This window comes from Pedobacter sp. PLR (genome assembly GCF_026239675.1).
GTDB lineage: Bacteria > Bacteroidota > Bacteroidia > Sphingobacteriales > Sphingobacteriaceae > Pedobacter.
Genome location: NZ_JAPIVQ010000003.1, coordinates 1 through 57,671, shown reverse-complemented (window position 1 = coordinate 57,671; position 57,671 = coordinate 1). Strand labels below are relative to the sequence as shown.

Annotated in this window: 41 protein-coding genes and 1 tRNA gene (1 of these 42 running past the window's edge); 17 read left to right on the top strand and 25 right to left on the bottom strand. The window is 38.8% G+C overall.

The window, feature by feature from the left end; translation table 11 throughout:
• The 12 genes from OQX61_RS07320 to OQX61_RS07265 form a co-directional block, all read right to left on the bottom strand.
• Positions 1–332 carry the 5' portion of a redoxin domain-containing protein gene (locus OQX61_RS07320; RefSeq protein WP_265840999.1) on the bottom strand. 268 nt of this gene lie to the left of the window's left edge, so only the first 332 of its 600 coding nucleotides appear in the window; it begins with the start codon at positions 330–332; its stop codon lies off the left edge, out of view.
• A 55-nt stretch (positions 333–387) separates the two neighbouring features.
• Positions 388–1,989 carry a SusD/RagB family nutrient-binding outer membrane lipoprotein gene (locus tag OQX61_RS07315; protein WP_265840998.1) on the bottom strand — a complete coding sequence of 534 codons (1,602 nt, stop codon included), beginning with the start codon at positions 1,987–1,989 and terminating at the stop codon, positions 388–390.
• Between the two features lie 19 nt (positions 1,990–2,008).
• Positions 2,009–5,383: a SusC/RagA family TonB-linked outer membrane protein gene (locus OQX61_RS07310; RefSeq protein WP_265840997.1), complete on the bottom strand. Its 3,375-nt coding sequence runs from the start codon at positions 5,381–5,383 to the stop codon at positions 2,009–2,011.
• A gap of 128 nt (positions 5,384–5,511) precedes the next feature.
• Positions 5,512–6,702: an ROK family protein gene (locus OQX61_RS07305; RefSeq protein ID WP_265840996.1), complete on the bottom strand. Its 1,191-nt coding sequence runs from the start codon at positions 6,700–6,702 to the stop codon at positions 5,512–5,514.
• Positions 6,703–6,988: 286 nt separating this feature from the next.
• Positions 6,989–8,893: a SusD/RagB family nutrient-binding outer membrane lipoprotein gene (locus OQX61_RS07300; protein ID WP_265840995.1), complete on the bottom strand. Its 1,905-nt coding sequence runs from the start codon at positions 8,891–8,893 to the stop codon at positions 6,989–6,991.
• A 42-nt stretch (positions 8,894–8,935) separates the two neighbouring features.
• Complete coding sequence (locus OQX61_RS07295; protein ID WP_265840994.1) at positions 8,936–12,046, bottom strand: SusC/RagA family TonB-linked outer membrane protein; 3,111 nt, start codon at positions 12,044–12,046, stop codon at positions 8,936–8,938.
• 103 nt (positions 12,047–12,149) lie between these two features.
• Positions 12,150–13,340: an ROK family protein gene (locus OQX61_RS07290; RefSeq protein WP_265840993.1), complete on the bottom strand. Its 1,191-nt coding sequence runs from the start codon at positions 13,338–13,340 to the stop codon at positions 12,150–12,152.
• A gap of 212 nt (positions 13,341–13,552) precedes the next feature.
• Positions 13,553–14,749: a signal peptidase I gene (gene lepB / locus OQX61_RS07285; RefSeq protein ID WP_265840992.1), complete on the bottom strand. Its 1,197-nt coding sequence runs from the start codon at positions 14,747–14,749 to the stop codon at positions 13,553–13,555.
• 6 nt (positions 14,750–14,755) lie between these two features.
• Positions 14,756–15,496, bottom strand: a complete 741-nt coding sequence (dapB, locus tag OQX61_RS07280) for a 4-hydroxy-tetrahydrodipicolinate reductase (protein WP_265840991.1) — start codon at positions 15,494–15,496, stop codon at positions 14,756–14,758.
• Between the two features lie 45 nt (positions 15,497–15,541).
• Positions 15,542–16,219, bottom strand: coding sequence for a DUF5683 domain-containing protein (locus tag OQX61_RS07275; RefSeq protein WP_265840990.1), 678 nt, complete (start codon positions 16,217–16,219; stop codon positions 15,542–15,544).
• Positions 16,219–17,139, bottom strand: coding sequence for a ParB/RepB/Spo0J family partition protein (locus OQX61_RS07270; protein ID WP_265840989.1), 921 nt, complete (start codon positions 17,137–17,139; stop codon positions 16,219–16,221). The genes OQX61_RS07275 and OQX61_RS07270 overlap by 1 nt, the downstream gene beginning before the upstream one ends.
• A gap of 10 nt (positions 17,140–17,149) precedes the next feature.
• Positions 17,150–17,953, bottom strand: a complete 804-nt coding sequence (locus OQX61_RS07265) for an AAA family ATPase (protein ID WP_062546947.1) — start codon at positions 17,951–17,953, stop codon at positions 17,150–17,152.
• A gap of 184 nt (positions 17,954–18,137) precedes the next feature.
• On the opposite strand from OQX61_RS07265, the gene OQX61_RS07260 reads away from it, so the two are divergent.
• Positions 18,138–18,659: an NAD(P)H-dependent oxidoreductase gene (locus OQX61_RS07260; RefSeq protein WP_265840988.1), complete on the top strand. Its 522-nt coding sequence runs from the start codon at positions 18,138–18,140 to the stop codon at positions 18,657–18,659.
• Positions 18,660–18,664: 5 nt separating this feature from the next.
• Here OQX61_RS07260 and OQX61_RS07255 read toward each other — a convergent pair whose 3' ends face one another.
• Positions 18,665–19,120: a hypothetical protein gene (locus OQX61_RS07255; RefSeq protein ID WP_265840987.1), complete on the bottom strand. Its 456-nt coding sequence runs from the start codon at positions 19,118–19,120 to the stop codon at positions 18,665–18,667.
• Positions 19,121–19,138: 18 nt separating this feature from the next.
• Between OQX61_RS07255 and OQX61_RS07250 the strand changes: the two genes are divergently transcribed.
• Positions 19,139–20,797 (top strand): ABC transporter substrate-binding protein, encoded by a 1,659-nt coding sequence (locus OQX61_RS07250; protein ID WP_322973546.1) that lies wholly within the window; start codon positions 19,139–19,141, stop codon positions 20,795–20,797.
• Between the two features lie 104 nt (positions 20,798–20,901).
• Here the strand turns inward: OQX61_RS07250 and OQX61_RS07245 are convergent, their stop codons facing one another.
• The 4 genes from OQX61_RS07245 to OQX61_RS07230 all read right to left on the bottom strand — a co-directional run bounded on the left by OQX61_RS07245 (position 20,902) and on the right by OQX61_RS07230 (position 28,763).
• Positions 20,902–23,355 carry an outer membrane beta-barrel family protein gene (locus OQX61_RS07245; protein ID WP_265840986.1) on the bottom strand — a complete coding sequence of 818 codons (2,454 nt, stop codon included), beginning with the start codon at positions 23,353–23,355 and terminating at the stop codon, positions 20,902–20,904.
• Between the two features lie 537 nt (positions 23,356–23,892).
• On the bottom strand, positions 23,893–26,700 hold the full coding sequence (gene leuS / locus OQX61_RS07240) for a leucine--tRNA ligase (protein WP_265840985.1): 2,808 nt from the start codon (positions 26,698–26,700) through the stop codon (positions 23,893–23,895).
• A gap of 120 nt (positions 26,701–26,820) precedes the next feature.
• Positions 26,821–28,095 carry a chloride channel protein gene (locus OQX61_RS07235; RefSeq protein ID WP_265840984.1) on the bottom strand — a complete coding sequence of 425 codons (1,275 nt, stop codon included), beginning with the start codon at positions 28,093–28,095 and terminating at the stop codon, positions 26,821–26,823.
• 251 nt (positions 28,096–28,346) lie between these two features.
• Positions 28,347–28,763, bottom strand: coding sequence for a hypothetical protein (locus OQX61_RS07230; RefSeq protein ID WP_265840983.1), 417 nt, complete (start codon positions 28,761–28,763; stop codon positions 28,347–28,349).
• A 340-nt stretch (positions 28,764–29,103) separates the two neighbouring features.
• On the opposite strand from OQX61_RS07230, the gene OQX61_RS07225 reads away from it, so the two are divergent.
• From OQX61_RS07225 to OQX61_RS07185, 9 genes are all read left to right on the top strand, one after another.
• Complete coding sequence (locus OQX61_RS07225) at positions 29,104–29,982, top strand: permease-like cell division protein FtsX (protein WP_265840982.1); 879 nt, start codon at positions 29,104–29,106, stop codon at positions 29,980–29,982.
• Positions 29,982–30,206, top strand: coding sequence for a DUF3098 domain-containing protein (locus OQX61_RS07220; RefSeq protein WP_187667648.1), 225 nt, complete (start codon positions 29,982–29,984; stop codon positions 30,204–30,206). The genes OQX61_RS07225 and OQX61_RS07220 overlap by 1 nt, the downstream gene beginning before the upstream one ends.
• Before the next feature lie 9 nt (positions 30,207–30,215).
• Positions 30,216–31,010 (top strand): undecaprenyl-diphosphate phosphatase, encoded by a 795-nt coding sequence (locus tag OQX61_RS07215; protein WP_265840981.1) that lies wholly within the window; start codon positions 30,216–30,218, stop codon positions 31,008–31,010.
• 199 nt (positions 31,011–31,209) lie between these two features.
• Positions 31,210–31,962, top strand: a complete 753-nt coding sequence (gene truB / locus OQX61_RS07210; protein ID WP_265841636.1) for a tRNA pseudouridine(55) synthase TruB — start codon at positions 31,210–31,212, stop codon at positions 31,960–31,962.
• Between the two features lie 6 nt (positions 31,963–31,968).
• Positions 31,969–32,835 (top strand): YitT family protein, encoded by an 867-nt coding sequence (locus OQX61_RS07205; protein WP_265840980.1) that lies wholly within the window; start codon positions 31,969–31,971, stop codon positions 32,833–32,835.
• Between the two features lie 149 nt (positions 32,836–32,984).
• Positions 32,985–33,920, top strand: a complete 936-nt coding sequence (locus OQX61_RS07200) for a bifunctional riboflavin kinase/FAD synthetase (RefSeq protein WP_265840979.1) — start codon at positions 32,985–32,987, stop codon at positions 33,918–33,920.
• 59 nt (positions 33,921–33,979) lie between these two features.
• Positions 33,980–34,342 (top strand): hypothetical protein, encoded by a 363-nt coding sequence (locus OQX61_RS07195; RefSeq protein ID WP_265840978.1) that lies wholly within the window; start codon positions 33,980–33,982, stop codon positions 34,340–34,342.
• 59 nt (positions 34,343–34,401) lie between these two features.
• On the top strand, positions 34,402–36,627 hold the full coding sequence (locus OQX61_RS07190; protein WP_265840977.1) for a cation:proton antiporter: 2,226 nt from the start codon (positions 34,402–34,404) through the stop codon (positions 36,625–36,627).
• A gap of 408 nt (positions 36,628–37,035) precedes the next feature.
• On the top strand, positions 37,036–38,379 hold the full coding sequence (locus OQX61_RS07185; protein ID WP_265840976.1) for a DUF2157 domain-containing protein: 1,344 nt from the start codon (positions 37,036–37,038) through the stop codon (positions 38,377–38,379).
• A gap of 213 nt (positions 38,380–38,592) precedes the next feature.
• Here the strand turns inward: OQX61_RS07185 and OQX61_RS07180 are convergent, their stop codons facing one another.
• Complete coding sequence (locus tag OQX61_RS07180) at positions 38,593–39,174, bottom strand: lysine transporter LysE (protein WP_265840975.1); 582 nt, start codon at positions 39,172–39,174, stop codon at positions 38,593–38,595.
• A 53-nt stretch (positions 39,175–39,227) separates the two neighbouring features.
• Positions 39,228–42,029 (bottom strand): excinuclease ABC subunit UvrA, encoded by a 2,802-nt coding sequence (gene uvrA / locus OQX61_RS07175; RefSeq protein ID WP_265840974.1) that lies wholly within the window; start codon positions 42,027–42,029, stop codon positions 39,228–39,230.
• 258 nt (positions 42,030–42,287) lie between these two features.
• Here uvrA and OQX61_RS07170 point away from each other — a divergent pair, with 258 nt between their 5' ends.
• The 4 genes from OQX61_RS07170 to recA all read left to right on the top strand — a co-directional run bounded on the left by OQX61_RS07170 (position 42,288) and on the right by recA (position 45,599).
• Entirely contained in the window at positions 42,288–42,863 is a 576-nt protein-coding gene (locus OQX61_RS07170; protein ID WP_265840973.1) for a sigma-70 family RNA polymerase sigma factor, read from the top strand.
• Positions 42,864–43,119: 256 nt separating this feature from the next.
• Positions 43,120–43,311 carry a hypothetical protein gene (locus OQX61_RS07165; RefSeq protein WP_265840972.1) on the top strand — a complete coding sequence of 64 codons (192 nt, stop codon included), beginning with the start codon at positions 43,120–43,122 and terminating at the stop codon, positions 43,309–43,311.
• A gap of 465 nt (positions 43,312–43,776) precedes the next feature.
• Positions 43,777–44,445 (top strand): endonuclease III, encoded by a 669-nt coding sequence (gene nth / locus OQX61_RS07160; protein WP_265840971.1) that lies wholly within the window; start codon positions 43,777–43,779, stop codon positions 44,443–44,445.
• Between the two features lie 131 nt (positions 44,446–44,576).
• Complete coding sequence (recA, locus tag OQX61_RS07155; RefSeq protein ID WP_265840970.1) at positions 44,577–45,599, top strand: recombinase RecA; 1,023 nt, start codon at positions 44,577–44,579, stop codon at positions 45,597–45,599.
• A gap of 101 nt (positions 45,600–45,700) precedes the next feature.
• On the opposite strand, the gene OQX61_RS07150 is transcribed toward recA, so the two are convergent.
• Positions 45,701–45,883: a hypothetical protein gene (locus tag OQX61_RS07150; protein ID WP_182961856.1), complete on the bottom strand. Its 183-nt coding sequence runs from the start codon at positions 45,881–45,883 to the stop codon at positions 45,701–45,703.
• A gap of 17 nt (positions 45,884–45,900) precedes the next feature.
• The gene (tsaD, locus tag OQX61_RS07145; RefSeq protein WP_265840969.1) at positions 45,901–46,902 is read right to left on the bottom strand and encodes a tRNA (adenosine(37)-N6)-threonylcarbamoyltransferase complex transferase subunit TsaD; all 1,002 of its coding nucleotides are present in this window, start codon (positions 46,900–46,902) and stop codon (positions 45,901–45,903) included.
• Between the two features lie 392 nt (positions 46,903–47,294).
• Here tsaD and OQX61_RS07140 point away from each other — a divergent pair, with 392 nt between their 5' ends.
• Entirely contained in the window at positions 47,295–51,395 is a 4,101-nt protein-coding gene (locus tag OQX61_RS07140) for a translocation/assembly module TamB domain-containing protein (RefSeq protein WP_265840968.1), read from the top strand.
• 4 nt (positions 51,396–51,399) lie between these two features.
• Here the strand turns inward: OQX61_RS07140 and OQX61_RS07135 are convergent, their stop codons facing one another.
• The 3 genes from OQX61_RS07135 to OQX61_RS07125 all read right to left on the bottom strand — a co-directional run bounded on the left by OQX61_RS07135 (position 51,400) and on the right by OQX61_RS07125 (position 54,618).
• The gene (locus OQX61_RS07135; protein ID WP_265840967.1) at positions 51,400–52,611 is read right to left on the bottom strand and encodes a bifunctional 3,4-dihydroxy-2-butanone-4-phosphate synthase/GTP cyclohydrolase II; all 1,212 of its coding nucleotides are present in this window, start codon (positions 52,609–52,611) and stop codon (positions 51,400–51,402) included.
• A 156-nt stretch (positions 52,612–52,767) separates the two neighbouring features.
• On the bottom strand, positions 52,768–54,207 hold the full coding sequence (locus OQX61_RS07130; RefSeq protein WP_265840966.1) for an LptF/LptG family permease: 1,440 nt from the start codon (positions 54,205–54,207) through the stop codon (positions 52,768–52,770).
• Positions 54,208–54,237: 30 nt separating this feature from the next.
• Positions 54,238–54,618 (bottom strand): START-like domain-containing protein, encoded by a 381-nt coding sequence (locus tag OQX61_RS07125; RefSeq protein WP_182961866.1) that lies wholly within the window; start codon positions 54,616–54,618, stop codon positions 54,238–54,240.
• A 558-nt stretch (positions 54,619–55,176) separates the two neighbouring features.
• On the opposite strand from OQX61_RS07125, the gene OQX61_RS07120 reads away from it, so the two are divergent.
• Positions 55,177–55,250 (top strand) — tRNA-Met (locus OQX61_RS07120).
• A gap of 328 nt (positions 55,251–55,578) precedes the next feature.
• Here OQX61_RS07120 and OQX61_RS07115 read toward each other — a convergent pair.
• Positions 55,579–57,342: a S8 family peptidase gene (locus OQX61_RS07115; protein WP_265840965.1), complete on the bottom strand. Its 1,764-nt coding sequence runs from the start codon at positions 57,340–57,342 to the stop codon at positions 55,579–55,581.
• Positions 57,343–57,671: the final 329 nt, after the last annotated feature.

Here is a 57,671-nt window from a genome sequence, read left to right as displayed (position 1 = left end):
TACTTCCTGACAAATTCTGCCAGTTCTGCTGTGCTATATGCCTTTCCAGGCACAAGCCCGTAAAAAAGAATTTTAGGGAACTTCAACTTAAGTTTAGCGATGGTAGCCACGTAATTCTGACACAATGGACATTCCGGAGACAACATCACCAGCACAGTTGGCTGGTCAGAAACCAGGCTTGAATTTTTCCCTGCGGTATTCATCAAATGAAAAGCAGACAATTTAGACCAGGAAAATATTTTGGGCTTTAGTATACCAGATACGCTAATCCCGGATACCATAAATGCTCCGGCGCATACTAAAAGTAACATCATCAATTTACGACATTTCATATCCTACCTATAAAAAGAACTCCAGCTGTATGCTGGAGTTCTTTAAATTTAAAAATTATTTTTTATCCCACCATACACGTCCGAAAGGATCATTCGGTCCTGATCCGAAATCAGGATTAGTTGCCATTTCAGCTAATGCTGATTGTTGATGACCGAAATTCAGGTTTGAGCTAGGCAATATAGTGATACCCGCTCTTCTGATTAATTTCAGTTCAGCACCATTGGCAGTCAGTGGAGACCAGGCCAATACAGAAGTGGTGTTCGGGAATCCCGTACGTTTCCACCAGGCCCATGCTTCTAATGGCTGTCTGAAAAAATCAAGGTAAGCCTGAACTGCAATTTGCTCCTGCGCTTTTGAGGCATCAAACTGAACTCCCGGAGCTGCATAATAGCTATCAATATCAGCAGTTTTCACCGCTTCAAATCCAGTAACCTGAGCTGCTATTGCGCGTTGGCTATAGAACTCAACGGAAGCATATACTCCTTTTTTGTACCAATCTTCTGCCACATCAGTAGTGATTCCTCTTGCGGAAAGATCAGCACGCATAAAACAGTATTCAGCATAAGTAATTAAAGGGAAGAAACCAACACCTTTTCCTGCACCAAAACCATCACCTTCATCAAAATTTGGCGTAAACAGACGGTGTTGCAATTGCGACAGGTTATCTATTGAAGTGTAAAGTGGTGCATTTTGAGGAAGTTTAGCTTCATCCGGACTAGGGAAACTCCCTACGTAATTACCCGCTTTATTTGGTCTGTAATAAATTTTTAACCTTGGGTCATTTTTAGCGGCCATGAAATCAAGAACAGGTTTACCAGCAACAAAAGAGCTTGGATTCCAGTTACTTCCTGCATCAGCATAGCTTGGTCCTACTTTCATCATCCATGAATCAGCAACACCAGACATTTGTGTATTGTCTGCGATAACTTCAGTAGCAATAGATTTTAATTTTGCCGGATCAACCTTGATCAAACGAAGTGCTACTTTCAGACGAAGCGCATTGGCTGCTTTTGCCCACATTAACGGATCGCCATTAAACATCGGATCATTACCACCTAAGCCAATCTGACCTGCTGCAGGCGCCTTCAATGCGGCTACTGAGCTTTTCAATTGAGTATCTACCAAACTGAAGATCTCGCTTTGAGTATCATACTTTGGCGTTAATGTTCCCTGATATCTAGCTTGAAAAGCCTCAGAATAAGGAATACTACCATTAATATCACTTGTGTAGAAGGCATAATAAGAAAGCAGTACCTGCATAATCGCACGCATCTGGGTTCTACTTGCTTTTTCTGACTCGGGCATCGCATCGATAAGCTTCATACCATCAACCAGTGAAGCCCCTACGTTACTATAAAAATTACCGTAACGGGTATTAAACTGCGCTCCTACGTTGTTGAAGTTTAAACCATTTCCTGTTGAAAGTGTGGTATACTGCATCCAAAGATTAGTTGCACGATACACATCAGCAAAGTACTCAAAATCATTTGGCACACTGGTAGATGCTTTCAAAAACTGATCTTCCGGGTTGATCGTATATAGGGTTTCCGGATCTAAATTTGCTTTTACAAAGCTCTCTTTCTTACATGACACCCCTAATATCATGGCTACAAATAGTAATGAAAGATATTTTGTGTTTCTCTTTATATTCTTCATGTCAATATTTTTTATACAATTAAAATGCTGCTTTAATGTTAAATCCGAAGCTCCTTACATAAGGCCAGCCACCATATTCTGCGAAGGCACCAGCTCTATTACTGAATACGCCTTCCGGGTTAACTCCATCTTTAGCAGTTTTATATAAATAACCCAGATTTCTTCCTGTTAAAGTAAAACGAAGGCTATTGATTTTTAAGTTATTCAGGAACTTTTTAGGTAAAGAGTATCCAACAGATACCTCTCTCAATGCTACCCATGAGTTTTCGAATACAGAATATTCACGGATACCACTAGACCACTGACTTAAGTTTTCATAATAAGCATAAGCAGGTATTACAGGTAATAAGCCTTGTGCAACTGCATCAGCATAAGTCATACCGCCTAAATCTACAGTGACACCAGCTCCATTTTTTGCAGTAAGACCATCATTTAATACCCCGTCAGGGATAATTCCATCATGTTTAACAACACCTTGTGCATCTGTATAGGTAATTCCTCCGTTAGCTTCATCACGACCAAATAGTGAATTCGCCAATGAACCATTTGCAGAACCATACTGGTGTGTTCCTGATGCCATTAATCCACCGATTTTAGCATCAACCTGTACACTTAAGCTGAAATCTTTGTAATTAAAGCTTTGCGTAGTACTGGCCAGGAAATCTTCCATCATCGATCCCAATTCTTTCTTCTGTTTATTGTAGTCTTCCAAACGAACAAAGCTGTAAAAACCACCTGTTGTTCCGTAACCAGTATTTCCTAATACCTTTTTACCATTGTTTGGATCGGCAATCGCGTTTCCATTGGCATCTTTCTTTTGATAATAAGAGAATGCAGAACCAGTGATCAGAGTACCATAAGCACCTCCAACTTTAGCTACAGAAACAATATCACTACCAAATGCATAATCCAATTCATAAGTATCTACACCTGAAGTCAGGGAAAGGATTTTATTTCTGTTGCGGGTAAAATTAATGGCAGAAGTCCAGTTGAAGTCTTTGCTTACAATTGGTTTTGCTGTCATTAAAATTTCAATTCCCTGATTCTGAATATCTCCTGCATTTACAGATTGAGAATTTGCACCAGATTCCATAGGAATAGCAAGACTAAGGATCTGATTATATGAATTACGTTTGTAATAAGCGATATCGAAGGAAAGGCGATCCTTAAAGAACCTCACATCGGTACCAATTTCCAATTCCTTGTTCAATTGATTTTTAAGGTTAGAATTTTTCAGGATTCGATCAGAGAAACCAAACACAGATTGATTTCCACCAGCTGCATTATTGAATGACCCTGTTAATTTATAGTAGCCCTCTCTGTTGGTAATCTGCGGATCCGCAGATAAACCTGTATAAGAGTAGGCAGCTCTCAATTTACCGAATGACAGTACAGACTCTTTGTCTTTGAACATAGGTAGCTCAGTAAATGTCCATGCTGCACCAACGCTTGGATAGAAATAGCTGTAATTTCCAGTTCCATCTCTATAGGTTAAGGCAGAAGACCAGTCGTTACGAAGACTATAATTCAACGTCAACATATCTTTCCATGTGAAATCACCATACGCATAAATTGCATCTGTTCGCTCTCCAGGCATAGGATATGCCTTGGTAACCGCTGGATTAAGCGAATTTGAAATTGCATATACATCAGGTACTTTCAATCCACCATCTGTATAAGAAGAATTAAAAAAGCCTGAATTATTTACGTTTAGACGGTAAGTTTCTCCCCCGGCCGCAAACGAAGCCACAAGATCATCAGTAATGTTTCTACTACCGGTTAATAAACCTTGTACGCGGTAAGCCTTGTTGCTTGCCTGATCAATTTGGTAATCACCACCAGCAAAAGCAACTCTTGCACCTCTGTTTTTACGCTCATATTGAGTATTATAGGTATTCGTATTTGCTTTGATCAAGGCATTTAACCATGGTGTAAGCTTGATGTTAAAATCAATATTTGCCAATAGGTTGTTCTCTTTTTGAGTACGATTGTCTTCAAAGAAACTATAAGCCCAGCTTCCTAAACGATAAGGGTCATAAACATCCGGATCTTTAGAACTTAATGCGCCACCAGCTGGATTAATATAATTTTTAGTATAATAATCAATATCAGCATTACGAGGCATATAATAAGTAAAAGCAAACAACGGGTTATTTCTACTCCCTTGTCTACCCGGATTTTTTGAATCTGACATCGTATAGTTAACACTTACATCAACAGAAATCGCTTTAGAAATCTTTTGAGTTGCTCTTAAGGCGAAAGTATTTCTGTCAAACTCATTATTAGGAAGAATACTTGGATTTTTCAGGTTGGTATAAGCCAAACGGAATGTAGTATTCTCGCTTCCGCCTTCAACTGAAACATTGGTATTGATAAATTTACCTAATCTGAAGAAATCCAGGGGATCGTTAGCTTTCCATGGTGTCATTCTTCCATTCAGGTCTTTTACCATATGGCCATCAAATTTCGGCCCGAATGAGTAACCTCCTTTATTGATATTCGCAATATCTTCCACTACATCAACACCATTGGCATCCTTTTGAAAGTATGGAAGAATACCACCTCCATAGTCATTTTGAAAATCTACCAATTTATAAGCCTGATCAAATGAAGTAGTTTGAGAAACACTAATTCCCAATCCATCCGTTTTACGGCCTTTCTTAGTGGTGATTAACAAAACTCCATTTAATGCTCTTGATCCATAAAGAGAAGATGCTGCAGCTCCTTTTAAAACAGAAACACTCTCATAATCATCTGAATTCAGATTTTTCATGATATTTCCAAAATCGGCATTGTCACCCCATGAATCTGCCCCGGTAGTTCCTGCTAGTACTAAAACCCCATCAATCACAACCAACGGTTGTGTATTTTTACCTAAAGAGGAGTTACCACGGATTCTGATCCTGGAAGAAGACTGCGGTCCACTAGCTCCCTGATTGATCATTACCCCGGCTACTTTACCTTGTAAGGCATTCACGACATTGGAACTGTTTGCCCTGGCAAGCTCCTCACCCTTCACTTCGGTTACAGAAGAGCTTAGTTTCCTGGTACTTGTTTTTGTACCGAATCCAGTGACAACGACCTCACTGAGTCCTTTAGAATCGTCTTGCATCGTTACGTTTATAGTCGTATTCTGCCCTACGGTTACCTCCTGCTTCAGCAGGCCAATAGAAGAAAATACAAGTACGGTACCCGGTTTTGCAGCAATTGAAAACCTTCCATTTCCATCTGTCGCCGTCCCATTCTTTGTGCCTTTTTCGGTAACGTTAACACCAGGGATAGGCTGCCCTGATTTCTCGGTTACCGTTCCGGTAATCCTCTGCTGTGCATAAGCCGTAATTGTTATTACACTCAATAACAAAACGGCCATACACCTTAAGTACATCTGTTTCATCTTTTAAAGGTTTAGTTATTAAAATTTAGGTTAATTGCTTGGTTATTTCTCCTGAAGTCCTTTTAGTTCTTTTTAAACGAATTAAAAGGGTTTAGCTATTTTATTAAAATAAATATTATTCTTATACATTAATTAAAGTTGCAATTCTCAACAACAAGGGTTGCCGCTCCGAGGAGCGCGGAATCTATCATCAGCTCAGAAACCTTTATATCGGTATGTTCTGATAACATCGGAATACAAAACTCATTTATTGCTTGTTGAATTGGTGCCATCAGGATCTTTCCTGCGCTAGCCCCTCTTCCACTTAAGACGATTAATTTAGGATTGGTAATGTGTATTAAAGTGGCAATCCCTTTTCCGATCAGGAAGGCGGCATCAGATAGAATCGAAACGGCGAGCGGGTCGCCGGCTTTTGCTGCATTAAGAAAATGATCTCCGGGCAATTTACTTTCATCCAGAAAAAGATGTTCCAGACTTGAATTTACTCCCTCCGCGATCCGGGATTTTGCACGTTCTACCAGTACCAGTAAAGATGTGTCTACTTCCAGGCAACCACGTTTTCCACAAGAACAAAGTTTATTACTCTGAGAAAGCGGGATATGGCTAAACTCCCCTGCATAACCGCTATGGCCTCTGAAAAGGCTGCCATTGATGACCATACCTAAGCCGATTCCCCAGCCAATATTCAGCACCATCACATCTTTTGTACCTTTGGCAACACCGAATTTCATTTCGGCAAGTGCAATAAGGCTGGAATCGTTGTCGATAAACACCGGTAAGTTTAATGCTTTAGCCAGGTGTTTTGTTAGATTACCATTTCCTGAAACTTTAAAAAAGGTGTGGTTAATACCTTCATGTGCATTGATGAATCCGGGCATTCCGATACCAACTCCCAGAATCTGATCCGGAGCAATTCCCGAACGGGAAATGTAATCTTTTAAGAAATCCAGTAGCACGGGTATACCTTCAGGCCCCCTGGTAAGATTAATCTTTAACTGTTCAGGTTCCATCGCAGCCTGGTTCAGCAAATCATACATGACTACCCTGGTGACCAACTGATCCATTGCCACTGCAACGATGTATCTTTGTTTTTCCTTATTCAATAAAAAGGTGAGTGCCCGACGACCTCCGGTAGATGGCGCTAAGCCATACTCCAGAACATAACCATCGCTTACCAAATCATTAATGGTACTCGTGATTAAAGGCAGGCTTTTACTAACGAGTTTACTTAACTCAGTCAGCGTTAACATTTTGTTGTAATACAAATGTTTGATAACTTCTTTACGAAGTTGGTGGTATTTTCTAATTGTGGCGTTCACGTTCAGTTATTTGGCTAATCAAACTTATAATAATTTTTCAAATAATTGGAATACTTTTTAAAATAATTTCTAAGTACCGAATCCTTTTATCTAAAAAACAAAAGAAACATTGCGTTTTTACGCCCTAATGAGGATAATATCAAAAAAATTATTCTGGTTCCCGATTAATCTATTTTGCTCTATCAGGAGCAAAAAGGTCTGGTTTCTACCTGGTACAGCAACCAATTTCAAAAAAAAAGCCCTGAAGATTTCAAAATCTTCAGGGCTTTCGCCTAAAATAGCAGGCTTATTTCTGGGCCCACCACAGCGGAGTTAACACTTCATCGACACCATTTAAAGCTTTCAATGCTTGCTCATATCCTTTAGCATTAGTATCTCTTAAACCAGAAGGATACCTTAAACGCTGAGGGAAAAACTTCACATTGCTTTCCATATAATTGCTCTTATTTAATGCCGGCAAATTAGGCAATACGATTTCTATTGCCGGATTTTCAAAGAAAGGCAACCCTAAACGTCTTTGATCATTCCATGCTTCCAATGGTAGCCATGGTGTCTGCGCAATAAATTTCTGTGTAATGATTTTTGTCAGGCGGTCATTTTTAACTGTACCTTTTTTATAAAGATCATTTTTAGGATACAATACCGTTGCCACACCTGCAACATCTGTATATCCATCTTTATAATTCATTTCATGACTACTGTTTGGCTCTGTGATGTGATCCCAGCTCACAGAAGTACCTACCCTGTTAAAGTCTTCAGAAGTTAAATAGGTAGCTAAACCTTCAGCTTCCCAATAAGCAAAACTGGATTTAATCCCTGCTTCATAAGCTGCTTTACCGGAAACAGGCGTTACCCATCCACGTTCTGCGGCTTCTGCCAATAGGAAATACGTTTCCCATGGGGCGAAGAAAACACGCTTATTAGTACTCAATCTGAATTTACTGGACAAGCGAGGCATAGTACCAGCATAAGCACGAAGCTCATTTTTAGTTCCTTTAGCACCCCAATCACCAGTATTGGAAGCATTCCAGTTAAATTTAGCGTCAATTATTTTAACTACGTTATTATCCTTATCATTCAGTTTTCTAACCGTAGTAATTGCATCTTTCTGAGCTATTGGAAAGAAACTAAAATTTGGATTTTCGAAATCACCAGGAATAATAAATGTCTTATAAGCCCGGGGATCGATCGTCTCCGGCAAACCATCAAACCAATATCCGGCAGAGGGATTATTAGTCATAGAGGTAAAATGATCGTCGAGTTTTAAACCCAGCCAATTGGCTGGTTTAATGAATGGTAAAAACTTTGGATCCAGCTGATCTGCGGATTTTACACCTCCAAGACCAAGATAGATATTATTTAAAGTAGCAGAAATATACTGCGCATTTCCGTCTCTACTCATCACACCGGTCAGGTTATCCCATCCTGGTCTCTCCTGCACCTCAAAGGTTTCTGCTTTTTCGGAAATAAAATTACTTCCTGCAGCAGCGGCTTCAAACTCAGTTTTAGCTTTAGCGGGGTCAACTTCTGATAGTCTCATCGCCAAACGCATACGCATCGAATTTGCATACCTGATCCAGTTTGCATAATTGTATTGATAAGCAGGATCCAGTTTTTTCAAGGCATCTGTATTTACGACAGATACATCTATTTTAGAAGTTGCATCCTTCAATTCCTCCAGCAGGTAATAATAAACATCTTTAACGTTATTATAATCCGGATTTGTGCTTTGAAAGGCAAGAACAGGGATAGGGCCAAAATTATCTGACATTTCACTCATCAGATAAGCGCGCCAGATCCTTGCCACCTGTGCCACATTATTTGTGTAAGGAGCGTCTGTACCTGAAGCCTTTTTATCAGCTGCAATCGAAATTGCCGTATTTGCACTGTTCAACCAACCAGATACCTGGTTAAAATAGATCGTTGTGAACGTATCATCATAGGTTGCGGAATAAAAACTACCGTTACTATGTTGGTGACCGGCAGTTTTCCAGTACAGGACAAAGGCTCTTTCCGCTACTTCCGGATTTTGTTGAGCACCGATAATGGAGTTGTTCAGGAAATATTCCGGCTGCACCTGATCGCCGCTAGCGGCTACAGGATTCACATTCACTTCGTCGAATTTTTTACATGATGTCAGCAACAAAGAGGTTGCGAGTAGCGTACATGCGGTTTTTATAATTAATTTCATTAGAATCTCTTTTAAATAAGGAATGTCCTCAGGTTAATAAATTTAGAAGCCCAGTGTCAGGTTAAATAAGAAAGTACGGGTAGTTGGCGCACTGAAGTTTTCAAAACCAGTAGCATTGTTACCAGTAGCGTATACTGACTCCGGATCAAGACCATGCATATCCCCATAGATCAACCAAACGTTATTAGCTGAAATACCGATTTTAGCTTTCTGCAATGGTGTTTTAGCTAAGAATTTACGTGGCAAATCGTAGCTCAACTGTACATTTCTCAATCTCACATTAGTAGCATCATAGATGTTTTCCTCAGATATCCCAAGGTTACCATAGCTATGTACTTTTGCCCAATATCTTTCAGGAGTAACGGAAGTCGTATTCTGAACGTACTTACCACCATTTAAGATCACACCATTCACTACCATTTGATCTCTTAAACCATTAGGAGCCGTGATACTTGCGTTACCATTCTCTTGTAGACCAGCATTGGTACCCGAGAAAATTTGTCCGCCAAAGCGAGCATCTACTAAGAAAGAGAAACCAATTCCTTTATAAGAGAAGCTGTTGGTGAAACCCAAAAGACCAGTAGCCTGCTGATTTCCTAATCTTGCATTTTGTTCCCCTCTTTGTGGTAAACCATTACCATCTAAGATAAGCTGACCATTAAATTCGCTGTTAGGATCTTCTACTCTCAGGTATTTACTACCATATATTTCACCGTATTTTCTTCCGGCAACACCCAATACACGAAGGTCATCATAACCACCTAAAGGATATTGACTGATTTCACTATTCAATGAATTAATCTTGTTGTTGTTGGTTGAGAAATTGACCATCATATTCCAATTTAATGAATTAGGATCTGACAGTATTTTCGCATCTACCATTGCTTCAAAACCTGTGTTCTGGATATCGCCGGCATTGATTTTTTTACTTTCGTAACCACTCAGGGGATCCATTGGGATATTCAGTAATTGTCTGGTGGCATTTGATTTATAATAAGCGATATCGAAACCAAATTTACCCTCGAAGAACCTCATTTCGGCACCTACTTCAAATGCTTTAATCAGCTCACTTCTAACTGAAGGATCATACAAAACCTTATCTCTACCTGCGATAGGATTTCCGTTCGGATCTTTACCTACCACATAGGTATTATACAATTGATAAGCAGGAAGGTCATTACCAACTTCCGCATAAGAAGCCCTTACTTTACCATAGCTGATCCATGAAGGCAGGGTACCACCAATTTTGGTAATCATATCTGAAAACACGAATGAAGTACTGATAGAAGGATAGAAATAAGAGCGGTTTGCACTACTCAAGGTAGAACTCCAATCATTTCTAAAGGTCATATCAAGGAACAGATACTGGTCCCAGTTTAGCTGACCGGATCCATAAACTGAATTGATTTGTTTCTTTCTAAAATCTTCTGATACCGATGGGAAACCCACACCGTTATTGATAGAGAAGAAATCAGGGATGATAAATTCTCCGGAGCTTGCACCAATTTCGGATTGTTTATTGCTCATGATGTTACCACCTAAAGTCAGTACACCACCTACTTTACTGAACAGATTATCTTTTTTAGCAGTAACTAAAGCACTAAAGTTAGTTTCGGTAAAAGTACGTTTTGAAAGGCTGTATCTTCCGTTTGTTGAACTTGGGCTACCTGCATATAATTTGCTATCAGAATTGGTGGTATAGATATCTGCTCCACCTTTAACTTCGGCTGTTAACCAGGCATTAGCCTGGTATTTCAGGGAGCCGTTCATTAAGAAACGATCTCTGATATCCTGGTTCAGGTTATATTGACGCGTCCAGTAAGGGTTAGATTGTGAACCACCACTATACCATAACATTTTCCCATCTGCATTCTTTGCTGCGCTAAAATCACGGATATCCATTGACCTTGGCAGGTTATAGATGGTAGAAAAAGCATTTTCGTTTCTTGAACCTAATAAGGGTCTGTTTTCTGCGTTGGTATTGTTGTATTGAACTTTTGTATCGGTCGTCCATTTGTCGTCTTTACCAAATTTACTAACGGCTCTGGCCATTAAATTTGTTCTGGTTAGTTTTACGCCAGGGATCACACTTCTATCGTCTGCACGATTTAAAGAGGTATAAATAGAAGTTCCTTTATATTGTTGCTGAAAGGAAATGCCATTATTTAAAGACACACCGTTCTGGAAATAATTGCCAACGTTATCAAAGCTTTGCAAAGGAACATCCTGTCCATTCCATTTATTAACGATCTGGCCTTCGATTTTTGGTCCCCAGCTGGTGTTCAATTCCTTGTTAAAAAGACCATTTGCACCTTGTCCGTAAGTGTTTTGCAAATCCGGGCTAGCCAGAATACTTTCTATACCAACTGAAGATGTTACGGTAATACCCAGGCCATTTTGTAGTTTTCCTGATTTGGTGGTGATTAAGATCACCCCATTACCAGCTCTGGAGCCATAAAGTGCGGAAGCAGAAGGGCCTTTTAGCACCGACATACTTTCGATATCTTCCGGGTTGATATCTGATAAACCATTACCCATATCCAGACCTGGATTAGAGAAATCGTTATTTGCGGCACCGGTAAAATTATCCATTGGCACACCATCAACAACGATTAATGGCTGATTATTACCTGTCAAAGAGTTGTTACCCCTTAAAGTGATTTTAGAAGAACCACCAGGACCAGAACTGGAACGGGTAATCTGCAAACCTGCTACCTTACCGGAAAGCGCATTTACAAGGTTAGGTTCTCTGGCATTCACTAAAGATTCTCCTTTAATTTCCTGCATGGCATAACCCAGAGATTTTTTCTCTCTCTTAATACCAAGGGCAGTCACCACTACTTCATTTAATTTATTTGCTTCATCCTCAAGGATTACATTCAGATTGGTTGCAGTTCCAACAGTCAATTCTTTTGTGGTTAAACCAATAGAAGAGAAAACCAATACTGCACCAGACTTCACAGAAATACTATATTTACCATCTCCATTTGTAGAAGTTCCATTTTTAGTTCCCTTTTCTGTGACACTCACTCCCGGGATGGACTGGCCTGATTTTTCTGTTACCGTACCGGTAACCTTTTGCTGGGCATAAGCAGCTATTGTTATTACGTTCAATAACAAAACGGCCATACACCTCCTGTACATCTGCTTCATCTTATAAAGATTTAATTGTTAAAATTTAGGTTAATAGTTGTCAATATTATTATGTTAAAAGCTTTTAGCAATATTTCTAAAGTAAAAACGTTGCCACTTGGTTTTAGTTAAAATTACAGTTTTCAATAACGAGCGTTGCGGCGCCGAGCAGTCCGGAATCCATGTTCAAAGCGGACACTTTAATCTCCGTATGTTCTGCCAACCGTGGGATACAAAATTCGTGGATGGCCTGTTGAACCGGTGCTATCATAATTTCCCCTGCGATGGCTCCTCTGCCGCCCAGAACAATTAGTTCGGGGTTAATGATATGGATTAATGTGGACAGACCTTTTCCAATCAGAAAAGCCGCATCGGAAAGAATCGAAACTGCCAGGGGGTCCCCTGCTTTGGCTGCTTCCAGAAAATGATCTCCGTGGAGCTTACTTTCATCGGCAAAACGCTGTTGCAAACTTGAACTTACTCCACGTTTAATTTCCGATTTTGCCCTTTCTACCAATACCAATAAGGAAGTATCCACCTCCAGGCATCCCTGTTTTCCACAGGAACATAACTTATTACTTAAGGACAATGGGATATGGCTAAACTCTCCTGCATATCCGCTATGTCCTCTAAACAAGCTTCCATTGATGATCATACCTAAACCGATGCCCCAGCCGATATTAACCACCATCACATCGTTCAGCTTCTTACCTTCACCGAATTTCAATTCCGCCTGTGCAATCAGACTGGAATCATTGTCGATGAATACGGGCAAGCCCAGTTCTTTAGTCAGATGTTCCCTTAGACTTCCTTCTCCTGCTACTTTGAAAAAAGTATGATTGATTCCTTTTGCTGCATTTACAAAGCCTGGCATACCAATGCCGAGACCTAATATTTGCTCCAGTGGAACCCCGGATCTGAGGATGTAATCTTTTAGGAAGTCGATCAGGCTTGCGGTAAGTCCCGGATCATCATTGAGCGTGAATTGTAATATTTCAGATTCCACACGCTGCTCATTTAATAAATCATACATGGCAACCTGAGTAACCAGCTGATCCATCGCAACGGCGATGATAAATCTTTGTTTTTCTTTATTCAATAGAAAAGTAAGTGCTCTTCTACCACCTGTGGATGGTGCAAGCCCATATTCCAGAATATATCCATCTGCTACCAGGTTATTCACCACATTGGTAATTAAGGGCAGACTTTTATGGGTAAGTACGCTCAGCTCGGTAAGTGTTAACATCTTACTGTAATACAAGTGCTTAATCACATCTGTCCTTAACTGACGATATTTCTTAATACTAGCTGTCAAAGTTTATCATTTTATGGCTCAAACTTAAAATTTATTTGTCACAAAACAAGCATACTTTTTAAATTATTTTTAAAGTAAGAACATCTTACATTCAAATTACATAAAGATTCGAGCATTATATGTATAGAGATGGCTTCCAGGAAAGTGAAAAGCCCTGGCAAAAAAAAACGGCTGATGCAATGCATCAGCCGTCCCTCAAATCGATTATATGATTAGTTTATTCCTCTAAACAACCTACTCCATCTGATCTTATTTAAGAAAGATCCATGAGTATCATAGCTCATCCAGATGAACAATGCTTTTCCAACGATATGGTCTTCCGGTACAAACCCCCAGTAGCGGGAATCCGCAGACCTGTGGCGGTTATCGCCCATCATCCAGTAGTAATTCATTTTAAAAGTATAGCTATCCGCAGCAACGCCGTTGATCAACCAACCTTTACCTGATTTTTCCACTTTATTACCTTCATAAATGCGGATACTTCTTTCATAAAGTGGCATTGTTGCGCTATCAAGCTTAACTGTCCAACCTTTTTTAGGGATAATAATTGGTCCGAAATTATCTACATTCCAATCTCTGTTCTGATCAAAAGGGAAAATATCCGGATCTTTTTTGCCTGCAGGCTCCACCTGTTCCTGCACCGACTGTACAAAGTTCAGTTTGCGTACTTCGTCCATCATCTCTGCAGTACCTGTAAACTGATAGGTATTTTGATTCATGGCAGAAATTTCATCAGAAACATTAAAGCCAATATCTTCGAACACTTTGAAATTCACATCAGCAGTTTTAAAAACCACTTCATAAGAAATCTGTCCGGTATTCTTTAGTGGATCTGCTTTACCATTCAGGTAAACCAATCCACTTTTCATGCTGATCGTATCGCCGGCAATTGCGATACATCTTTTGATGTAATTTTCTCTTTTATCAACCGGGCGACTGATAATCGTAAACTGACTATTTACCTGTTTCCAACCCAGAGAACGTACCATCTGGTAGTAATCCTGATCCTGGTATTCTACAGCAACCGTATCTCCCTGGGGATAATTGAATACGACTACATCATTTCTTTTGATATCAGAAAGACCTGGTAACCTGCGGAAATCCCATTTTACACCTTCCCAATACGCTTTAGTACCAGTAATTGGCATCGTATGGTGGGCAAAAGGAAAAGCAACAGGCGTCATAGGAATTCTTGCGCCGTAATTCACTTTACTTACAAATAAGAAATCACCTACCAATAGTGAGCGCTCCATAGAAGCGGTAGGAATGGTGTATGCCTCAATAAAAAACACCCTGATAATGGTGGCTGCGATAACCGCAAATAAAACGGCATCGAACCATTCGCGGCTTTTAGTCTTTTTCTTACCTGGCTTGGCATCCTTATTCTTTTGCCAGAATTTCCAATTCATATTTTTCTATTTAAAATTAAATATATCGGCTATGTTATAAAAGCCTTGTTTATTTTGCAACCACTCCGCTGCAACTACAGCACCCAAAGCAAAACCAGCTCGGTTATGTGCGGTATGTTTTATCTCAATATCGTCCACTTCAGAACTATATACTACGGTATGTGTTCCCGGAACATGTTCAATGCGGTGCGACTCGATCAATACCTGGTCTTTTTTAATGACATCCTCAAAAGGACTACCCACCAGTTCATTTACCCACTCTTTCTTGCTGTCCAGCGCATCAATAATACCTTCTGCAATGGTCATGGCCGTTCCACTTGGTGAATCCAGTTTTTGAGTATGGTGAATTTCTTCCACCTGCACATCATAAGCAGGAAAATTGTTCATCACTTTTGCCAAAATCTGATTGATATGGAAGAAGATATTTACCCCTATACTGAAGTTTGATCCGTATAACAGCGTATTGTTACTGCTTAAGCACTCATTTTTCACTTCCTGTAATTGTCCGTACCAACCAGTAGAACCAACAACGATAGGTACATTGGCTGCAAAGCAAAGGTAAATATTAGCAATTGCCGCGTCTGGAACGCTAAAATCTATGGCTACATCAGCTTTTGACAAATTAGATACATTAAGCTCGTCCAGATTTGAAGAGTTAATTTTCAGGACCACTTCATGGCCTCTTTCCAAAGCAAAACGTTCAATAATCTGACCCATTTTACCATAACCCAATAGTGCTATTTTCATTTTCGTTGGTTCAATTAATAATTTTATAATGTTGTTAGCGGCAGTTTAAAAGCTGATGGCTACTTTAACACCTGGTGCAGGTAAAACTAATCCGTACATCGTATTGCCGCCAAATATCCCGTTGTTGTTCATCATGGTAGGTGTCACTTTAACAGACACATCACCTACATCAAAATATTTCAGTCTGGCATCCACATAAGCGTCTACGATATTCAAAAGATAAAGGCCCACAAAAGAGAAAAGGATCACATCTTTATTTCTTCTGTAAGTATCTTTTGCGGTGATCAGATTTGCATCGCTATAACCAGCATAATCCGGCTCTAGCTCCCCTGCCGGGAAAGCTGGATTGTTCGGGTTAGCAAGGTGTAATTGTTGCTTTTCCCGCTGTTGCAATTCTGTCAGAAAGATGTGGTAATATTTATTGTTGTCTATATAAGAGATCGTCAGCAAAGCTGCACCGGTATAGATTCCGGCTACTTTTAATCCACGATAAAGGTTAAAACCACTTCTGATCTGACCCAGACCGGGTAAAATCGCAGAGCGGATCATTGCCTGTCTACCGGCAATTTTACCAGGATTTACATATTTCGGTTTTAAGGTATCAACTTTATTTTGAACCGGTTTTACAACGGCGCTGTCTTGTTTAATGGGAGTAACTTCCTGCGCATTGGCTGCGATGGAAGCGACAAACAATAATCCAGACAATAGAAAAGCCTTTGACATTACCAATCTAATAATTCTAAAATCCTGCTCAGGTCATCTTCCGACATGAAAGGGATTTCAATTGCACCTTTACCGTTCTCTCCCACTTTGAGTTTCACTTTTGTAGAAAACTTTGTAGCGAGGTCTTTCTGTAATTTCTGGTATTCAAAAGACACGCCATTTGGTTGTTTCGAATGTTTAGCGGCAATATCTAAACTGTTAATGCTCCTCACCAACTCTTCTACTTTCCTTACAGAAAGGCCTTTTTCAATAATCTCCCGATGAATAAAAAGTTGTTTTTCAACGTCTTCTACATTGATCAGGGCACGGGCATGCCCCATAGATATTTTCTGATCTCTGATGGAAATCTGAATTGACGGAGGTAATTTCAGCAAACGAAGGTAATTGGTAACGGTAGTCCGGTTTTTCCCGACACGTTCACCCAGTTGGTCTTGTTTTAAGTTACATTCTTCGAGCATCCTCTGGAAAGACAGTGCGATTTCAATGGCATTCAGGTTTTCACGTTGAATATTTTCAATCAATGCCATTTCCAGCATTTGCTGATCATTGGCATTGCGCACATAGGCCGGGATTTCCGTCAGGCCGGCAAGCTTTGAAGCCCTCAACCTACGCTCACCAGAAATCAACTGGAATCTGTTTCCAGGTTGTTTTCTAACGGTAATTGGCTGAATCAAACCCTGCACTTTAATCGACTCAGAAAGTTCAATTAAAGCAACCTGATCAAATTCCGTACGCGGCTGATAAGGATTGGTATCAATATCACTGATTTTGACGTGCCCAATAGCACTGTTATTGCTATTTTCCTGCCTGTTTTCACTTACAGGATTGACTCCGTTTTTCGGTGGATTCACCGAATCGCTGTCATCTAAAAGCGCACTTAATCCTTTACCTAAACCTGTTTTTCGCTGAAAAGATGTCATTAAAATAGTTTTATATAATTGCTTTATTTACATCCTGCACTTCCGTCACCAATCCGTTTTTACGAACGATTTCGCGTGCCAGGTTCAAATAGTTGATCGCCCCTTTACAGTTGGCATCGTGCATGATCACAGATATGCCATAACTAGGCGCCTCACTCAGGCGTGTATTTCTTTGAATAATGGTTTCAAAAACTAAATCCTGGAAATGTGTTCTTACTTCTTCTACTACCTGGTTCGACAAGCGTAAACGCACATCATACATCGTCAGTAAAATTCCTTCTATTTCCAATTCCGGATTTAAGCGGTTTTGAACAATCTTAATGGTGTTCAGTAACTTACCTAAGCCTTCCAATGCAAAATATTCACATTGAACCGGGATAATTACCGAATCCGCAGCAGTCAATGCATTGATGGTAATCAAACCTAAAGAGGGAGAACAATCTACAATAATGAAATCATACTGATCCTTCACCTTCTCCAACACTGCCTTCATTTTATACTCTCTGTTGTTGAGGTTGATCATCTCAATTTCCGCACCTACCAGGTCGATATGTGCAGGGAGCAAATCTAAATTAGGGGTTTCTGTTTTTTGAATGGCATCCATCGGTTCGATATCATTGATGATACACTCGTAGATGCTATTTTTAATACTTCTTGGGTCAAAACCGATACCTGAGGTTGAGTTAGCCTGTGGATCTGCGTCAACCAATAAAGTTCTGTATTCCAGGACGGCTAAACTTGCGGCTAAGTTTATAGATGAAGTCGTTTTACCTACACCACCTTTTTGATTTGCCAATGCAATAATTTTACTCATTTATCTTTTTAATAATTACCAATTATTTACTGAAGGCTTTCTGTTACCTGATTTAAATCTATAAAAAATGCTATTTTTGTATTGATTTAGGCACATTTTAACGATTAGCTAAGATACAAACAATTTGACACTTACTGCATAGCACCAATATAGTGTTTTACACATCTTATTAACAATTTTTTACATGATAACCATCATATCGGGAACAAACAGACCTGGAAGTAATACGCTGAAAGTATCAAAATATTATCAAAAAGTCCTGGCAGAAAAAGGATTAGAAACCCAACTCTTCAGTCTGGAACAGCTACCAGACAATTTGATTGCTTCAGATTTGTATGGAAAGAGAAGTCCGGAGTTTGAACCGATCCAGGAAATGATGACCAAAACCAGCAAATTCCTGTTCGTAATCCCGGAATACAATGGCAGTTTCCCGGGGGTATTAAAAACCTTCATAGATGCCTGTCAGTTTCCAGACAGTTTCTACGATAAAAAGGCCGCTTTAGTAGGCATATCTTCCGGAAAATATGGCAATATCAGAGGCATTGACCATTTCGGCGGAGTATGTAGTTACCTCCACTTACATGTACTCCCATTAAGGATTCATATTTCGATTATCAAAACCGAGTTAAATGAGCTGGATGAGTTTTTCAAGGAAGACACCTTAAAATTCAGCAACCAGCAAATGGATAAATTTATCGCGTTTTAACCAGATTATACCCCGAAGCTGCTCCAGCTTTTACCTTCATTTCCAAAAACGAAGTATCCCGGATAGAGCATTTCTGCGATATCTTCCAGCAAGCTCACCAATTCTTCGGGATCAGAAGCTGCCGCAGCCTGATCGTCTAAAAGATAAACCCTGTTGTATTCTACAGCGGGCCATTCTTTCTGGAGCAAGGAAGGCACAACGCCCATCATTTCCAGCATACTTGTATCCTTTTCTACGTAGATGATCACCCTTGCCTGATTCATATCGGCTTGCAAAACACCACCAGCATCGTTAATTACACCTTCCAGATCACAGTTCAAATGATTTTCGGTATCCAGACAGGCGACAGATACCTTCTCCATAAATTTTATTTTATGCTGGACAAGATCCACACGCTCCTGAAGCATTTCATTTAACGCTTCATCTTCCACCTTATTTATAACTGCATTTAAAAAAGACATATTGATTTATTTATTACTTTGTGCAAAATTAGTATTCCTACACCGATGCATCGTATTATCTCCCATATTTTTTACGGATTATTACTGTTTCTCTTTGCAGCCTGTGGCAGAAAGGCTGATGATCCCAAAAAGAAAGTCTTCCACATGAACCTGGATCAGAACCTGACCTCTCTGGATCCCGCCTTTGCACGCAATCAAAACGCGCTTTGGATGGTGAACCAGATTTTCAATGGCCTGGTACAAATCGACAGCAACCTGAACACCCTACCCTGCATTGCGAAAAACTGGAAAATATCTGAAGATGGTTTAAACTATACTTTTCATTTGAGAAACGATGTTTTCTTCCATGACGATCCTATCTTTCCCGGCGGAAAAGGCAGAAAGGTAAAAGCCGATGATTTTGTCTACAGCTTTTACCGTTTAATTGACCCGAAAGTGGCCTCTTCGGGGAGCTGGATTTTTAGTGACAAAGTAAAAGACCAGCATAGTTTTATCGCCCTCAACGACTCCACTTTTCAAATTATCCTGACCAAACCTTTCCCTGCCTTTCTAAGTTTACTGACGGCACAATATGCCTCTGTAGTCCCGAAAGAAGTGGTAGAACATTACGGGAAGGACTTCCGCAGTCACCCGATAGGAACCGGCCCCTTTAAATTTAAGTACTGGAAGGAAGATGAAGTTCTGGTATTCCTGAAAAATGAAAAATACTGGGAAAAGGAGAATGGCCATCAATTGCCTTATCTCGACGCCGTAAAAGTTACGTTCATCAGCGACAAGCAAAGTGCTTTCATGAACTTCATCAAAAAGGACCTTGATTTTTTTGACAAGGTGGACGGGAGCTACCGCGATGACATCCTGACCAAGGGCGGAAAAATGACCCAAAAATACAAGGGAAAGTTTCAATTGATCAAAAGCCCTTACCTCTGTACAGAGTACCTCGGTTTCCTGGTAGACACGACTAAAAGCATTGCCAAAAACTCACCGGTAAAGTACTTAAAAGTACGACAGGCGATCAATTATGCCATAGACAAGCCCAAGCTGATTAAATATCTGAGGAACAGTATCGGCATTCCTGCTACTGCGGGTTTTGTGCCGGAAGGGATGCCAGGTTTCGACAGCACCGTGGTAAAAGGCTACCATTATGAGCCGGAAAAAGCAGCCAGATTATTGGCCGAAGCGGGCTTTCCTAATGGGAAAGGCATGCCACAGATCACCCTGAGTACTTCTACGACCTATAAAGACCTGATGGAATTTATACAAGGTGAGCTGAATGCGATTGGCATCAAAGTAAAAATCGACGCCAGTCCAAATGCCAGTTTAAGGGATATGATGTCAAAAAATGCCGTTAATTTTTTCAGGGGCTCCTGGATTGCCGATTATGGCGATGCCGAGAACTACCTGGCGGTATTTTACTCCAAAAATAAAGTACCCAACGGGCCCAACTATACCGGCTATTTCAACAAAGATTACGACCGCTTATTTGAGCGCAGTTATTATGAGAATGATCCGCAGAAAAGATATAAGCTTTATCAAAAGATGGACAGTATGGTGATGACTTATGCCAACATCGTACCGATACTTTATGATCAATCGTTGATCATGCTCCAAAATAACATCAGCGGATACCCTTTGAATCCATTGAACCTGATGATCTTAAAACACGTTAAAAAGCAATAAAAAAAAAAAAACCTTTCCATTTTTAGCGGAAAGGTCTTTTTCGGGGAGTAAGATTAATCTTCGGAAAATTCAGTCCGGATATATCTTGTATTTTATAAAGGTTTTTAGTTTTGAACGCCTCCCATTCCGCCTTGCTCCTCTTTTTTCACATCATCATTTTTCACTCCTTTTTTAGGTTGTGTGAATTTCAACTTACCGAAGTTATAGCTGAAGTTTACGCCGAAGGAGCGCAATGGATAATGGATATTAGTTGTCTGTTCGTAGTTGCTTCCTTTATTTACCGTGTTGATCACTAAATCACGGCTAAAAGGGTTCAGGACATTCAGTCCGATACTTGCTTTTTTCTTCATGATTTCTTTTTTCAGCGCCCCACCATAGAAATACATCGCATCTGTTTTACCCTGAAAAGTTCTTCTTGGAGAATTTACTACGCCCCAGAGCTCTGTATTCCATCCACCGGGTAAAGCATAAGCAGAACGGAAGAAGGCAGTATAATTTACAAAAGTGCCTGTATTAACATTGCTGGCCTGATTGTTCACTTCATAAGTGTTCAGCCCAAGGTTTGTCATTAAGGTCCATTTTGGCTTAGGATTGTAACTCGCGAATACGTTCATACCATAAGACTGACTTCTGCCGATATTCAGGTAGGTAGTTAAAAAGCGCTGGCCATCTGCTTCCGTTCCGGGAATCGGTAAAATGGCACTTTCAATCACGTCCTTTGTAGTCCGGTAAAAAACTGAAGCATTGATCACAGAACCTTTAATAAAAGTAGAATAGCCCAATTCCATGTTTTGGGTGATTTCCGGATCTAATTCCGGATTACCACGCATCACATTATATTGATCACTTTTGTTTTCAAAAGGATTCAAATAAAACAAACTTGGACGTTGAATTCTTTTATTATAACTCAACTTTATACTACTTCCACCTTTTAATGCCTGCGATAAAACCGCACTCGGGAACAGGTTCATATAATCCTTATCATATTTATCCTTATGACCGGACATCGCATTGATATCGGTATACTCTCCCCTTAATCCTGCTTTAGCAGTAATTTTCTTGCCAAGTTTAAAACCTAATACTCCATAAGCAGAAGCTACCTTCTGGTCATAATCAAAATCCTGTAAGCTTTCTCCGTAATTACTGATGATGTTCCTGGAGATCCCTTTGATTCCGGTTTCTAAAGTTGTCGTTTTACTGATTGGATAGACATAATCTGATTGCAAGGTATACTCATTATTTTTCCCGGTATTAGATCCATCGTTAATCAGGTCGGGAAGCATTACCCCCGGACCTCCGGGAGTCGGGAAAAACGGCTCGCTAAATATTGTTCTGTTGCTGTAATCACTGGTATTTCTTCCGGTAGTGAGCTGTGCAGAAACACTAAACTCCTCTCCTTCTTTTTTACTGGTTTTCCTGTAATCGATATTCCAATCCAAATTATTGAACCCCATATCCATATCTCTGATATTTACAGAAGGGAAACCATTGGTTAAAACATTAGAACTCCCCGGACCGCCATTAGAGAAGCGGTTTATCTTTACATTACTACTGATGTTATGGTAATTATTGAAATCATAATCTACCCCTACGCTACCATTATAGCCTACACGCGACCATTTTGAATAACCATCCTGGGAAACCGTACTCAAGCTCCCATCGCTTAAAACAGACTTATTAAAAGAACGCACCAACGAGTTTTGAGGATAAGCATGGTTTACACCCAGACTTCCTGTCAGGGATAAACGTCCGGTTTTAGCATTCAGGTTAAAGGCACCATTGTTAGAACGTGTACCTACCGAGGTGTTCACACTTCCACTGGTTCCTTCTGCTGATTTCTTTTTCGTGATGATATTCACGATACCGCCAGAACCTTCCGCATCATATTTTGCCGATGGACTGGTGATCACCTCCACACTTTTTATCTGCTCCGCAGGAATCATTTTTAAGGCATCAGCCACACTGTTGGCCATCGTGCCGGATGGTTTCCCATTGATCAATACCCTTACCGCACTTCCTCTCATTTGAAGATTTCCGTTTACATCTACGGATAACATCGGAACCTTACGCATCACATCTGTGGCATCACCACCCGCGTTTGTAATGTCCTGCTCCGCATTGTATACGATTTTATCTACTTTGTTTTCAATCAATGCCGCCTGACCGCTAATTTCCACTTCTTTCAGGTTACTTGCGGTTGGGCTGAGGTAAATCGTTCCTACGTTTAAATCAGGTTTCCCCGGCGTGGTTTTTACGGTAATGATTTTTGTTTTGTAGCCCATAAATCCGATAGACAGCTTATAGTCTTCCGGACTGATATTTGACAACGTCAGCCTTCCGCGCTCGTCTGTTACTGCGCCGTTTACAGATTTATTATCTTTGTTTTTTATTAGGGATACAGTAGCATAATCAATGGGCTTTTTGGTAACCGAGTCCAGAATAACGGCGGTTATCCTTCCGGTAACCATTTTTTTAGCCGTCCCCCCGCCCATTGGAAACTGTGCATTTGCTCCAATCGTAAGGACCAGACCAAAAAATAAGAGTATAAGTTTTTTCATTTTAGGTTTTAGTTTTTAATCGCATCAATGAACTGGTCAGCTCAGCGCTTTCCCGTTTTTCAATTAGTCTAACGAAGGTAAATATTGTTACAACTCCTGGCCATAGATTTTAGACTTCTGGCAATTATTTTACGGTGAATTGCATTTATTCACCGGTGAAAAGAATTTATGATTAATATTGAGCAACAAAAAATTTTGCAACAGGAATTTTAAAATATTTTTGCTGAAGAATACAATGGCCAATCGGGTTTAAATTATCGGGGCTTTATAGGGGCGTTACCCATGGGTTGGCGGGGCCTTGACGGGCTTGGTGCCTCAGAAAAGCCCGGGCAAAAGCACCCGGAGCAATCAAGGCTGAAGCGTTATTTCAGCTCAGCTCCCGCTTATTTCCACAAGCCTGCTCAAATGGGTCCTGAAATTCTTAAAGTGATATCGCGCAACCTCGCTTACAGACCATATAACCTGGCTGGTCCTTATAAATAAAAAGGCTCCGGACTTATGGTCCGGAGCCTGAAATCACTTGTATTTATATCCTTATTAGATCACAATATTTACAATACGGCCTTTCACGACAATCACCTTTTTAGGTATTTTACCTTCCAGGTATTTTTGCACCTGCTCATCTGCCAATACGATTTCTTCAATCTCTTTAGCTTCCAAGTTCAGACTTAAATTAAGGTTTAAGCGGGTTTTACCGTTCACTGACACCGGATAAGAGAACTCATCTTCTACCATAAAGGCTGGATTAAATTCCGGATATTTTGCATAAGATAAACTTCCTGCATCATTACCCAGGTTTGTCCAAAGTTCTTCACAGATATGCGGTGCATACGGAGAAAGCACTACGATTAAATCTTCCAAAACCTGACGGTTTTTACATTTCAGGTCAGTCAACTCATTAACCGCAATCATGAAGCTGGAAACAGAAGTATTGAAAGAGAAACGTTCCACATCATCCTGTACCTTTTTAATGATTTTATGCAATGCTTTTAACTCTGCTTTTGTAGGCACAGAATCACTCACATTGAATACCCATGCATCATTATGGAATAAACGCCAGAATTTGCGAAGGAATTTAAATACACCTTCAATTCCATTGGTATTCCATGGCTTACTTTGCTCCAATGGTCCTAAGAACATTTCGTACATTCTCAACGTATCTGCGCCATAGCTGGCGATCAATACATCAGGATTCACGACATTAAATTTAGATTTAGACATTTTCTCTACCTCTACTCCACAGATATATTTTCCGCCTTCAAGGATAAATTCCGCATCAGCAAATTCAGGTCTGAACAATTTAAACTGAGGGATATTCAGGATTTCATGCTCTACGATATTCACATCAACGTGTAGTGGCGTAGTTTTATAGTCTTTTTTCAGTCCGTAAGAAACTAAGGTATTGGTTCCTTTACCTTCTTCATCTACCACGCGGTAAACGAAGTTAGATCTTCCCTGGATCATCCCCTGGTTGATCAGTTTTTTGAATGGCTCTTCTACTTTTACATGTCCAAGATCTTTCAGGAATTTATTCCAGAAACGACTGTACAATAAGTGTCCGGTTGCATGTTCTGAGCCACCGATATACAAATCTACATCCTGCCAATATTCAATCGCCTCTTCCGAAGCAAAAGCAGATTTATTTTTAGCGTCCATGTAGCGGTACCAGTACCAGCTGGAACCTGCCCATCCTGGCATCGTACTCAATTCATATTCATACTGATCATCGTAGCTCCAGTCTTCTGCTCTTGCCAATGGTGGCTCTCCGCTTTCTGTTGGCAGATATTTATCGATTTCAGGAAGCAATAAAGGCAATTCTTCTTCCTTGATCAGGTATGGCAAGCCATTTTTGAAATATACAGGAATTGGCTCTCCCCAATAACGCTGACGACCAAAGATCGCATCACGCATGCGGTAGTTAATTTTCGCTTTTCCTACTCCTTGCTCTTCCAACCAGTTATTTAAGGTTTCTGTAGCTTCAGCATAAGCCATTCCGTTGATGAAACCGGAATTGATGTATTTACCTTCTTTAGTTGAATCCGCCTGAGTTTCGATATCTTTCTGACCATCCAAAATCTGTACAATTGGCAATTTGAAATTGGTTGCAAATAACCAGTCGCGCTGATCACCACTAGGCACGCCCATTACGGCACCAGTTCCATATCCTGCCAATACGTAATCTGCAATCCACAATTGTACGCGTTCTCCGCTTACCGGATTGATCACATACGTACCTGTAAATGCACCGGAAACGGTTTTTACATCAGCCATACGGTCTAATTCCGTTTTTTTCTTAGTTTGAGCAATGTAATTATTTACGCCATCCAATTGTTCTGGTTTGGTTAAAGCAATCACTAATTCATGCTCTGGTGCCAGTACCAGGTAAGAAACACCAAAAATCGTGTCTACGCGGGTGGTGAATACTTCGATAAAATCGGTACCTAAACCGGTTAGATCTTCAGCGCCTTCGATTTTAAAGCGAACGCTTGCGCCCACACTTTTACCAATCCAGTTGCGTTGCATTTCTTTTACTGGTTCCGGCCAGTCAATGGTGTTTAAGCCTTGCAACAATCGCTCTGCATAAGCCGAAATACGCATACTCCACTGCATCATTTTCTTTTGCTCTACCGGATGGCCACCACGTTCTGAGTAACCACCGATCACCTCATCATTAGCCAATACAGTTCCTAATGCCGCGCACCAGTTCACCGTACTTTCTCTAAGATAAGTTAAGCGGTATTTTAACAGCTCTTCCTGTTTTTCTTCCGGAGTCATTGCTGCCCAGTCGCTAGGTAGGAAAGACTTTGTATCTTCATCGCAAACCGCTTTTACATCAGCGCTTCCCGAAGCATTAAATTTTTCTATTAAGCTGGTGATGTCTTCCGCACGGTCAGTTTCCTTGTTATACCAGGAATTGAAAAGTTGCATAAAGATCCATTGTGTCCATTTATAATATTCAGGATCACTGGTACGCACTTCTTTACTCCAATCAAAAGAGAAACCGATCTGATCCAGTTGTCTTCTGTAAGTATTGATGTTTACTTCCGTTGTTAATGCCGGATGTTGTCCCGTTTGAATGGCATATTGTTCTGCCGGCAAACCGAAGGAATCGTATCCCATCGGATGCAATACATTGTATCCTTTTAACCTTTTATATCTGGTAAATATATCGGAAGCAATATAACCGAGTGGGTGACCAACATGCAAACCTGCTCCTGATGGGTAAGGAAACATGTCGAGTACGTAAAATTTAGGTTTTACAGAATGATCTTCTGCTTTAAACGTTTGATTTTTAGCCCAAAACTCTTGCCACTTTTGTTCTATTTCTTTAAATTGATAATCCATTACAGCTATGCCTTATATATAGCGCGAAAATAAGGAAATAAAGGTTGGATCAGAAACCCTTTCTAAAATAGCCGGGGTAAGGAGGTAAAATGGGGTATTATTACTGGTTCTTAATGGTGATTACTTGATCCCAAATCTGCCGAAGAGTAAATGTTTTGGCATTTTATTTTCTGGTGCATTATAAATACTGTGGTGTCCGGAAGCCAGAAAAGCTACCATGCAGGCGATGGCCACATACCATCCGCAGGAAATACCGAACAGTTCGAAAGCCATGATGCAACAGGCGACCGGCGTTTTGGCTGCTCCGGCAAATACAGCTACAAAGCCCATTCCGGCTAGTAATCCTACTGGCAAAGGAAGAATAATCGACAATGCACTGCCAAGTGTGGCGCCAATAAAAAACAGCGGGGTAACCTCTCCGCCTTTAAATCCGGCGGCAAGGGTGATGGAGGTCAGCAGGATCTTAAAAGCGAAATCCTGCGGTTGCGAAGGCTGATGAAAAGCATCAACAATCACAGGTATTCCCAGCCCGATGTATTTATAAGTTCCCAACAGCAACACGATTCCGAGTACGACAAGACCGCCGGCTACGGGACGAATTGGTGCATATTTTAGCTTTTTGAAAACAAAAGAAAGTAAATCTGTGAGCCTGACAAAGGAAATTGCGGCAATACTGAATGTCAGTCCGGCCAAAATGCTATAAAAAACACCCATCAGTGAAATATCGGGGATCTGCCCTACCTGGTAATGGGTATGTTCTACTCCCCGGAGTCCGGTAACATAAGCACCAATAAAAGCTGATAGAATTGCAGGGTAAATTGATTTTTGAGGGATTTTGCCCAGAAGCAATACTTCAATTCCAAAAATTGCCCCTGCCCATGGTGTTCCAAAAACAGCAGCAAATCCCGCACTTAATCCTGCGATTAGCAGAATTTTTCGATCGGAAGGGATGAGTTGAAAAGGTCGGTGTAATTGGTCGGCAGTAGCGGCAGCCATTTGTAAGGCGGTCCCCTCTCTCCCTGCGGATCCTCCAAATAAATGGGTGATGATGGTCCCAAATAACACTAAAGGTGTCATTTTAAATGGGATAATATCTTTAGGATTGTGAATTGTGTCAAAAATCAGATTATTACCTCTTTCTACAGTTTTCCCTTTATGGTAATAGATCAGCCCGATAAAAAATCCTGCTAGCGGCAACAGGTAAATGATTTGGGGATGATGGTTTCGGAAGTCTGTTACTAAATTTAAAAGGCTTAAAAACAAGGCGGAGAGTATTCCCGCAGCAGCTCCAACCAACAAGCTGAGTATCGTCCATTTTAGTAAATAACTGATAATGGTATCCTGGTTAAGAAATCGGAGTATCAGGCTTGAAAAATTGGTATTGTTTTCCGTCATAAATAAGCCTGTTCATTTTAAAAAGCAAAAGGCTTAAGGCAAATATAAAAAAAGCTGCCCATATTGTTTTGAAAACAAAAGGGCAGCTCTTAGCTAATAGGGATGCTATTATCTTTTACCAGAATGAGACTGTGTTTTGGTAGAACCTGCATTGTATTTTACAAGCATTGGGGTTGTATTTCACAATACCTAAAGATATTTAAACTTGCTGTTGCCTGTTTTTTACCGGGTCAAATGATTTTCTGTTTATATTATCTCCGCAGGGAATATTTTCTGGTTTCTTTAGGATTGGAACCATCTACGGTTGCAGTGAATTCAAAGCTATTGTCGGTAATGCTATTGATTGTACTGTGAAGTACTTTACCAGAAAAGACCATATTGATATCATCGGTTGCTAAAACGGCATAAGTTCCAAGTGAACGTTCTGTACCAATATTTACATCTAACTGATCTTTTTCGTCATTACGAAACTCAAAAAAATCGGTCGGTAAGCCTACATAAGTACTCGTTGCTCCTCCGGCAATTGTGGTCTCTACTTTACTGACCAGCCATTTTCCTTCTACTTTCTTTTTTAATGATCTTGATTCTCCGGTTTCCTTTTTACATCCGGTGGTAATTCCTGCAATCATAAATAGTAGCACTGTAGCGAAAGTAAGTTGTTTTTTCATAGGTTCATTTGTTGTGTTTCAATTGGTTTAACGCAATTGGTTTGATTGATTTTTTGATTTTTTTGGTGGATCCGGAATTCGTATTACGACGGGTTTTCCGTTTCCGACCTTGCGGTCAACAGGAAAAGAACGTTAAAAATTCCATTTTGGTACAAAAATGTTACACAACACTTACCAACATCTTACATTTTCCCTTAAAAAACTGAGCGTAAAACTGATAGTTTTAAACTATTTTGGTCGATCAGGCGTTGTAGTTTTGAAGATTAAAAAGGGATAAAGGCTATAATTTTAAATTAGTTGCTTATATTTTTTTATTTTCGCACAACATAAAAACACATACATGGAAGAATTTGAAGTTAGCGATGCTTCTAAGAAGACAAAAACCATTTATATTTCTACGATTTTCAGTATAGCTTTAGTGCTATTGATGCTGGGCATGTTGGGTTTGATTTTAGTACATGCAAAAAATCTTTCCAACTACGTTAAAGAAAATATAGTATTGAACATCATTGTGGACGAAGGCGCAAAAGAAGCGGATGTTTTAACTTTCCAAAAGGAGTTAAATGCCAATCCAGCCATCAAAAACACGCAATATGTAAATAAAGAAATGGCCGCGAAAAACCTGACAGCAGATCTGGGTGAAGATTTCGTGAACTTTTTAGGGTATAACCCATTACTTTCTACAGTAGATGTTTATTTGAAGGCTGACTATGCCAACAATAAAAGCATTGATGAGCTAAAAGCGAGTATTGCAAAAAACCCGGTGGTTAAAGAGGTGATTTATCAGAGTTCTTTAATCGACATGGTCAATAAAAACATCAATACCATTGGTTTGATTATCCTTGCTTTTGCAGCGATTCTACTGATCATTTCTATTGCTTTGATCAATAACACCATCCGCCTGGCCATTTATTCGCAACGCTTTTTAATTAAAAGTATGCAATTGGTGGGCGCTACCCGAAACTTTATCCGCAAGCCATTCATTTTACTGGCTGCATTGCATGGTTTAATCGCTGCATTTATCGCGATCTTAATTCTGTTGGGCATTTTATACTATGCACAAAGAGAGATTCCTGAGATCATCATTCTAAGAAATTATACAGAATTTGGTATTGTATTGCTGAGCCTTGTAGGCATTGGTATCTTTATTACTGCGATCAGCACTGCCTTTGCAGTCAGCAAATATTTACGTTTAAAAATTTACGACCTTTATAACTAATGACAGAGAAAAAAACAGCTCCTGTAAATCAGGAAAGCAAATCTGAACTTGTTTTTACAAAAAAGAACTACCAATTGCTATTGATCAGCATCGCGATTGTAGTATTGGGCTTTATCTTAATGATGGGCACTACTGATATTTACGACTTCAGAAAAACCACCCTTGCACCAATGACTGTGCTGTTTGGCTTTGCCTTTGGAGTTTATGCTATTCTTAAAAAATAACCCGCCTACATGAATTATTTACAGGCCTTTATCCTCGCTGTTATAGAGGGGTTAACGGAGTTTTTGCCAGTTTCTTCTACCGGCCACATGGTGATTGCCAGTGCAGTCATGGGAATTGGAAACGATGAATTTGTTAAACTATTTGAAATTGCCATACAGCTAGGTGCTATTCTCGCCGTTGTAGTGTTGTATTGGAAAAAGTTTTTTGACTTTAGCAAATGGCAGTTTTATGTGAAACTGCTGATTGCCGTGATTCCGGCCTTAGGATTCGGGTATTTATTGAATGACTTTATTGATGATAAATTAGGAAGTCCGGTGTTTATTGCCGTGATCTTGTTAATAGGTGGTATTGTACTGCTATTTATCGACAAAATGTTCAAAAATCCGGAAATCCATCATGAAGCAGACATCACAAATATGTCGGCTTTTAAAATCGGTTGTTTCCAGGTGTTGGCAGTCGTGTTTCCAGGTTTAAGCAGAAGTGCAGCCACCATTATCGGCGGTATGCAACAGAAACTAACCAGACATGCTGCCGCAGAATTTTCCTTCTTTTTAGCCGTACCCACCATGTGTGCTGCAACAGGATATAAGCTTTTAAAAGGCGCGCACCTGCTAAATGGAGAAAACATCAAGCTCTTGCTTTTTGGAAACCTGATTGCTTTTATTGTGGCCATTATTGCCATTAAATCATTTATCGGATTTTTATCAAAACATGGTTTCCGTGTTTTTGGTTATTACAGGATAGTAATCGGCGTGGTGATTCTCGCACTTTATTTCTCCGGGATCGACCTGACGGTACTTTAAATTATAATTTCCGTAATTTTAGGATGCCTGATGGTGTTTTTTAATTACAAAAAAAGTTGATTGAGGTCATTTGGTTTTGATTAAGATTCCTTAATTACCATTTTAATCAGAATTATGATCGGTAGCAATGCTAATCAGTATCCTGATCAACCAGATAAAATATTACAAAGAAAACGTATTAAAAATAGCGTGTATTGCAATGACAGAGAGTGAAAATAACTTAAATACGAAGACCTTTCCAGACTTTAATTTTGCGGAAGGTGAATTGTTACTCATCAATAAGCCTTATCAATGGACCAGCTTTGATGTAGTTGGAAAAATCAGAAACTCGCTAAAACCTTTAAAAGTTAAGGTGGGTCATGCAGGCACTTTGGATCCCCTGGCCACAGGATTACTGATCCTTTGTACCGGGAAATTAACCAAGCAAATTGATACTTTTCAAGCAGAGGAAAAAGAATATACAGGAACCATGATCCTGGGTGCTTCTACTCCTTCTTTCGATATGGAGACTGTTGTGGATCAGGAATATCCTTTAGAGGGCTTAACTGAGGAAGCAATATATGCGGCTACAGCGCCTTTTACAGGCGATATTCAACAATATCCACCGGCACATTCTGCGGTTAAAGTGAACGGTGAACGTTTGTATGTAAAGGCTCGTCGTGGGGAAGAAACTGAACTTCGTCTGCGCTTTGTGACGGTTTCAGCTTTCGAAATCACACGTATTGCACTACCTGAAGTTGATTTCAGGATTGTTTGCAGTAAGGGAACTTACATCAGGTCCCTGATCTCTGATTTTGGAAAACATTTAAACAATGGTGCTTACTTATCGGTTTTAACACGTACGCGTAGTGGGAGTTTCTCCTTAGAAAATGCTTATGAAGTGGCAGATTTAGTAGCTCACCTGCGTAGTAAAAAAGAATTACCGGCCTCTCCAGTAGAGCCTCAAATATAATATGTGATGCAAAGCCATTTTAAAAGTAAAAATGCAAGGTCTTTGAAAGACTTCTTATTGATTACTTGTGGCGTTGTGTCTGCCTGTTTCGGCTTAAAAAGCTTTTTGATCCCCAGTGGTTTTATTGATGGTGGAGTCACAGGTATTTCTCTTTTGATCAGTACGCTGACCGGTTGGAAACTCTCCTACCTGATCGTACTGATCAATGTTCCTTTTATTATTCTAGGTTACAGGCAAATTGGAAAAGCATTTGCCTTTAAAACGGCCCTGGCGATTACCGCACTGGCTATTTTTCTGGTGGTCCTTCCTTTTAAACCCGTTACCCATGTTCCTTTACTGATCGCATTTTTTGGCGGCTTCTTTCTTGGTGGTGGGATTGGTTTGGCGATGCGAGGCGGTTGTGTGATTGATGGCACCGAGGTATTGGCCTTGTACATCAGCAGAAACAGTATGCTCACCGTAGGAAATATCATTCTGGTATTGAACATCTTTATCTTCTCTTTTGCAGCGATATTCCTGGGTATGGAAACAGCCATGTACGCGATTTTAACCTACCTGTCTGCCACAAAGACCATTGATTTTGTGGTGAACGGCCTGGAGCAGTATACCGGAGTAACGATCATCTCTGATAAAAGTGATGAGATTAAAGAATACGTTATTGGAACGATGAAACGTGGGGTTACAGTTTACAAGGGCGAAGGTGGTTATGGGATAAAAAAAGACATTGACATTCTGTATACAGTTCTGACCAAACTGGAAATCGGGAAATTACAAACGGAAATCAGAAATATTGATCCGGATGCTTTTGTAGTCCAGCAACAGATTGCAGATATTAAAGGAGGTGTGGTATTGAAACGCCAGGCCTTGCATTAACGGTTAACTTTCCTCATTAACCGGAAATTTAAATTGAGCCGATGATGAACACTGGAACGCTCAATTGATAGACAAGATGAAACAACCAGGCATCAAAACCTACAGCAATAATAAACCTGCAGCAACAATAAAAATCTTAAAACAAGCTGATGAAAACATATCACCATCTTTCTGAGTTTAAAAAATTAGACAATGCCGTTGCCACCATAGGAACTTTCGACGGGGTACATTACGGGCATCAGAAAATCATCAAAAGACTTTGTGAACTGGCAAAATCTACCGGTGGCGAGAGTGTGATCTTAACCTTTTTTCCTCACCCAAGAATGATCATTGATCCCGAGAACCAGGATTTGAAACTGATCAATACTATAGATGAAAAAATAAAGATACTTACCGGACTAGGCGTAGATCATTTGATCATCACGCCTTTCACCAGAGACTTTTCCAACCTTAGCCCTGGTGATTACATTAAAAATATTTTAGTGGACACGATAGGCATTAAACAGCTGATTGTAGGTTACGACCATCGCTTTGGGAAAGACCGGAAAGGTGGCATGCAGGAACTGGAAATGTTATCCAAACAATTCGATTATAAAATCGAAGAAATCGCAGAACAGGATATAGATGATGTGGGCGTGAGCTCTACAAAAATCAGAAAAGCATTACTGAATGGCGAAGTGGCATTGGCGGCAAACTACCTGGGCTATAATTTCTCTATCCATGGCAGAGTCATTAAAGGCGATAAAATCGGTCGTACGATCGGTTTTCCAACTGCTAATATTTTTCTGGAAGAAACCTATAAACTGATCCCTTCGGATGGTATTTATGCGGTTACCATCGATATGGGCAGCGAGTCTTATAAAGGAATGGCCTATATCGGACAACGTCCAACAATCAATGGGATGACCAGAAACATTGAGGTGAACATTTTTGACTTCAACAAGGAAATCTATGGTCAGTATATTACGATGACTTTCCTGGAGTTTTTACGCCATGATGTGAAATTTACCGGCTTGGAAACGCTTAAAATCCAACTTCATCAGGATAAATTAGATACACTCGCTTATTTCGAAAAAAGGAAATAAACGGCATTTAAAAGCCTTTTTACTACGAAAAAAGGCTTTTTTTTGCTATATTTACCTCAATGAGGCTTTTGTTATCTGCTATATTTTTCGTTTTCAGCCAGGTAATTTCCTTGCAAACCGCACAAGGAAAAGGTGTAGCTCAGGTAAGCCCTTATGTGAGCAAATCCAATTTCAACACCAAAAAGCATTACCTAAATCCACTTTCTAAAGATCGTACTTCTCTAAAGAAGGCGTTTTTGGAAGACCTTACCTATATCAGTCATCCAACACAAAAGCATTCCATTACCCCCTGGTTCTTTCTAAGAGGAACCGATAAAACTTTATATATCCCCCTGGTGGTCATCAGGACTTATCATGTATTTCAGAATTTTGGGTATTCATATATTTTCAATTTTCTGTATCCTAAGCATGTTTTTTGGTAGTTAAAAATCGTCGAAATCTGATCGATATTATTTCATAACTTTAAAAAAACACATTTTATATGATACATTTACCCGTATTAATCACCGACTTAGGTTTAATACTTGCCGCAGCTGCGATCACTACCCTGTTATTTAAAAAAATTAAACAACCACTGGTATTGGGTTATATCCTCGCCGGACTACTGGTTGGCCCACATATCAACTTTATCCCTACTGTTACCGATAATGCCAGCATCACCATCTGGGCGGAAATTGGTGTAATCTTCTTACTTTTTAGCTTAGGACTGGAATTCAGTTTCAAAAAGCTGGTAAAGGTTGGAGGTTCCGCCTCCATTACCGCCATCGTAGAGGTTGTCTTTATGTTGTTGATTGGTTTTGCCGCCGGAATGGCCATGGGCTGGTCTACGATGGATAGTATCTTCCTTGGGGGTATCCTTTCTGTTTCTTCTACTACAATCATTATACGTGCATTTGAAGAGCTTGGCGTGAAACATAAGAAGTTCGCCGGATTGGTTTTCGGCGTCCTGATTGTAGAAGATTTAGTAGCCATTTTGTTATTGGTATTGTTGTCTACCCTTGCCGTGAGTCAGCAGTTTGCCGGTGCCGACATGCTGATCTCTATTTTAAAACTAGGTTTCTTCCTGATTTTATGGTTCATTGGCGGTATCTTCTTAGTGCCTACTTTCCTGAAAGCAACAAAGAAACTGATGAATGATGAGACCATGCTGATTGTATCCATTGCTTTGTGTTTATTGATGGTGCTATTGGCCGTTAAAGTAGGGTTCTCCCCTGCCCTTGGTGCCTTTATCATGGGCTCCATCTTAGCAGAAACCACGCAGGCTGAACGTATAGAACACCTGACAAAATCAGTAAAAGATCTTTTTGCAGCGATATTTTTCGTATCCGTAGGGATGATGATCAATCCAAGTATCCTGATCGATTATGCGGTTCCAATTTTGGTGATTACTGTAGCTACGATTTTAGGAAAGTTCCTGAGCTCTGGTATGGGGGCACTACTTTCTGGTCAGCCATTAAAAACTTCCGTACAAACAGGTTTGAGTCTGGCGCAAATCGGAGAGTTTTCATTTATTATTGCCACGCTAGGTTTAACACTAAAAGTAACCAGTGATTTCCTATACCCTATCGCGGTAGCCGTATCTGCAATTACTACGTTTACGACCCCTTATTTAATTCAGGCCTCTGAACCTTTTTACAATTTTCTGGAACGAACGCTGCCGAAAAGATGGGTGGAAGCGATCAATAGATACAGTTCAAGTACGGCTGGTATTACAACTATGAGCGACTGGAAAGTATTGTTGAAGTCTTATACTTTCAATACGATCATTCACTCGGTAATTCTTATTGCCATCGTTTTCCTGGGTTCAAAATACCTGCAACCTTTTATTACTAAAAACATCATCAATGGTCACAATGGAATTATCATCAGTTTAATCCTGACATTGATCATTATGACGCCTTTCTTATGGGCATTGGCAATTAGAAAAATAGAGAAAAAAGCTTATTCGCATTTATGGTTGAATAAGAAATATACACGTGGCCCATTGGTGGCTTTAGAGGTGTTGAGGATTTCATTAGCCTTATTCTTTGTCGGCTTCCTGATCTACCAGTTCTACAGCAACTGGATCGCCGTAGTAGTGGCCATTGCATTGATTATCCTGGGCATGTTCATCTTCTCCAGAAAACTACAAGGTTTCTATAATAAGATGGAAAGTAGGTTCCTGTTGAACCTGAATGCACGTGAAAAGCAAAACGAACAACCGGAAATCCTGCCCTGGGATACCCACCTTGCCGAACTGGTAGTGGCTCCGGAATCGGAACTTGTCGGCAAAACATTAATCGATTTGTCCATCAGAGAAAAATATGGGATCAATATCGCTTTAATTGAACGCGGGAAAATCATGATTCCTACGCCGGGAAGAGATGAGAGATTGTATCCGAATGATAAGGTTCTGGTGATCGGTACGGATGATCAGCTGGCCGCTATCAAACCTTTATTTGAAGGGATAAAAGAAGAATTACTGGAGGAATCCAACTTCCCTAAAAAAGACATGACTCTTCAAAAGATTGTGATCACGAGTAGCTCTCCGGTATATGGACAGAGTATTCGTAGCTCTGGAATCAGAGAAAAAACGCAGGGACTGGTTGTTGGCGTGGAGAGACAAGGAGAAAGAATTTTAAATCCGGATTCGAATCTGATCTTTGAAAATGAAGATATTGTGTGGATTGTAGGTAACAGTAAGAAGGTTCCGGAGTTATTCAATTAACCGGAAATTTTCATCCTGATGGCTGCAAAGCCCACAAAAAATTTGCAATGCCCCCAAAAAAGTTTCTGACTTTTTTGGGGGCATTTTTATGAGATCGTATTGCCGCAAATTTATAAGCATTTTATTAGATTGTTCTGGTTGACTTAATTCAGGGGGTATTTGTACCGAGCAGCAGTTTAAAAAGCATTTTACAGGACTGATCTGATTGACTTAATCAAGGGGTATTTATATTGAGCAGAATTCTTAGAAAGCATTTTACAAGGCAGTATTATCTGCCAACTTCAAGAACAGGAACTATTGAAGAGGGCTATTTCGCTGCGAAAAACAATTAAATCCAAATCACTATACGATAAATCGTTTATAAGCGTAATTTAGCATTATACTTTTTAAAAGCCTTAATACATTTTAATGAAAATAGATTCCGAAAAAAGTGAGTTTTTAGAGGAGATGCTGGAACATTGGCAGGAAAAAAAGTTACTGAGTCCGGCTGATGTGGAAAAGTTACGCAACAGTTATGAAACGAAACATTTTGACTGGAGAAGGTTAGCGCAGTACTCGTTTTGGATTGCTATGGCTTGTGGGGTAATCTCGCTCGGCGCATTACTGGTAGACAATGTAGTACTCCATTACCTCGAAAGCTTATATGAAACCTCTGATGGCGTCATCAGTCTGCTTTCTGCAATTGCTGCCGGTTATCTTTATTTTCTTAGTTTCAAAAGAAAAAAGACACAGTCACAACAGGTATTTAGCAATGAAGCACTTGTATTTACAGCTGTTATGCTCACCGCCAATTCGATTGCTTATTTAGGAAAAGCCATTCATGCCGGTGGCACTCACTTTTCCCTGCTGCTGCTGATTGCAGTATTCATTTATGGCATTCTGGCTTATATTTTTCAATCCAGGCTGATCTGGGCCTTTATGTTGATTTCCCTCGGTGCCTGGTTCGGAACAGAAAGTGGTTATCTATCGAGAGGAAACTGGTATTTTATAGGAATGAACTACCCACTGCGCTTTGTGTGCTTTGGCCTGGTACTGACCGCTCTTTCTTTCCTTATGAAAGGTTCTGCTGATACGATCAATAACTTTTCTTTATTTGGCAAAAAAACGAAGAGGACTAAACCTGGTTCCGCGGCTGTTTCCTCAACTGATACCAATTCCGTAGATCTGTCAATGAGCGCTTCAGTTATATTGGCCAATACAACAGATAAACCTGTAAAACATCCAGTTCATTCCATAAATGAGGGGGGCAAATCTGCCGATGAGACAGTTAATTCTGTGGAACAGTCCACAAACTCAATAGATCAGGCCACAAATTCAGTAGGTCGGACCACAAAATCAGCAAAGAAGGATGCAGGTCTAATGCCTTCCAATAGAAGCATAGGTCACTTTTTCCAGGTCACTTATATCATAGGAATGATGTATCTGTTTTTCTCCCTCTGGTTGCTTTCTGTATTTGGAAATTTCGGAACATTATCAGAATGGTATGGCGTAAAACAACTCAGTTTATTCTATTGGGCCATCATTTCTGCGGCAGCCTGCGTGATCAGTATGTTTGTTGGCTTAAAATACCGGGATGATATTGCCAGAGAATTCGGCATTACCTTTCTTTTCATCAACCTCTACACTCGTTATTTTGAATATTTCTGGGACAGCTGGCATAAGGCACTTTTCTTTTGCGTTCTTGCAGCCTCCTTCTGGATCATCGGAAGAAGAGCCGAAAAGATATGGAACCTTGAATTTTTAAAGCAATAAAACTTTAGTCCTCCCTTAAAGTTTCAAAGTTTTAGTACTCCTTAAAGTGCTTAAACTTTTTACTCATTTGATGCTCACTCATTTGAAGGAGACGCTGTTTTCATAAGCAAGCACATAGGTACTGATAGCTATGTGCTCCTACCTGCTGCCGTAGAGAATTTACTTATTTAATGCCATAGATATGTTTTCTTAGCCGTGTCACAGACGTATTATTTATTTGAACCCATAAATATAGATGAGTTTAACAATGTGATAAGCTGACAATGCAAAAAACAACAAGGCAATACCTTTGCTCACCACATAGCTACTTAAAGTGAATTTCTCCTGTATATATTGAGCAAAACGCGCAAAACCGTATAAAGCAAGCCCTGCACCGATACCGGATCCAATACTGAAAACCGTTAAAGACAGGTAACCAATGTCGATCCATTCTTTAGAAATCAGATAAGTTCCCACAAATAACCAATATGGAATTTGCATTGGATTAACCACCCCAAGCAGCATTCCATATTTTATACTGTCTTTTTTTGAATAATCAGCCTTAGGCATTTCTTTCCTTGATCTCCAGGTGATAACGCCCAGAATCCCAAACATAAAGACCATGAGTACATCAATAATACTCCCTAACTGAATTTCACTGGAAAGCCACTGCACAAATCTCATCACACCAAAAGTGAAAAGTATTTCTATCGCAGAGAAGGCACCAATAAAATAAAGTGCCTGTCTGATTCCCCGGGTAATCGTAATTTGAACTACTGTAAGGTTGATATTTCCAGGAGGAATATATCCAACCATGTTCAAAATTATCCCTAAAAAGAGTGTTAAAAAAAGCATGCGCGAAGATACAATTATTTCATGTGTGCTGATAAATACTTCGCTGTATATGATGAATTAGCGGAAACCAGGTCTTCTGGTGTCCCTTCAAAAACAACATTCCCACCTTTATCGCCACCCTCGGGACCTATGTCAATGATCCAATCTGCCGATTTAATCATATCCATATTATGCTCGATCACCAGAATCGTATTCCCCTGTTCTATCAATGTATTTAAAGCGATCAGTAGTTTCTTGATGTCGTGAAAATGCAGACCAGTAGTCGGTTCATCAAAGATGAACAAGGTCTTGTTTGCATTGTTTCCTTTGATCAAAAATGAAGCTAATTTGATACGCTGTGCTTCTCCACCTGATAAAGTATTTGAAGATTGCCCCAGGTGAACGTAACCCAAACCAACATCAACCAATGGCTGTAATTTGGTTAAAATCTTAGGCTCTCCTTTGAAAAAAGCTACCGCCTCATCAATGGTCATGTCCAGGATATCCGCTACGTTTTTCTCATTATACGTGATGTCGAGCACTTGTTGTTTAAACCTTCTTCCGCCACAAGCTTCGCAAGGAAGATAAATGTCGGCCATGAATTGCATCTCGATCTTCACTTCCCCTTCTCCCTGACAAACATCGCATCGACCGCCTTCTACATTGAAAGAGAATGCCGCAGGTTTTAGTCCGGCAGCTTTTGAGGCAGGTAAGGCTGAAAACAGTGCTCTTACATCATCCCAGGCTTTTACATAGGTAACCGGGTTCGATCTGGATGATCTTCCTATCGGATTCTGATCTACCATTTCCACCTGACTCACCAATTCATAATCGCCATAAATCCCATCATAAGCACCGGTTTGCTCACCAGCATAATTGCCTATCGCTTTTTGTAAAGCGGGGTAAAGGATCTTTTTGATCAAACTGGTTTTTCCACTTCCTGAAACGCCACTCACCACAGTGAAAACGCCTAAAGGAAATTTAACATCAATATTTTTCAGGTTGTTTTCCCTTGCACCTTTGATCAGTACATGGTCTTTCCATGCCCTTCTATGTGTAGGAATCGTTATCTTTTCTACGCCAGACAAGTAACGTCCGGTAAGACTGTTTTTATCTTTTACAATTTCTTTATAGGTCCCGCTGAAAACCAGGTGACCACCATGGGTACCCGCTTCCGGACCTATATCTATAATATGGTCGGCAGCTTTCATCATTTCCTCTTCATGCTCTACCACCAAAACAGTGTTTCCAACATTTCTCAAAGAAAGGAGTACTTCGATCAGTTTATTCGTGTCTCTCGGATGTAAACCGATGCTAGGCTCATCTAAAACATAGATAGAGCCTACTAAACTACTCCCTAAAGAAGTAGCAAGGTTGATTCTTTGCGATTCTCCACCAGACAAGGTATTGGACAACCTGTTTAAAGTCAGGTAGCCCAAACCGACATTGTTCAGGAACAATACGCGGTTAACAATTTCTGCCAATAGTCTTTTTGCAATCTTTGTATCATTTGATGACAGTTCCAAATGGTTGAAGAAGTCAAGGATAGTTTCCAAAGGCATCAATACCACATCAATAATTGACCTGCCGTTGATCTTTACATAAGACGCGTCTTTACGTAACCTGGATCCTTTACAGTCCGGACATACCGTTTTTCCTCGATACCTGGACAACATTACGCGGTATTGAATTTTAAAAGCCTGCTCTTCCAATTCTTTAAAGAAGGCATCTAATCCGCCGAAATACTTGTTTCCTGTCCAGATTAATCTTTGCTGCTCTTCCGTAAGTTCATTAAAAGAGCGATGAATAGGAAAGTCAAATTTATCTGCGCTTTTGATCAGTTTATTCAACCACTCGCGCATTTTTTCTCCACGCCATGGCGCGATTGCATTGTCATATAAGCTTTTGCTCTTATCAGGAATAACCAGATCTTCATCAATTCCGATCACATTTCCATAACCTTCACATCTTTTGCAAGCCCCATAAGGGTTGTTGAAACTGAAAAAATTTGGAGTAGGCTCATCGAAACGTATGCCATCAAGTTCAAAACGATCACAAAAATGATTCGACTTGCCATTATGCTCTACATACAGGTCACCTTTTCCTTCGAAAAATGCAGTTTGTACGGAATCTGCAATGCGGCTCAGCGTTTCATCATCAGTATTCACCACAATCCTGTCAATCAGAATTCTTACAGTATCCGAATCCGATAGTTCAAAATCTTCAAATGAAGCATCTTCAAGCACGCCCTCAATTTTCAAAATTTCTCCTTTATAGAAGATTCTCAGAAAACCTTTTTGAAGTAACACTGCCAATTCTTCTTTAATCGACCTGTTGTTGTGCGGAAACAGCGGACAAAAAATCGTGACTGCGCTTTCCAGCTCCAAACCAGAAATAAAATCCACCACTGTGCTGACCGTATCTTTTTTTACGATTTCACCGGATACCGGTGAAAATGTTTTGCCTATTCTGGAAAACAATAATTTCAAATAATCGTAAATTTCTGTAGAAGTGCCTACTGTAGACCTCGGATTTGAAGTGATTACCTTTTGCTCAATTGCAATCGCCGGTGCAATTCCTTTAATATAATCCACATCCGGCTTATTCATCCGGCCCATAAATTGACGGGCATAGGAAGAAAGACTTTCTACATAACGCCTTTGCCCTTCGGCATATAGCGTATCGAAAGCTAAGGATGATTTCCCTGAGCCCGACATCCCGGTGATGACCACCAGTTTATTTTTAGGGATTGCGACGTCTATATTCTTCAAATTATGGACTCTGGCACCCTTTATGATTATATGTTGATGTGGATCTTTATCGATTTCGTTATTCATTGACTTCTGGATAGAATACTGCTAAGTTAACCCAAAAAAAGCAATATTGCCATTTTTGAGATCATGCAAAAATAAGGTGCCTGATCCGGTTTTATTTTTTTTTAACAGTTTTTCTATTGGATTCTAATAAAAAATTGGTTCTTTTGGGGAAGTAACAGACAAACTAAACCACTAACTAACAGGAGAAAGATATCGATTAAAACATCTACTAAGTATTTTATAGCAATTAGCAGGGAACTTAATAGTACGGATACTCCTATGAAATTAGAATTATATAGTGATCAGGACTTGGTGAAGTCTTATCTTACCGGTGAGGAATCGGTTTTAGAAGAACTTCTCAAAAGACACAAGTCAAAAATATACACCTCCATCTATCTTTTAGTAAAAGATCAATACCTCGCAGAGGATATTTTTCAGGATGCTTTTATTAAAGTTATCAATACACTCAGATCTGGTCGTTACAATGAAGAAGGTAAATTCTTACCTTGGGTAATGCGAATTGCGCATAATCTGGTAATCGATTATTTTAGACGTGAAAAACGGGCACCGGTTATTACCAGCGCCGATGGTACAGATATCTTTAACTTACTTCAGATTCATGAAGAAAGTGCAGAAGAGAAAATGCTGAGAGAACAAACTCATTTTGACCTTCGCGCAATGATTCACTTATTGCCAGATGATCAGAAAGAGGTGCTCATCATGCGCCATTATGCCGACCTTAGCTTTAAAGAAATTGCAGAGCTCACTGAAGTGAGCATCAATACCGCATTGGGTAGAATGCGCTATGCTTTAAGCAATCTTAGAAAAATGATGAAAGTGAAAGAAGTTTCCTGATTTTTTTAAACTGGAACATATGGGTAATCCATATCTCAGACCAATTTATTAAGGGAAAACTGTTTGAGTTTACTGATCTGATAAATGAATAGACAACCTGAAATTCGCCCTTTAAACAGGCAATAATGGCTATCTTAAATCGGGGAATCAGTGATTACAAATCATGCAACAAACTAGTTACACAAAATGTAGTTTAGGTTAAAATAAATGTATAACAATAACGTTTCTATTAGTGAACGAACATTTATTATTGCTTATGATGGAAACTTTTACTTCTTTTAACAAGTTAAACTGCTCATTGCAAAAGCAGGAAAAACCTGCTGCAGACGCAGTTATAGAACTCGATATGATGTTCTATGACCAAATCAGGCCCCAACTGGATGGTTTGAGAAAAAACCCTTCCGATGAAACCATCGCGAAAATTTTAGCCTACTCCAGAGCCAGATAATTTTAAACGAATTGAAGCTGCCAGTCTTACTGGCAGCTTTTTCATTTTAAAATTTTTTCTCCCGCTTTACATTGATTTTGAAAGGTTTCAGCTTTTAGAATTCATTTGTCTATTTGTACCATCCTTACTGCATAGTGTACAGCTTATATATTGTATTGCATATCGATATACTACAGTTAACAGCTGTTTTTTGCCATTAAAATCTATACTTTTCACGATATATTTTAACCTATGTGTTATTCTATAGAGTACTCCTCTATTTGTGAATACTAATTTTCCATTCCCGCATTTTTTCATTTTATATATTAGTTTTCATACTCCAATTATTGATGTATTTCTCTACGTGCTGTGATTCATTCCAAACCGACCTGGACAATATATCACCGGAAGGCAAAATTTGTCAACACATAGCTTTTTCCTGAGGAATTATTAAACCATCCTAAGTTCTTCTCGTTATATTTGTCCATGCTCAAGAAAGAACGATACAAACTTTTTGTAGAACACTTTGCAGCCAAACAGCCAGATGCTGAAACGGAATTGCATTATAATAATCCATACCAATTATTAGTAGCCGTAATTCTCTCCGCTCAATGCACAGATAAACGAATTAATCAGGTAACACCTGCACTTTTTCAACGTTTTCCAAATGCAAAAGCGCTTTCTGAGGTAACTCCTGATATTGTTTTTGATTACATCAGAAGTGTGAGTTACCCGAATAATAAAGCAAAACATCTGGTAGGAATGGCCCAAATGTTATTGAATGACTTTAATAATGTAGTTCCCTCTGATATTGATCAACTGCAAAAGATGCCGGGTGTAGGTAGGAAAACGGCAAATGTGATAGCCTCTGTAATTTATAATGCACCGGCAATGGCCGTGGATACCCATGTTTTTAGGGTTTCCAGAAGAATAGGCCTGTCTGCAGGAAAAACTCCACTCGCCGTAGAAAAAGATTTGGTGAAAAACTTACCTGAGCATACCATACATGTAGCCCACCATTGGTTAATCCTACATGGCAGGTATGTTTGCCTGGCGAGATCGCCAAAATGTAGCATTTGTGAAATCACCAATATTTGTAAATATTTTCAACAAAATAATAAAAAAACTAAAATAATTAGCGCCATGGAGGCATGATCAAATAATAAAAATTTTATTTCTTGTTTTAGATTAAACAATCGTTATCTTTGCTAAGATAATTAGCATGTAAGTAAAGTTATTTGTTCTTCCAACGGTAATATTTTATCTTACTCCCAGAATTTAACAATATGAGCGTAAACGCAGACAAATTAAAAGCATTACAACTTACATTAGATAAGTTAGAGAAGTCTTATGGTAAGGGTACCGTAATGAAATTAGGCGACAATGCTGTAGAGCCTATTGAATCTATTTCCACAGGATCTATCAGTTTAGACATTGCTTTAGGCATTGGTGGTGTTCCAAAAGGAAGAGTAATAGAGATATACGGTCCTGAATCTTCTGGTAAAACAACTTTAGCAACACATATCATTGCTGAAGCTCAGAAAAAAGGTGGAATTGCTGCTTTTATCGATGCAGAACATGCATTTGATAAAAACTACGCAAAGAAATTAGGCGTTGACGTTGACAATCTATTGATCTCTCAACCAGATAACGGTGAGCAGGCATTAGAAATTGCTGACAACCTGATCAGGTCAGGTGCAATTGATGTGATTGTTATTGACTCCGTTGCTGCATTGGTACCAAAGGCAGAGATTGAAGGCGAAATGGGTGATTCGAAAATGGGATTACAAGCACGTTTAATGTCTCAGGCATTACGTAAACTAACCGGAACAATTGCTAAAACAGGATGTTGCTGTATTTTCATTAACCAATTGCGTGAAAAAATTGGTGTAATGTTCGGTAACCCGGAAACAACTACTGGTGGTAATGCATTGAAATTCTATGCGTCAGTACGTTTAGATATTCGTAGAACTTCTCAAATTAAAGATTCTGACGAAGTTTCAGGAAACAGGGTGAAAGTGAAAATCGTAAAAAATAAAGTTGCTCCACCTTTCCGAATTGCTGAATTCGACATCATGTTCGGTGAAGGTATTTCCAAAGTAGGTGAGATCATCGACTTAGGTGTTGATTTTAATATCATTAAAAAAGCAGGTTCCTGGTTCTCTTATGGAGAAACGAAACTTGGTCAGGGAAGAGACGCGGTAAAACAATTATTATTGGATAACCCGGAACTGTCTGAAGAGATTGAAGCTAAAATCAGAGCTGAAGTAACAGGCGAAAAATTGGAAGAACTTCCAGTACAAGCATAATAGTACCTCAATAAGGATACAAGTAAATAAAAAAGGGCAATCAATCGATCGCCCTTTTTTGTTATCTATATTCTGGATCTATTAAATAGCTCCTCAAATTCTTACTGAAGCTTCATATATTTTGCATCAACGTAGATGGCCACAATGATGGCCACGATAATTGCCGCAAGTAAAACGGCTAAGCCAAGATAATTTCTCTGTTTATCTTGTTTTACCAACCATATGATAAAAATGATGAAGGGAATCAGCATTAAGCCGAAAAAAATAAAACTCGTAGCACTCATAATTAGCTGTTCTTATATTAAAAATTCATTCTGGACATTGGAGCAACATCCTGCTCCACAAAATCTGCATTTAAATACTTCTGATATCCGGCAATAGCAATCATAGCTGCGTTATCCGTACAATATTCAAAAGCCGGAATGTAAACATTCCAACCTAATTCCAGAGCTGTCTTTTGCAATGTATCCCGTAAACCACTATTTGCAGAAACACCTCCGGCAATTGCAATTTCTTTAATTCCATATTGCTTTGCAGCCTTCTTCAATTTGTTCAATAATATATGAACTATACTGTGTTGAACCGAAGCGCAAATATCATCTAAATGTTCCGATATAAAGTCCGGGTTTTCTTTTTCTTGCTTTCGGATGAAATATAAGATAGATGTTTTAAATCCACTGAAACTGTAATCCAAATCTTTGATCTGAGGTTCCCCAAATTTAAACGCCAAAGGATTTCCTGATTTTGCATGAAGATCTATAAGAGGTCCGCCCGGATAAGGAAGACTTAATATTTTTGCAGTTTTATCAAATGCTTCTCCTGCTGCATCATCTAAAGTCTCCCCTACAATTTCCATATCAAAGTAATCCTTCACCAGCACAATTTGGGTATGACCACCAGAAACGGTCAAACATAAAAAAGGAAAGGATGGCTTTGGATCATCAATAAAATGCGCCAAAATATGCGCATGCATATGATTTACGGCAATTAAAGGTAAATCCAACGCCAGAGCGAATGATTTTGCAAATGAAACACCTACCAATAAGGAGCCTAATAAACCCGGGCCACGTGTAAAAGCGACACCATTTAGCTCCTTTTTGTCTACATTAGCATTAATTAAGGCTTGCTGTATAACAGGGACAATATTTTGCTGATGTACCCTTGAAGCAAGTTCAGGGATTACACCACCATAATTTTCATGAATTGTTTGGTTTGCAATAACATTGGCAGTAATTTTGCCGTTGTTACAAATAGCAACCGAAGTTTCATCACAAGAAGATTCTATAGCGAGTATTATTGGCACAATGATTATTATTAAGCTACAAAACTATTAAAAAACTATTAAAAATACTTCTTTGGTTTGTTGCATCAGTGTTATTACTAGTTGCGATTCTATTATTCGCGCTTCAATTCAAGCCTGTGCAGACTTTTGTCGCAAAAAAAGCTGCCGATTATTTGTCAAAAGAACTCAATACAACCATATCCTTATCGGGAATTTACATAAAACCATTTAAATCCCTTGTTTTAGAAAACTTACTTGTACTCGACCAACAAAAGGATACATTGTTAAATACTCCCAAATTTTTAGTAGATCTAAACCAGCTTTCGTTAGAAAAAAGAATCGTTGACGTAAATACCGTACAACTAAATAACGGAGCCTTCTTTCTTAAAACATATAAAAATGGATCCACGAATTTGGATTTCATTATTGATTATTTTGATTCGGGTACTCCTTCCGCTAAAAAGAAGAAGCCTTACAAAGTCACTTTCGATCGCGTCATCCTAAATAACTTCGGTTTTAAGTATAAAAACTATAAGTATAATAACGTGATGAAAGGTGTCGATTTTGAGGATGTGCAACTCAGTAATCTGAACGGTATCCTCGAAAAATTAAACACAACTGATCACATCATTCAAGCAGAAATAAAAAACCTGACCTTTAAGGAAAAGAGTGGTTTTTATCTTAAAAACTTAACCACTTTCGCTACAGTAGACAGTAATAAAATAGAGCTGGAACGCCTATTATTAGAAACCAATCATTCCAGGTTAAAAGATTATTTCAAAATGAGCTTTAACCGATACAGGGACTTTAGAGATTATGTCAATAAAGTAAGAATGAAAGCTAGTTTTAAAGATAGCCACATTGCTTCCCGCGATGTATCATTCTTTACATCTGAACTAGACCAGATGAATTTAGAACTAGATGTAGATGGACAAATCACTGGTCTGGTAAACAATCTACGTGCAAAAAAACTTTCCATAAAAGCAGGTAAAGCAACTCACATCAAAGGTGATTTTAACCTTAAAGGTCTTCCGGTACTAAAGGAAACCTTTATGGACCTTAAAATTGAGATGGCTGGAACCAACAAAAAGGATCTGGATGAGTTACTTACAAGTGTGACAGGAAAAAAAGCTAAAAAAATTCCTGAAATAGTTTCAAAATTTGGCAATGTGAACTTCAATGGTTCATTTACTGGCTTCCAAAATGATTTTATCGCCTATGGCGAGTTTAAAACAAAACTTGGACGTCTGGTCTCTGATGTCAATATGAAAATTGATAAACAAGGCGTCCCTTCCTATTCTGGAAATGTCAAAACTTATGATTTCAACTTAGGTAACCTGATTAATGAAAAAAGCCTCGGGAAAATTACAGCAGCACTAAATATCAAAGGCCGTGGAACAGAAATCAAAAATCTAACTGAACGATTAGATGGCGACATTAACTACATAGATTTTAACAATTATAGGTATAGAAATGTTAAAATTGACGGAACTTTTGAAAAGAAGTATTTTGACGGCAGCCTAAAAGTTGATGATAAAAACCTCAATATGTTTTTTGATGGCGGCGTAAACTTAAATGGAAAACTTCCTGAGTTTAATTTTAAAGCTAACATTAAAAAAGCCAGACTGAAAGCACTCAACCTATATAAAGATTCTCTGCAAATAGAGGCCATATTTAGTACCAACTTCACCGGAAACAACTTAGATAATATTCAGGGAAATCTTTTACTCCAACATGTTCAACTCAATAATGTTAAAGGTATTTACCATATTGACTCGATCCAGCTAAGTGCCGGTGGGATAGGAAAAGATAGACACCTGACCATCAATTCGGACATCCTGGATGCGAGTATTAAAGGCCAATACGACTTAAATACGCTGCCTTCCTACTTTAAGGCACTTGCAAAAACGTATATTCCATCACTAAAAGCCGATATCATCAATTATAAAGATCAGATCTTTAAGTTCGACCTTAAAATTAAAAAGTTCGAACCTGTTGCACAGCTCCTGGTACCTGGCCTGGAAATAGAAGATCAAGCTATTTTTCTTGGGAATTTTGACTCCCAAAAGAGTGTAGCCACCGTAAATGGTTTTGTGAAAAAACTAAAATATAAAGGCATAGTGGTCAATAACATTATTGTTGATGAGAATACCTCCACTGATCAGTTGCAAGCCATTATTACTTCTGATCGTGTTGATCTTAACGATAGTCTCTACATCAAAAACGTGAATATTTCAAATATTCTTAGAAATGACAGCTTAACCCTGAATGTCAAACTCGCAAACGCTGATGACGCCAACTCACTGGATTTAAATGGACTGGTTGAATTTGCGACAGATACAATCGGTCGTATCACCATTTTGCCTTCTATTTTGAAAATTAACAATGAGGATTGGAAAATTCAGGAAAAGGTTAGAATTAGCTTCCATCAAGGAAAAACACAAATCAATAATTTTGGCCTCAGCAATGGTCCTCAGGTATTAACAATGGATGGAATTATTTCCAATGATCCCGAAGATGTATTATTGGTTGGCTTTGAAAAGTTCGACCTTAAAACCATAAATCCTTTTATAAAAACCCTTGGTGTTAAACTCGCGGGGAAATTGAACGGTGAAACAAAATTGCATCATATCCTGAAATCTCCAAAGATTTCGGATAATATCACTATAGATTCCCTGGGTCTTAATGACACTTATATTGGAAGTCTAACAGACACTTCCTCTTTTCATCAGGCAGAGAATCTCGCTAATATCTATACCACTATCATGACCCATGATAAAGAGACATTAAAAGCGCGGGGAAGTCTCGATCTGGAGAAAAAAGAAATAGACCTTCATGTTAAACTGGATGAAATAGAAATGGCCGTTTTGGAACCTTTTGTCAAGAAATTGGTTTCGAAATTAAAGGGTAATATTTCCGCTGACCTCGCTGTTAAAGGTCCTTTTGAAAAACCAGCTATTAATGGAGAAGTATCATTTGACAAAGGAAAAATGACCATTAATTACCTGCAAACGGCCTATACCTTAAATGATCAGGTAACGATAGACAATAGTGTCATCAAAGTTCAAAACTTAAAGCTATTAGACGTTGATAATAATGAAGCCATCGCTAATGGTACTGTAGATTTAAACAATCTGGATAATCCCACAATAGATGCAGTAATAAAGGCTAAGAACTTTATGGCACTAAACACAACGGAAAAAGATAACCCCGTTTATTATGGCCAGGCATATGGTACCGGGACTTTCATTTTCAGAGGCCCAACAAATCGAATGTACATTGATATTGATGCCAAAACAGAAAAAGGAACGGTTTTTAATCTGCCTTTAAATAGCTCTGAAACGGTTTCCAGTAAAGATTTTATCACTTTCGTAAGTAAAGACACTACTACTATAATAAAAAAACAAAATAGTTTTGATGGGCTTACCATGAATTTAAAACTAGATGTGGATCCTAATAGTGTCGCAAATATATTCACAAGCTTAGGTAATCTAAGTGGCCGGGGAAATGCTACAGACCTTACTTTAAAAATTAATAGCCAGGGTGATTTTGATATGTCAGGAGATTATATCATTGAAAATGGTAGTTTCGATTTCACCGCTCAGGAAGTAATTAACAAAAAATTCAATATCAGGCAAGGTGGGACTATCCGTTGGACTGGCAATCCTACAATGGCGCAAATACAATTGAAGGCCATTTATTCGCTTAGAACAAGCCTGAGAGATCTATACACCGCTGCTAATAGAGATGGTAATAGCAAAGATGAGCGTGTACTAACAGAAGTAGAGATGGGCTTATCAGGTCTATTATTAAAACCCGATATAAAACTGGATATATTCTTTCCTTCAAATCCAGCTATCAAAGAGGAAATGCAAGCTTATTTCAATGATTCAAACAACCTGAATCTCCAGGCTTTAAGCTTAATTATTCGGAGAAGTTTTGCTCCTGGAACAGGTAATGAAGATTTAGGAAAACAACTTACAAGTGGAGTAACCAGTACCGCAACTGAGTTATTGTTTAATCAGCTTAATAACGTCCTATCTTCTTTAAATCTTGATTTTGTTGATTTTAATGTACGATCACTAACCGAAGCAAATGCGTCTTTCAGATTATTTAATGATCGACTTGTCCTAAATGCGGGTATTGTTAATAGAGGAAGTACGAATGATTTGTCTTTAAATGGATTCTCTAGAAATAATGTAGGAGGTGAAGTTGAAGTACTCGGATTAATAAAAAAAGATGGAACCCTGATTGGTAAACTATCCAATAAACCCCCTACTCAACAAACTATCTTTACAACTTCAGGTATCAATCAAAATAATAATGTAACTGCATTGGGCTTAGTTTATACGCAACAATTTGATAGTTTTAGGGAGTTCTTAAGAAAAATCACAGGACAATACAAAAGAGATCTAAAGAAAAAAGCCCGGCAAGGGGAAACTCCCAAAACCAGGCAATTAATTAACAAAGATGCTATTCTTAAAGAACAGCAAAAGAACAATCGAAAAAGATAACCTGTTATCCTTTCATTATCTGATGTCCCATTTTATCACGTTTGGTTCTCAGATATTGTTCATTATGAATATTACTTTCAATTTCTATCGAAATATTCTCAAGGATTTCTAATCCGTAACCAGTCAGACCAGCACGTTTTGTAGGATTATTAGACATTAGCCTCATTTTTGAAATACCCTGGGCTCTTAAGATCTGCGCGCCGACGCCATAATCCCTTTCATCTCCTTTAAAACCTAATTTAATGTTAGCCTCGACCGTATCGAATCCTGCATCCTGAAGGTTGTACGATCTTAACTTGTTGACTAGCCCAATACCTCTTCCCTCCTGGTTCATGTATACAATAAGCCCTTTACCTTCCTTGTCAATCATTTCCATTGCCTTATGCAATTGCGGACCGCAATCACATCGACAAGAGCCAAAGATATCTCCGGTAACACATGAACTATGTACTCTTACCATAACGGGTTCGTCAACTGTCCACTCCCCTTTACTTATTGCTAAATGGGTTGCTCCTGTATCCAGCTGTGTATAAGCAGTCATTCTGAAATCGCCCCATTGAGTAGGAAGATTAACAGTCACCTCTTCTTGAATCAAGCTTTCTTTACTTAATCGATAGGCAATAAGATCTTTTATTGAAACTATTTTGAGATTATGCTGAGCCGCAATCTTTATGAGATCAGGTAATCTTGCCATCTCTCCATCTTCTTTCATAATTTCCACCAAAACTCCAGCAGGTGCCATACCAGCCAATCTTGCCAAATCAACTGATGCTTCCGTATGACCTGATCTTCTCAATACTCCACCATCTTTAGCTCGTAAAGGAAAAATATGGCCTGGTTTACCTAATTCATCCGGGTTTGTATTTGGATTGATCAATGCTTGAATAGTCTTTGATCGATCTGAAGCAGAAATGCCTGTAGTACATCCGTATCCTATTAAATCAACAGAAACCGTAAAGTTTGTCTCATATGCAGCTGTATTCTTACCAACCATAAGCTCTAAACCAAGCTCATCACATCTCTGTTCTGTTAAAGCAGCGCATATTAATCCTCTTCCATGGGTCGCCATAAAGTTAATCACTTCAGGAGTTGCATTTGAAGCAGCGGTCAGAAAGTCTCCTTCATTTTCCCTGTCCTCATCATCAACAACAATAACTACTTTACCAGCTTGTATTTCAGCAATAGCTTCTTCTATTGCATTTAGTTTGATTTCCATTTTTTGAAATATATCTATACACAAACACTAAGATCAGCTGCTTGTTTAACTATTAAGATTAAGTACAAAGTTACAACCTTCCTGTTCAATATCCTTTGCTTAAATATCATAAATAAGTAATGAATATTTGGTGGTTTAATCAATTCTTGGCCTTTATCAAGCCTTCTTTTCTACCTGCTCTTTTTTCCTTTTAAATAAACCTACAATCAACTGCTTAAGCGCAGTAACGTCAAATAAAGCTGAATCAACAGTCGCTTTATAGGTGAGAAATGCACCAACAGGAGACAATATGATAATCGCCAGCCAAGGTCCAAAAAATGGAGCTAATGATCCTGTTATTGCAGATTTTTCAGCTACTGTGGCAATGATGTGGTAAATTAAAAAGAATACAATTGCCATAACTACTGGCAAGCCCAACCCTCCTTTTCTAATAATTGCGCCTAACGGTGCACCTATGAAAAATAGGAGAAGACATGATACTGCTAAAGTGAATTTCTTTTGATACTCAATTTCAACCTTTATGAGGCTACGAACCCTATCATCGTGATCCGTTAATCTCCCAGAAACAGTTTGTTTAACAGAATTAGCCTGGTCCAGACCAGACTGAATAGCCCGTAACTTATCATCAACGGGCAACGCACTCAATACAGGCCCTGTGATCTTCTTTTCAGCCACATTAACCTTACTGTATCCTTTCACATAGTTATTCTGTTTAAAGTAACTAGAGACAGTCATACCAGCAAATTTATTGATACTATCTAATTCCTTTGTTAAAGAATCCTGTTTTTTGACCAATCCTTTCAAATTAAGCATTTGGGTATTATTCCTAAATCCCTGCTCATCTGTTCTATTCATTTCAAAACTTGATATATCAAATTTTTGATCTGTTTCTTTAAATCGCATTCGTGTGAACTGCTGTCTAGGGTTGTAAGAAGAATTCTCACCACTAGATTCTTCATACCTCACACCGTTCTTAAGTTTTAAAAGAAGATTTTTCTCATCCTTAGCCATTCTTCCTTCTTTAGCAATGATGATCTTTGCTATGCCATTATTACTGGTATGGTCATAAATCATCACTCCCTCCAAGGTAACACCGTCATCCCCCTTCTTATCTACTCTAATTGAATACCCGGGAATACTATTATTAAATACACCCTCCTTAATTAAAAAGGATAATTTCTTGTTTCGTATATCCCATAGTAAAGAGCCAAATTTTAAGTTGGCTTTCGGCAACATCACATCGGAAAACAAAAATGAACCGATAGCAATAAAAACAATTAGGACCAATAAAGGCATCATTGCCTTTTGAAGGGATACGCCAGCAGACTTTATAGCGACTAATTCATAATTTTCCCCCAAAGTACCAAAGGTCATTATGGATGACAAAAGAATCGAAAGTGGAAGTGCCATGGAAACATTTGCAGCTGATGCATAATACATCAGCTCCAGAATCACATACCATTCAAAGCCCTTCCCAATTAAGTCATCGACGTACTTAAATAAAAAGAACATCAATAATATGAACATCACAATAAAAAATGTGACAAAGAAGGGCCTAATAAATGCTTTGAGCAGAAGTAAATGAATCTTTTTCAATATACAAAGGTAAACAAAGCAACTGAAAAATTATGCTCCTAACACACTATGTAAATAGGTAATCTGATTATCCCATATTAAAGTTCGCTCTGCAAGCGTATCTTCAGTCGCAAAGTCCGTAATAGATAGTGCTACATCGTTCGTTAATTCATCTTGAACAATTTCCATTTCAAAATAACAATGTGGTTCATCGTCAATCCATTTAAATTTCACCAATTTATTCTCTTTAATACTCAAAAGCTTCGCTTTTTGTACTTCGTCATCCCATGTAAATGTATAAACCTGATCACGGAAAATTACATCGTCGGCAAACCATTGAGACAAGCCATTTGGCTCACTAATGAAGCTAAACAAAATACGTGGGGAAGATCTCAATTCATATTCTAACGTAAACTTTTTCTTTTCTGACATCGATGGATCCTTACATTCTGTAACTAATGGACAATTTTTAAATATTATATATTTCTAAAGAAAAGTAATATATTCTATATTTGCAACTCTTTAGAAAAGAAGATGTCTGACGGAGTATCACATATCATTAGCACACCAGATACTTAAGCCTTAAGAGACCTCAATACACACTTCATAATCAACTTTTCAAAACATTTGCAGTAAACTTTCATAGCGATCAAATTGGTGTTACACTGTAATTATTCGAAAGGATTCCTAAAAAACAGACATATATAAAATCTAACCTGAAGGAGTTAACTTATGAAGAAAATTTGAATCCTAGTAATTCTGCTTCAAAGTAAGAATCATCTGTATGCAATCAAAAAGCTTCCTAAATACAACATACTATTTATACAATCATAGCAGTTTAAAGCATGATAGCTAAGAAAATAGTAGCACACAAAAAAATAACTAACTCATTATCAAAACAGAACCAATATCCAGAAGCTTATTTCATATTTTCTTTCATTATTTCAAACCATTATTCTATATTTGCAGCTCTTTAGAAAGAAGACGCCCGGCGGGGTAGCTCAGATGGTTAGAGCGCAGGATTCATAACCCTGAGGTCGGCAGTTCGATCCTGCTCCCCGCTACTAGAAAAAAGCTCACTGAAAAGTGAGCTTTTTTAGGTTTAAAGCTATTTAAATGATACTTTTGGTGATAAAAATTCACTGTCTATTAATGATCTCAATAAAGAAATCTTATCCTAATACAGAGAGCAAAGAAACTTATCCGACACATATTTGGCACACTAATTAGTGCAAATTTTAAGGTCATTTTAATGAATCTTTTTCACACGCCCAACCAGACTTATAAAATTAAAAAATAAAAGAAATGATTTATTGGTGATTTTGGATCTAAAACTCCTAATCATATATAGGAGTTTCAATTTATACCGGCTAAGCTATCCTACCTAACCGTTTATCGCTTCTTGGAGTAGATTTCAGCTAATTTCAACGCTTCATAGGCATTAACAACCCCTCCACTAACACAAAGATCAGAGAAAGGAACTCGTACACTCTGTCCTTTATCATTAATTAGTTTTACTTTTTGTACGACTTTGGATACTGATGACAAAATAATTTCACGTATCTCCTTCGCAGTAAAATCAGGATAGTAGCTTAAAATTAATGCAGCTAATCCAGAAACAACTGGTGCCGCCATACTTGTTCCGTCAAACTCTTCATAAAGCGATTCAGGAACAGTAGAATTAATCATAAAACCAGGAGCAAATACATCTACACTGTACTTTCCATAGTTAGAAAATGATGCTTTTAAGTCTGAATTATTCTTATAAGCGCTAGCTCCTACCTCAATCCAATTTGTTGCTTGAGGTAATCCAGATTTTATTGAGTCTACTGCATTGTTACCGTTGTACCTTTCATGGGTTCTATCCGTTCTTTGATTCGAAATTCGGCCATTTAAAGGTCTAAAAGAAGCCTGTTTTTTTGCTGATTTTTCAACCTTAGCCATGTATTCCCTGAATTCTGGACTATCGTAATACTTATTCGGATAATTATCTTCCTTATCAACATTAAGGTTATCATTACCAGATGCATGAACCAATAACACCCCTTTGCTCTCTGCATATTTCACAGCTACGTCAACAATTTTTTTATCCCACTTATACCCTTTTCCAAAACTCATGTTAATAATTCTAGCACCATTATCAACCGCATACCTAATTCCATTGGCTACATCCTTGTCGCGTTCATCCCCTTCGGGAACAACCCTAATTCCCATTAAACTAATATAATCAGCAACACCATTTATCCCTAAGGCATTACTCCGATTAGCGCCAATAATTCCAGAGACATGAGAACCATGCTCTGCATTCGGGCCCTTTACATCATTATTACCATAATAATTATCATTAGGATTAGAATAATCATCACCAACTAACTCCGATCTTTGATCATATTTTGGGTTTAAATTATACCTTAACATAACATCATATTGCTTATAGGCATCCTTGATCTCTTTATAAAACTTGGCAACACCACCACTCTCTTTAATACCAGATTTTATGACTTTTTTAACTTGCTCTTCCACCTCATCTTCGGCTTTATATGCATCAATCTCCTGCAAAGTGGGAACTGCTTTTTTATTAATGAATACTATAGATTCCAATACTTTATTAATTGAAAATACAATTCTAAATGTTCGATCAGCATCATCATATTTTCTACCAAAATCTGCAGTAGCTTTAGTGTACAATTCGAATTCTTTCTTCTGAATACTATCAAGTACTGTCGACTTAATAGTAGAACTATATTTTGGAGCGTAATTTCTATAAATTCGCACTAATTCAAGATTATCATAAGCTAAATTCCCCCGCTTAGATCCAATGAAATTCCAACCATGGACATCATCTATATAGCCATTACCATCATCATCTATTCCATTTCCTGGAATCTCATTTTTATTTATCCATAAAACATCCTTAAGATCCTCATGGTCTATATCTATTCCACCATCAATTACAGCTACAATTACACGTTGTTTTGGCTTTTTATCATGGAGTAACTCCATATAAGCACGTTCAGTACTTATTCCAAAAACCCCATTCTTTACAAGGTCTAAATTGAACCAATTTACTGGTAGCTTCACATCTTTACTTTGAGAAAAAACCGAAACATTTAATAGTAACAGGAACAGTGTAAAAAAAAATTGATTAACTCTCATTCTTTTGATGCTTATATAAAATACAATAATACGGTTTCTTAGATCCACGAATAGTACTGGTTAGAATTTTAACCATAAATAACAAATCAAAAGAATGAAGTTACCAAGAGATGAGTAGTCAATACCACAGTACCAGCACCAATTCTCTCCAAAAAAAGAGGTGGGGAAGGTATTATGAATTGAATCCCTAAAAGAGCAGGCACCTGATAGAATTAGTGAAATCGTTGTCCTGTAAGCGCTGAGGAAATTCAATGGCATCTGCCAGACGAAAAATATCCGTTAAAAAAACCTTATAAACAAGAAAAGCCTGTAGTTTTCACTACAGACTT

Excerpts from the sequence above, each read along its gene's own strand:
- OQX61_RS07265 (WP_062546947.1), bottom strand. The coding sequence starts at position 17,953 with ATGAGTAAAATTATTGCATTGGCAAATCAAAAAGGTGGTGTAGGTAAA.
- OQX61_RS07260 (WP_265840988.1), top strand. The coding sequence starts at position 18,138 with ATGATAACCATCATATCGGGAACAAACAGACCTGGAAGTAATACGCTG.
- OQX61_RS07275 (WP_265840990.1), bottom strand. The coding sequence starts at position 16,219 with ATGTCAAAGGCTTTTCTATTGTCTGGATTATTGTTTGTCGCTTCCATC.
- OQX61_RS07215 (WP_265840981.1), top strand. The coding sequence starts at position 30,216 with ATGAATTATTTACAGGCCTTTATCCTCGCTGTTATAGAGGGGTTAACG.
- OQX61_RS07245 (WP_265840986.1), bottom strand. The coding sequence starts at position 23,355 with ATGAAAAAACTTATACTCTTATTTTTTGGTCTGGTCCTTACGATTGGA.
- OQX61_RS07115 (WP_265840965.1), bottom strand. The coding sequence starts at position 57,342 with ATGAGAGTTAATCAATTTTTTTTTACACTGTTCCTGTTACTATTAAAT.
- OQX61_RS07255 (WP_265840987.1), bottom strand. The coding sequence starts at position 19,120 with ATGTCTTTTTTAAATGCAGTTATAAATAAGGTGGAAGATGAAGCGTTA.
- truB (WP_265841636.1), top strand. The coding sequence starts at position 31,210 with ATGACAGAGAGTGAAAATAACTTAAATACGAAGACCTTTCCAGACTTT.
- OQX61_RS07195 (WP_265840978.1), top strand. The coding sequence starts at position 33,980 with ATGAGGCTTTTGTTATCTGCTATATTTTTCGTTTTCAGCCAGGTAATT.
- OQX61_RS07315 (WP_265840998.1), bottom strand. The coding sequence starts at position 1,989 with ATGAAGAATATAAAGAGAAACACAAAATATCTTTCATTACTATTTGTA.
- dapB (WP_265840991.1), bottom strand. The coding sequence starts at position 15,496 with ATGAAAATAGCACTATTGGGTTATGGTAAAATGGGTCAGATTATTGAA.
- OQX61_RS07165 (WP_265840972.1), top strand. The coding sequence starts at position 43,120 with ATGATGGAAACTTTTACTTCTTTTAACAAGTTAAACTGCTCATTGCAA.
- OQX61_RS07220 (WP_187667648.1), top strand. The coding sequence starts at position 29,982 with ATGACAGAGAAAAAAACAGCTCCTGTAAATCAGGAAAGCAAATCTGAA.
- OQX61_RS07190 (WP_265840977.1), top strand. The coding sequence starts at position 34,402 with ATGATACATTTACCCGTATTAATCACCGACTTAGGTTTAATACTTGCC.
- OQX61_RS07205 (WP_265840980.1), top strand. The coding sequence starts at position 31,969 with ATGCAAAGCCATTTTAAAAGTAAAAATGCAAGGTCTTTGAAAGACTTC.
- OQX61_RS07295 (WP_265840994.1), bottom strand. The coding sequence starts at position 12,046 with ATGAAGCAGATGTACAGGAGGTGTATGGCCGTTTTGTTATTGAACGTA.
- OQX61_RS07300 (WP_265840995.1), bottom strand. The coding sequence starts at position 8,893 with ATGAAATTAATTATAAAAACCGCATGTACGCTACTCGCAACCTCTTTG.
- leuS (WP_265840985.1), bottom strand. The coding sequence starts at position 26,700 with ATGGATTATCAATTTAAAGAAATAGAACAAAAGTGGCAAGAGTTTTGG.
- OQX61_RS07230 (WP_265840983.1), bottom strand. The coding sequence starts at position 28,763 with ATGAAAAAACAACTTACTTTCGCTACAGTGCTACTATTTATGATTGCA.
- OQX61_RS07185 (WP_265840976.1), top strand. The coding sequence starts at position 37,036 with ATGAAAATAGATTCCGAAAAAAGTGAGTTTTTAGAGGAGATGCTGGAA.
- OQX61_RS07170 (WP_265840973.1), top strand. The coding sequence starts at position 42,288 with ATGAAATTAGAATTATATAGTGATCAGGACTTGGTGAAGTCTTATCTT.
- OQX61_RS07270 (WP_265840989.1), bottom strand. The coding sequence starts at position 17,139 with ATGACATCTTTTCAGCGAAAAACAGGTTTAGGTAAAGGATTAAGTGCG.
- OQX61_RS07150 (WP_182961856.1), bottom strand. The coding sequence starts at position 45,883 with ATGAGTGCTACGAGTTTTATTTTTTTCGGCTTAATGCTGATTCCCTTC.
- nth (WP_265840971.1), top strand. The coding sequence starts at position 43,777 with ATGCTCAAGAAAGAACGATACAAACTTTTTGTAGAACACTTTGCAGCC.
- uvrA (WP_265840974.1), bottom strand. The coding sequence starts at position 42,029 with ATGAATAACGAAATCGATAAAGATCCACATCAACATATAATCATAAAG.
- lepB (WP_265840992.1), bottom strand. The coding sequence starts at position 14,749 with ATGAATTGGAAATTCTGGCAAAAGAATAAGGATGCCAAGCCAGGTAAG.
- OQX61_RS07235 (WP_265840984.1), bottom strand. The coding sequence starts at position 28,095 with ATGACGGAAAACAATACCAATTTTTCAAGCCTGATACTCCGATTTCTT.
- OQX61_RS07200 (WP_265840979.1), top strand. The coding sequence starts at position 32,985 with ATGAAAACATATCACCATCTTTCTGAGTTTAAAAAATTAGACAATGCC.
- OQX61_RS07310 (WP_265840997.1), bottom strand. The coding sequence starts at position 5,383 with ATGAAACAGATGTACTTAAGGTGTATGGCCGTTTTGTTATTGAGTGTA.
- OQX61_RS07135 (WP_265840967.1), bottom strand. The coding sequence starts at position 52,611 with ATGGAAATCAAACTAAATGCAATAGAAGAAGCTATTGCTGAAATACAA.
- OQX61_RS07125 (WP_182961866.1), bottom strand. The coding sequence starts at position 54,618 with ATGTCAGAAAAGAAAAAGTTTACGTTAGAATATGAATTGAGATCTTCC.
- OQX61_RS07225 (WP_265840982.1), top strand. The coding sequence starts at position 29,104 with ATGGAAGAATTTGAAGTTAGCGATGCTTCTAAGAAGACAAAAACCATT.
- recA (WP_265840970.1), top strand. The coding sequence starts at position 44,577 with ATGAGCGTAAACGCAGACAAATTAAAAGCATTACAACTTACATTAGAT.
- OQX61_RS07180 (WP_265840975.1), bottom strand. The coding sequence starts at position 39,174 with ATGGTTGGATATATTCCTCCTGGAAATATCAACCTTACAGTAGTTCAA.